General features: G+C 63.6%; 56 protein-coding genes (1 of these 56 only partly in view). 29 read left to right on the forward strand and 27 right to left on the reverse strand.

From position 1 onward, the window contains the following. Positions 1-162: 162 nt before the first annotated feature. Positions 163-858, reverse strand: a complete 696-nt coding sequence (gene rnhB / locus NKH99_RS23015) for a ribonuclease HII (RefSeq protein WP_353015734.1) — start codon at positions 856-858, stop codon at positions 163-165. A 167-nt stretch (positions 859-1,025) separates the two neighbouring features. Then, positions 1,026-2,180, reverse strand: coding sequence for a PA0069 family radical SAM protein (locus NKH99_RS23020; protein WP_254818651.1), 1,155 nt, complete (start codon positions 2,178-2,180; stop codon positions 1,026-1,028). A 151-nt stretch (positions 2,181-2,331) separates the two neighbouring features. Between NKH99_RS23020 and NKH99_RS23025 the strand changes: the two genes are divergently transcribed. Both NKH99_RS23025 and NKH99_RS23030 read left to right on the forward strand, forming a co-directional pair. Beyond that, on the forward strand, positions 2,332-2,835 hold the full coding sequence (locus tag NKH99_RS23025; RefSeq protein WP_352612343.1) for a glycosyltransferase: 504 nt from the start codon (positions 2,332-2,334) through the stop codon (positions 2,833-2,835). Between the two features lie 189 nt (positions 2,836-3,024). Continuing rightward, on the forward strand, positions 3,025-3,999 hold the full coding sequence (locus NKH99_RS23030; protein ID WP_353015737.1) for a phytanoyl-CoA dioxygenase family protein: 975 nt from the start codon (positions 3,025-3,027) through the stop codon (positions 3,997-3,999). Between the two features lie 33 nt (positions 4,000-4,032). On the opposite strand, the gene moaB is transcribed toward NKH99_RS23030, so the two are convergent. The 6 genes from moaB to NKH99_RS23060 form a co-directional block, all read right to left on the reverse strand. Further along, positions 4,033-4,575: a molybdenum cofactor biosynthesis protein B gene (gene moaB, locus NKH99_RS23035; RefSeq protein WP_352456849.1), complete on the reverse strand. Its 543-nt coding sequence runs from the start codon at positions 4,573-4,575 to the stop codon at positions 4,033-4,035. Next, positions 4,562-5,464 (reverse strand): 4-(cytidine 5'-diphospho)-2-C-methyl-D-erythritol kinase, encoded by a 903-nt coding sequence (locus tag NKH99_RS23040; RefSeq protein ID WP_353015812.1) that lies wholly within the window; start codon positions 5,462-5,464, stop codon positions 4,562-4,564. Before NKH99_RS23040 ends, moaB begins: the two co-directional genes overlap by 14 nt. A gap of 26 nt (positions 5,465-5,490) precedes the next feature. After that, entirely contained in the window at positions 5,491-5,676 is a 186-nt protein-coding gene (locus NKH99_RS23045; protein ID WP_023674078.1) for a membrane protein, read from the reverse strand. 81 nt (positions 5,677-5,757) lie between these two features. Beyond that, the gene (locus NKH99_RS23050; RefSeq protein WP_352470690.1) at positions 5,758-6,615 is read right to left on the reverse strand and encodes a S49 family peptidase; all 858 of its coding nucleotides are present in this window, start codon (positions 6,613-6,615) and stop codon (positions 5,758-5,760) included. An 87-nt stretch (positions 6,616-6,702) separates the two neighbouring features. Beyond that, positions 6,703-7,503 carry a tRNA1(Val) (adenine(37)-N6)-methyltransferase gene (locus NKH99_RS23055; protein ID WP_352821210.1) on the reverse strand — a complete coding sequence of 267 codons (801 nt, stop codon included), beginning with the start codon at positions 7,501-7,503 and terminating at the stop codon, positions 6,703-6,705. Beyond that, entirely contained in the window at positions 7,503-7,727 is a 225-nt protein-coding gene (locus NKH99_RS23060) for a putative signal transducing protein (RefSeq protein WP_353015740.1), read from the reverse strand. Before NKH99_RS23060 ends, NKH99_RS23055 begins: the two co-directional genes overlap by 1 nt. 426 nt (positions 7,728-8,153) lie before the next feature. On the opposite strand from NKH99_RS23060, the gene NKH99_RS23065 reads away from it, so the two are divergent. Then, on the forward strand, positions 8,154-9,170 hold the full coding sequence (locus tag NKH99_RS23065) for a polyprenyl synthetase family protein (protein ID WP_352612355.1): 1,017 nt from the start codon (positions 8,154-8,156) through the stop codon (positions 9,168-9,170). Between the two features lie 37 nt (positions 9,171-9,207). Here the strand turns inward: NKH99_RS23065 and NKH99_RS23070 are convergent, their stop codons facing one another. After that, positions 9,208-10,641: an MFS transporter gene (locus NKH99_RS23070; protein ID WP_353015742.1), complete on the reverse strand. Its 1,434-nt coding sequence runs from the start codon at positions 10,639-10,641 to the stop codon at positions 9,208-9,210. A gap of 104 nt (positions 10,642-10,745) precedes the next feature. On the opposite strand from NKH99_RS23070, the gene NKH99_RS23075 reads away from it, so the two are divergent. Further along, complete coding sequence (locus tag NKH99_RS23075; RefSeq protein ID WP_353015744.1) at positions 10,746-11,351, forward strand: TetR/AcrR family transcriptional regulator; 606 nt, start codon at positions 10,746-10,748, stop codon at positions 11,349-11,351. A gap of 19 nt (positions 11,352-11,370) precedes the next feature. On the opposite strand, the gene NKH99_RS23080 is transcribed toward NKH99_RS23075, so the two are convergent. The 3 genes from NKH99_RS23080 to NKH99_RS23090 form a co-directional block, all read right to left on the reverse strand. After that, positions 11,371-12,003: a hypothetical protein gene (locus tag NKH99_RS23080; protein ID WP_352470686.1), complete on the reverse strand. Its 633-nt coding sequence runs from the start codon at positions 12,001-12,003 to the stop codon at positions 11,371-11,373. A gap of 10 nt (positions 12,004-12,013) precedes the next feature. After that, positions 12,014-13,363: a YadA-like family protein gene (locus tag NKH99_RS23085; protein ID WP_352768636.1), complete on the reverse strand. Its 1,350-nt coding sequence runs from the start codon at positions 13,361-13,363 to the stop codon at positions 12,014-12,016. Positions 13,364-13,486: 123 nt separating this feature from the next. Then, the gene (locus NKH99_RS23090) at positions 13,487-14,572 is read right to left on the reverse strand and encodes a helix-turn-helix transcriptional regulator (RefSeq protein WP_353015747.1); all 1,086 of its coding nucleotides are present in this window, start codon (positions 14,570-14,572) and stop codon (positions 13,487-13,489) included. A gap of 334 nt (positions 14,573-14,906) precedes the next feature. Between NKH99_RS23090 and NKH99_RS23095 the strand changes: the two genes are divergently transcribed. Further along, the gene (locus NKH99_RS23095) at positions 14,907-16,682 is read left to right on the forward strand and encodes a tetratricopeptide repeat protein (protein WP_353015815.1); all 1,776 of its coding nucleotides are present in this window, start codon (positions 14,907-14,909) and stop codon (positions 16,680-16,682) included. A gap of 248 nt (positions 16,683-16,930) precedes the next feature. Further along, positions 16,931-17,998: a glycine--tRNA ligase subunit alpha gene (locus tag NKH99_RS23100; RefSeq protein WP_353015750.1), complete on the forward strand. Its 1,068-nt coding sequence runs from the start codon at positions 16,931-16,933 to the stop codon at positions 17,996-17,998. Here the strand turns inward: NKH99_RS23100 and NKH99_RS23105 are convergent. Next, positions 17,995-18,168 (reverse strand): hypothetical protein, encoded by a 174-nt coding sequence (locus tag NKH99_RS23105; protein WP_353015752.1) that lies wholly within the window; start codon positions 18,166-18,168, stop codon positions 17,995-17,997. The two genes, NKH99_RS23100 and NKH99_RS23105, sit on opposite strands and share 4 nt — an antisense overlap. Positions 18,169-18,430: 262 nt before the next feature. Here NKH99_RS23105 and glyS point away from each other — a divergent pair, with 262 nt between their 5' ends. Continuing rightward, positions 18,431-21,040 carry a glycine--tRNA ligase subunit beta gene (gene glyS, locus NKH99_RS23110; protein WP_353015754.1) on the forward strand — a complete coding sequence of 870 codons (2,610 nt, stop codon included), beginning with the start codon at positions 18,431-18,433 and terminating at the stop codon, positions 21,038-21,040. 29 nt (positions 21,041-21,069) lie between these two features. Here glyS and NKH99_RS23115 read toward each other — a convergent pair whose 3' ends face one another. Beyond that, the gene (locus tag NKH99_RS23115) at positions 21,070-21,459 is read right to left on the reverse strand and encodes a hypothetical protein (protein ID WP_353015757.1); all 390 of its coding nucleotides are present in this window, start codon (positions 21,457-21,459) and stop codon (positions 21,070-21,072) included. A gap of 201 nt (positions 21,460-21,660) precedes the next feature. On the opposite strand from NKH99_RS23115, the gene NKH99_RS23120 reads away from it, so the two are divergent. The 3 genes from NKH99_RS23120 to NKH99_RS23130 all read left to right on the forward strand — a co-directional run bounded on the left by NKH99_RS23120 (position 21,661) and on the right by NKH99_RS23130 (position 24,843). Beyond that, positions 21,661-22,641 (forward strand): L-threonylcarbamoyladenylate synthase, encoded by a 981-nt coding sequence (locus NKH99_RS23120; protein WP_353015759.1) that lies wholly within the window; start codon positions 21,661-21,663, stop codon positions 22,639-22,641. An 18-nt stretch (positions 22,642-22,659) separates the two neighbouring features. Continuing rightward, positions 22,660-24,090: an FAD-binding oxidoreductase gene (locus tag NKH99_RS23125; protein ID WP_353015761.1), complete on the forward strand. Its 1,431-nt coding sequence runs from the start codon at positions 22,660-22,662 to the stop codon at positions 24,088-24,090. 186 nt (positions 24,091-24,276) lie between these two features. Further along, a complete protein-coding gene (locus NKH99_RS23130; RefSeq protein WP_023674094.1) occupies positions 24,277-24,843 on the forward strand; it encodes a DUF6101 family protein in 567 nt (188 codons plus the stop codon). On the opposite strand, the gene ubiA is transcribed toward NKH99_RS23130, so the two are convergent. Then, on the reverse strand, positions 24,844-25,827 hold the full coding sequence (ubiA, locus tag NKH99_RS23135; RefSeq protein ID WP_352994053.1) for a 4-hydroxybenzoate octaprenyltransferase: 984 nt from the start codon (positions 25,825-25,827) through the stop codon (positions 24,844-24,846). It lies immediately after the preceding gene. Positions 25,828-25,983: 156 nt separating this feature from the next. Between ubiA and purD the strand changes: the two genes are divergently transcribed. After that, positions 25,984-27,261 carry a phosphoribosylamine--glycine ligase gene (purD, locus tag NKH99_RS23140; protein WP_352969356.1) on the forward strand — a complete coding sequence of 426 codons (1,278 nt, stop codon included), beginning with the start codon at positions 25,984-25,986 and terminating at the stop codon, positions 27,259-27,261. A gap of 20 nt (positions 27,262-27,281) precedes the next feature. On the opposite strand, the gene NKH99_RS23145 is transcribed toward purD, so the two are convergent. The 3 genes from NKH99_RS23145 to NKH99_RS23155 form a co-directional block, all read right to left on the reverse strand. Then, entirely contained in the window at positions 27,282-28,382 is a 1,101-nt protein-coding gene (locus NKH99_RS23145) for a glycoside hydrolase family 25 protein (protein ID WP_353015764.1), read from the reverse strand. A gap of 195 nt (positions 28,383-28,577) precedes the next feature. Next, positions 28,578-29,081 (reverse strand): GNAT family N-acetyltransferase, encoded by a 504-nt coding sequence (locus NKH99_RS23150; protein ID WP_352501976.1) that lies wholly within the window; start codon positions 29,079-29,081, stop codon positions 28,578-28,580. After that, positions 29,078-29,458: a type II toxin-antitoxin system TacA family antitoxin gene (locus NKH99_RS23155; protein WP_352501975.1), complete on the reverse strand. Its 381-nt coding sequence runs from the start codon at positions 29,456-29,458 to the stop codon at positions 29,078-29,080. The genes NKH99_RS23150 and NKH99_RS23155 overlap by 4 nt, the downstream gene beginning before the upstream one ends. A 122-nt stretch (positions 29,459-29,580) precedes the next feature. Between NKH99_RS23155 and NKH99_RS23160 the strand changes: the two genes are divergently transcribed. Continuing rightward, positions 29,581-31,344, forward strand: coding sequence for an acyl-CoA dehydrogenase family protein (locus tag NKH99_RS23160; RefSeq protein WP_353015766.1), 1,764 nt, complete (start codon positions 29,581-29,583; stop codon positions 31,342-31,344). A gap of 53 nt (positions 31,345-31,397) precedes the next feature. Continuing rightward, positions 31,398-32,150, forward strand: a complete 753-nt coding sequence (locus NKH99_RS23165; protein WP_352681144.1) for a crotonase/enoyl-CoA hydratase family protein — start codon at positions 31,398-31,400, stop codon at positions 32,148-32,150. 72 nt (positions 32,151-32,222) lie between these two features. Here NKH99_RS23165 and NKH99_RS23170 read toward each other — a convergent pair whose 3' ends face one another. Together NKH99_RS23170 and pdxH are read right to left on the reverse strand one after the other, a co-directional pair. Further along, complete coding sequence (locus tag NKH99_RS23170; protein WP_353015768.1) at positions 32,223-32,507, reverse strand: hypothetical protein; 285 nt, start codon at positions 32,505-32,507, stop codon at positions 32,223-32,225. A gap of 208 nt (positions 32,508-32,715) precedes the next feature. After that, complete coding sequence (gene pdxH / locus NKH99_RS23175; protein WP_352501971.1) at positions 32,716-33,333, reverse strand: pyridoxamine 5'-phosphate oxidase; 618 nt, start codon at positions 33,331-33,333, stop codon at positions 32,716-32,718. Between the two features lie 39 nt (positions 33,334-33,372). Here pdxH and NKH99_RS23180 point away from each other — a divergent pair, with 39 nt between their 5' ends. Beyond that, entirely contained in the window at positions 33,373-33,834 is a 462-nt protein-coding gene (locus tag NKH99_RS23180; RefSeq protein ID WP_353015771.1) for an RT0821/Lpp0805 family surface protein, read from the forward strand. 100 nt (positions 33,835-33,934) lie between these two features. Further along, a complete protein-coding gene (locus NKH99_RS23185; protein ID WP_352993834.1) occupies positions 33,935-34,861 on the forward strand; it encodes a DnaJ C-terminal domain-containing protein in 927 nt (308 codons plus the stop codon). Between the two features lie 135 nt (positions 34,862-34,996). Here NKH99_RS23185 and NKH99_RS23190 read toward each other — a convergent pair whose 3' ends face one another. The 4 genes from NKH99_RS23190 to NKH99_RS23205 all read right to left on the reverse strand — a co-directional run bounded on the left by NKH99_RS23190 (position 34,997) and on the right by NKH99_RS23205 (position 40,110). Further along, positions 34,997-35,698, reverse strand: a complete 702-nt coding sequence (locus tag NKH99_RS23190; protein WP_352501968.1) for an adenylate/guanylate cyclase domain-containing protein — start codon at positions 35,696-35,698, stop codon at positions 34,997-34,999. Positions 35,699-35,865: 167 nt separating this feature from the next. Continuing rightward, complete coding sequence (locus NKH99_RS23195) at positions 35,866-37,413, reverse strand: S8 family peptidase (RefSeq protein ID WP_352821176.1); 1,548 nt, start codon at positions 37,411-37,413, stop codon at positions 35,866-35,868. A gap of 9 nt (positions 37,414-37,422) precedes the next feature. After that, the gene (locus NKH99_RS23200) at positions 37,423-38,445 is read right to left on the reverse strand and encodes a phosphatase PAP2 family protein (protein ID WP_353015773.1); all 1,023 of its coding nucleotides are present in this window, start codon (positions 38,443-38,445) and stop codon (positions 37,423-37,425) included. Between the two features lie 84 nt (positions 38,446-38,529). Further along, the gene (locus NKH99_RS23205) at positions 38,530-40,110 is read right to left on the reverse strand and encodes a hypothetical protein (RefSeq protein ID WP_352547542.1); all 1,581 of its coding nucleotides are present in this window, start codon (positions 40,108-40,110) and stop codon (positions 38,530-38,532) included. Positions 40,111-40,679: 569 nt separating this feature from the next. Between NKH99_RS23205 and fabI the strand changes: the two genes are divergently transcribed. Together fabI and NKH99_RS23215 are read left to right on the forward strand one after the other, a co-directional pair. Next, positions 40,680-41,501, forward strand: a complete 822-nt coding sequence (gene fabI / locus NKH99_RS23210) for an enoyl-ACP reductase FabI (RefSeq protein WP_353015775.1) — start codon at positions 40,680-40,682, stop codon at positions 41,499-41,501. Positions 41,502-41,532: 31 nt separating this feature from the next. Next, positions 41,533-42,120 (forward strand): histidine phosphatase family protein, encoded by a 588-nt coding sequence (locus tag NKH99_RS23215; RefSeq protein WP_352456876.1) that lies wholly within the window; start codon positions 41,533-41,535, stop codon positions 42,118-42,120. A 63-nt stretch (positions 42,121-42,183) separates the two neighbouring features. Here NKH99_RS23215 and NKH99_RS23220 read toward each other — a convergent pair whose 3' ends face one another. Beyond that, positions 42,184-42,447 carry a DUF1344 domain-containing protein gene (locus NKH99_RS23220; RefSeq protein WP_023716902.1) on the reverse strand — a complete coding sequence of 88 codons (264 nt, stop codon included), beginning with the start codon at positions 42,445-42,447 and terminating at the stop codon, positions 42,184-42,186. Between the two features lie 275 nt (positions 42,448-42,722). On the opposite strand from NKH99_RS23220, the gene aroC reads away from it, so the two are divergent. Together aroC and ribB are read left to right on the forward strand one after the other, a co-directional pair. Further along, positions 42,723-43,823 (forward strand): chorismate synthase, encoded by a 1,101-nt coding sequence (aroC, locus tag NKH99_RS23225; RefSeq protein ID WP_353015777.1) that lies wholly within the window; start codon positions 42,723-42,725, stop codon positions 43,821-43,823. A 128-nt stretch (positions 43,824-43,951) separates the two neighbouring features. After that, the gene (gene ribB, locus NKH99_RS23230) at positions 43,952-45,052 is read left to right on the forward strand and encodes a 3,4-dihydroxy-2-butanone-4-phosphate synthase (protein ID WP_352449900.1); all 1,101 of its coding nucleotides are present in this window, start codon (positions 43,952-43,954) and stop codon (positions 45,050-45,052) included. Positions 45,053-45,110: 58 nt separating this feature from the next. Here ribB and NKH99_RS23235 read toward each other — a convergent pair whose 3' ends face one another. Further along, positions 45,111-46,334, reverse strand: a complete 1,224-nt coding sequence (locus NKH99_RS23235; RefSeq protein ID WP_353015779.1) for an MFS transporter — start codon at positions 46,332-46,334, stop codon at positions 45,111-45,113. A 118-nt stretch (positions 46,335-46,452) separates the two neighbouring features. Here NKH99_RS23235 and NKH99_RS23240 point away from each other — a divergent pair, with 118 nt between their 5' ends. From NKH99_RS23240 to NKH99_RS23270, 7 genes are all read left to right on the forward strand, one after another. Then, positions 46,453-47,106: a TetR/AcrR family transcriptional regulator gene (locus NKH99_RS23240; protein WP_352470664.1), complete on the forward strand. Its 654-nt coding sequence runs from the start codon at positions 46,453-46,455 to the stop codon at positions 47,104-47,106. Positions 47,107-47,239: 133 nt separating this feature from the next. After that, complete coding sequence (locus NKH99_RS23245; protein WP_352969342.1) at positions 47,240-48,166, forward strand: histone deacetylase family protein; 927 nt, start codon at positions 47,240-47,242, stop codon at positions 48,164-48,166. A gap of 3 nt (positions 48,167-48,169) precedes the next feature. Beyond that, positions 48,170-48,421, forward strand: coding sequence for an exodeoxyribonuclease VII small subunit (locus tag NKH99_RS23250; RefSeq protein ID WP_353015781.1), 252 nt, complete (start codon positions 48,170-48,172; stop codon positions 48,419-48,421). A 109-nt stretch (positions 48,422-48,530) separates the two neighbouring features. Beyond that, a complete protein-coding gene (locus NKH99_RS23255) occupies positions 48,531-48,797 on the forward strand; it encodes a DUF2277 domain-containing protein (RefSeq protein ID WP_352768737.1) in 267 nt (88 codons plus the stop codon). Positions 48,798-48,806: 9 nt separating this feature from the next. Beyond that, positions 48,807-49,727, forward strand: a complete 921-nt coding sequence (locus tag NKH99_RS23260; RefSeq protein WP_352821156.1) for a pirin family protein — start codon at positions 48,807-48,809, stop codon at positions 49,725-49,727. A gap of 81 nt (positions 49,728-49,808) precedes the next feature. After that, entirely contained in the window at positions 49,809-51,722 is a 1,914-nt protein-coding gene (gene dxs, locus NKH99_RS23265) for a 1-deoxy-D-xylulose-5-phosphate synthase (protein ID WP_023674120.1), read from the forward strand. Between the two features lie 211 nt (positions 51,723-51,933). Further along, positions 51,934-52,227, forward strand: a complete 294-nt coding sequence (locus tag NKH99_RS23270; protein WP_352449894.1) for a hypothetical protein — start codon at positions 51,934-51,936, stop codon at positions 52,225-52,227. 27 nt (positions 52,228-52,254) lie between these two features. Here NKH99_RS23270 and NKH99_RS23275 read toward each other — a convergent pair whose 3' ends face one another. After that, a complete protein-coding gene (locus NKH99_RS23275; RefSeq protein ID WP_352449893.1) occupies positions 52,255-52,656 on the reverse strand; it encodes a GFA family protein in 402 nt (133 codons plus the stop codon). A gap of 163 nt (positions 52,657-52,819) precedes the next feature. On the opposite strand from NKH99_RS23275, the gene NKH99_RS23280 reads away from it, so the two are divergent. The 3 genes from NKH99_RS23280 to NKH99_RS23290 all read left to right on the forward strand — a co-directional run. After that, on the forward strand, positions 52,820-53,599 hold the full coding sequence (locus NKH99_RS23280; protein ID WP_352449892.1) for a TlyA family RNA methyltransferase: 780 nt from the start codon (positions 52,820-52,822) through the stop codon (positions 53,597-53,599). Beyond that, the gene (locus tag NKH99_RS23285) at positions 53,596-54,837 is read left to right on the forward strand and encodes a class I SAM-dependent RNA methyltransferase (protein ID WP_353015783.1); all 1,242 of its coding nucleotides are present in this window, start codon (positions 53,596-53,598) and stop codon (positions 54,835-54,837) included. Before NKH99_RS23280 ends, NKH99_RS23285 begins: the two co-directional genes overlap by 4 nt. 75 nt (positions 54,838-54,912) lie before the next feature. Beyond that, positions 54,913-55,260 carry the 5' portion of an antitoxin Xre/MbcA/ParS toxin-binding domain-containing protein gene (locus NKH99_RS23290; protein WP_352470658.1) on the forward strand. Its footprint extends 24 nt past the window's final position, so only the first 348 of its 372 coding nucleotides appear in the window; it begins with the start codon at positions 54,913-54,915; its stop codon lies off the right edge, out of view.

A 55,260-nucleotide genomic window follows, 5' to 3' on the forward strand; every position in this document is an offset into this window, starting at 1 on the left:
TCCGCTAAACACGGGGGCTGCGCGGCGGACACGCCAACGTCACCGCAATGCCACGCCATTTTTGCAGAACTTGACGCACACAACTGCTTCACGCGAGGCGACCCCCTCTGGCCTGCCGGCCATCTCCCCCTCGAGGGGGGAGATCACACCTTGCCGAATCGCTCAATCCAAACCCGAAAAACCCTCTTCCTCGAGCACCTCGGTGCCGCCGAACCGGAACGGCGCGAAGGAGGCGCGGTGCAGCCGCGCCACTGGTCCATGCAGATCGATCGCCGTGCGATGGCGCACAGTGGCGTAGCCCATATGCAATTCGAAGCCGTAACGCGCATGATGGCTGCCGCAGCCGCACATCATGCGGTCGCGCATCACCTTGGCGACGATCGAGGCTGCGGCGATCGACTGCGAGCGCTGGTCGCCCTTGATCAGTGCTTTGCCCTCGCAGGGCAGGCCGGGCGGCACGTCGCGGCCGTCGGCCAGTGCCAGCTTCGGCCGGATTGACAGGGCGGCCACGGCACGGCGCATCGCCTCCAGGCTGGCCTTGAGGATGTTGGAGGCATCGATGCCTTCGGCACTGACCGACGCCATCGATACGGCGAGCGCGGAGCCGAGGATTTTCAGGAACAGCGCCTCACGCTGCAAATGCGTCAGCCGCTTGGAATCATCGAGGCCATCGGGGATGTTGGCGGGATCGAGCACCACCGCTGCCGCCACCACCGGCCCGGCGAGCGGGCCGCGGCCGGCCTCGTCCATCCCCGCCACCGGCCAAAGGCCTTCGGCCATCGCCCTCGTCTCGAACGAGAAGTCGGGTTTCTCGACGATTTCGAAGAGAAGCGGAGAATCGGAACGCGGGCGAGCCATGGTGCGGCGAGGTTCGCATCGGCTCCGATTCTCCGCAAGTCCCCTCCGGGTCGGGCGGGGCACCGGACCAGGAGGGGGCTACCGTCTGCAAGCCCGGGGACAGGACAGGCCGGACGGGATTTTTCGCCTGCTGCGGCCGCTTCAAGCGGCTGGCGCGAGACGCTTTGTCACAGCAGCATCAGCTGCTCGGTAGCCTTGGCGGCGGGGACGAACTGGTCGGTCCTGAGCGAGCGCCGCTCGGCGTTGAGGCCGAGCCGTTTGGCAGCTATCTCGAAACGCCGGCCGATCTGCCAGGCATAGGGACCGGAGCCTTTCATGCGCTTGCCCCATTCCGAATCGTAGTCTTTGCCGTCGCGCATCGAACGGATCAGCGACATGACGTGGCGATAGCGGTCGGGATAGTGGCGCAGCAGCCAGTCCTTGAAGATCGGCGCGACCTCCAGCGGCAGGCGCAGCAGCACATAGCCGGCTTCACGCGCGCCCGCTGCCTGCGCCGAATCGAGGATGCGCTCCATTTCCGGGTCGGTCAGTCCGGGGATGATCGGCGCGACCATCACCGAGGCCGGAATGCCGGCGTCCGAAAGCTGCCTGATCGCCTCCAGCCGCTTGGTCGGCGTCGACGCGCGTGGCTCCATGGTGCGCGCCAGCATGCGGTCGAGCGTCGTCACCGACAATGCCACCTTGGCCAGCCCGCGTTCGGCCATGCGTGACAGAATGTCGATATCGCGTGTCACCAGCGCCGATTTGGTGACGATGCCGACCGGATGCCCGCGCGCCTCCAGCACTTCGAGGATCTCGCGCATGATCCGGTATTGCTTCTCGATCGGCTGATAAGGATCGGTGTTGGTGCCGATGGCGATGGTGCGCGGCTGGTAATTATCCCTGGACAATTCCTTGTCGAGCAGCCGCGCCGCATCCGGCTTGGCAAACAGCTTCGATTCGAAATCCAGCCCCGGCGACAGACCCATGAAGCTGTGCGTCGGCCGCGCGAAACAATAGACGCAGCCATGTTCGCAGCCGCGATAGGGATTGATCGAGCGGTCGAAGGAGATGTCGGGCGATTCGTTGCGCGTGATGATGGTGCGCGGCTTCTCGACCTGTACCTCGGTCTTGAACGGCGGCAGCTCCTCCAGCGAATTCCATCCATCGTCGAACACGTGTCGGCTGACCGGCTCGAAACGGCCGGACGGATTGATGCCCGCCGACCTGCCGCGGTTGCGGTCCGGACGGACACGCATGCCGCTCTGCTCGATCATCGCATTCGCCATTTCGGCCCTGCCAGCGCCGAAGGCTGCAATATCGGCACGCACGATCTGTTCCATCTTGGCCCTTTCCCAGGGACTGTCCGCCCGCTGTCGAATCGCTCTGCTCATGAATGTATTCCTATCGTATCGATGAGAACAAAGCAAGAACTTTCTCGCGGTGCGCCGCAAAAACTGGCGCTACCCACCGCTTTCCGCTATTCGGCTAAACATGCTCAGCGTCCTGATCGAAACCCTGAATGACGAGGAGGGCCTTGCCCGCACGCTCGCCTCGCTGATCGGCGGCGCGGTCGAAGGCGTGGTGCGCGACGTTCTCGTCTGCGACACCGGCTCGACCGATCAGACGCACCGCGTCGCCGAACATGCCGGCTGCCACTATGTCAGCGGCGGCATCGCCGCCGGCATCAGGCAGGCCAAGGGCGACTGGCTGCTCTTGCTGGAACCGGGCGCGCGGCTGGGAGAGGGCTGGATCGACGAGGTCGTCGCCCATACCGCCAGGCAAACCATGGCGGCGCGGTTCTCGCGGGCACGCGGCAGCCGCACGCCGTTCCTGTCGCGCGTCTTTGCCGGAAATCGCGCTCTCGCCGAAGGCTTGGTGATCAGCAAGCGTCAGGCCGCGGCGCTGTCGAAGAACGCCCGCAGCGCCGAAGCGATCGCCCGCGGCCTGGCGACCAGGAGGCTCCACGCCGAGATCTGGGTCGCGCCGCGGAAGTGACGGCTTACCGTCCCGGTTATGGGAACTCCGCCTAAGCACATTTTCTGGCGGGTCGTCGTTTATTGTGCATTGCACAAAATCTGGCCGGGGGTTACCATTCCCGGCGATATGGGCGAATAGGGTTTGGGGTGTGCCGGAGCGGCGACGACTAACGTCGATGCTGTTCCCTCGACATTTTTGAGGACCCCGATGACCCTTTCAAGCCCTGACAAGTCCGGCGCTGCAAGCCTCGAGGCGATCGCACGAAACGGCGGCACGCTGCGCCGCATCGCCGCCCGCATCCCGACCTATCTTTCCGACCTTCGCGAGAATCCGGCATGGCTGCCGATGTTCATGCTGGCCCGCACCATGCCGGCGCGGCGCCTGCACTGGCGCGGTGCAAAGCCCGTTCCGCCGGCGCGCAATGTCGGTGAAACGATGTTCGCCGGCGTCGATCGCGATGCCGTCGTCGGCGCGCTGCGGACGGAGGGGCTCTATTCGGGCCTGATGCTGCCGGCCGCCATCCATGAGGAGATTGTCCGCTTCGCCGAGCGCACGCCATGCTTCGGCAATTTCGACCGTCGGCTGGAATTCCTGCCCGAAAAACACGCCGATGCCGAAAAGCATTTCGGCCGCCCGCTGCTCAGCGGTCACTATTTCGAACGGGTCCTCGACTGCAACGCTGCGGTCGCCGTGCAGCGCGATCCGCTGCTTCTCGATATCGCAGCGCACTATCTCGGCAGCCAGGCCAAGCTGATCACCACCCGCGTCTGGTGGAGCTTTCCGACCGGTGGCGTCTCGGACGCCGACAAGAACATGGCCTCGCTCGGCAAATACCATTTCGACCTCGACGACTGGCGCATGCTGAAATTCTTTTTCTACCTGGTGCCGGTCGACGCCGACACTGGGCCGCATGTCTATGTCCGCGGCTCCCACAACCGCCGCATCCTGAAGCATCAGCTGACGCTGCTGGTCGGCCATTCGGCGGAAGAGGTGCTGGGCGTCTACGGCGAGCAGAGCCCGGTCATGCTGACCGGGCCGGCCGGCCTCGGCTTTGTCGAGGATCCGTTCGGCTTCCATATGGGCACCGTGCCGACGCGCACGCCGCGGCTGATGATGGAGGTTGGCTTCGGCGTCTCGCCGCCCTCGCGCCGGCGTTTTCACGGCGAGCCGGTCATTCGCTAAACCGAGGTCGCTTGGCTGATACCTCGGTTCGTCTCAGCCGCGCCGCAAATGCTCGTCCAGCCGCGGCATGATCTCGACGAAGTTGCAGGGCATGTGCCGGTAGTCGAGCTGCGGCTTCAAAATGCCGTCCCAGGCGTCCTTGCAGGCGCCGGGCGAGCCCGGCAGCACGAAGACGAAGGTGGCATTGACGACGCCGCCGGTTGCCCGGCTCTGGATCGTCGAAGTGCCGATCTTGTCGTAGGAGATGCGGTGGAACACTTCGGAAAAGCCGTCCATGCGCTTTTCGAAGATCGGCTCCAGCGCTTCCGGCGTCACGTCGCGGCCGGTGAAGCCGGTGCCGCCGGTGGTGATGACGACATCGATCGCATCGTCCTTCGACCAGCCCAGGACCTTATCGCGGATCTTGTCGCGGTCGTCGGTGACGATGTCGCGGGCGGCCAGGACATGGCCGGCCTCGGCGATGCGGTCGGCCAGCGTCTGCCCGGATTTATCGTCGGCGAGGCTGCGCGTATCGGAAACGGTCAGTACCGCGATGCGCACGGGAACGAAGGGGCGGCTCTCGTCAATCCTGGCCATGGGCATCAACCTCCGATGTCACGCTTCGCGTCGCCGCGACAAACCAGTCGGGATGGCGGCCGCGGATATCGATGGCCGCGCGCTTGGCCACATTGCCGGTCTCGAACAGCCCGAAGCAGGTGGCGCCTGAACCGGACATCCTGGCAAAACCGGCTCCGGCCTTGTTGAGCACGGAAAGCGCCTTGCCGATGGCGGGCTGGATTGCGCGCGCCGCAGGCTCGAGGTCGTTGCGGGTGATCTCCAGCCAGTTGCGGATGCTGTGGAAGTCGAGGTTGCGCGGCAGCGGCGGCAGCCCCGCATTGTCGCGGCGGCCAAGCGCCTCGAACACGTCGGCCGTCGAGACGGCAGTGCCGGGATTGACGAGCACCAGACCCAGCGCCGGGAAACCCCGCACGAGCGTCAGCTCGTCGCCGATGCCGCGGGCTATCAGCGGTCTGGCTGCGAGGCACATCGGCACGTCGGCGCCGAGCGACAGGCCGATCCGCGCCAGTTCGGCATCGCCGATGTCGAGCCTCCAGGTCTGGACCAGGGCGCGCAGCACAGCCGCCGCATCGCTCGACCCGCCGCCGACACCGGACGCGACCGGCAGGTTCTTTTCGAGCCTGATGGCGACAGCCGGTGCGTGCTGGGGACCGGCCTCGCGCCGCAGTGCATCGCGCGCTCTCACCACCAGATTATTGTCGTCGACCGGCACCGCGGAGGCGTATTTGCCGGACATGGAAAACCCATCGCTGTCGGCAAGTTCCGTTTCGATGCGGTCGCCGAAGCGCGTGAACACAGCCAGGCTTTCGATCGTGTGATAGCCGTCGGCGCGCTGGCCGGTGACGTGCAGCGCGAGATTTATCTTGGCGTGCGCATGCGACGCCCGGATGCTGGCCTCGGCGTTCACTGGCTCGGCCGCGAGGGGGACGACGGTCAATCCTTGGCCAGACGGTATTCGCCGGTCTTCGGGTCCTTGACCAATGTTCCCATTGTACCGTTGGCGGCCTGCTTTTCGGTACGCCGCACCTTGGCGGTCACACGCTCGGCTTCCCTGACGAAGGAGCGGTAGCCGAAATAGGCGGCAATGCCGACGACGGCGAAGAAAATGATCTGCGGCATGTCAAACTCCTCCCTCGCAAGGCCGGCAAGGCCGCCGGTCGGGTCGGTTGATGATTAATGCTAGACGCTTTCACCGGCTTTTCAAAGCCCGAAGCGCGCCCACAGCGCGCGCTCTTCCGCCGCATCGATGACGCCGCTTGCCGCGGCGGCGGCGACATCGGGCGCCGAAAAGCTCGAGCCGAACAGGCCGAAGCGGCCGAACAGGCCGCGCGGCGCGGTGATCAGCTTGAGCTGGGTTTTCGGCCCGAAACGGCTCTTCAGCACGCTGCGCATGTCGCCGAGCGCATCGACCAGCCCGAGTTCAAGCCCCTTCTTGGCCGTCCAGAACAGGCCGGTGAACAGGTCGGGATCGTCCTTGAGCTTGCTGCCGCGCCTGTCCTTGACGAGGTCGATGAAGGTCTCGTGGACCTCCAGTTGCAGCGCCTTCAGGCGCTCGACGTCCTCCTTCTTTTCCGGCTTGAACGGGTCGAGCACCGCCTTGTTCTGGCCGGCGGTGTGGACGCGGCGCTCGATACCGATCTTCTTCAACAGCTCCGGAAAGCCGAACGAGGCCGACACCACGCCGATCGAGCCGACGATGGAGGACGGGTCGGCAAAGATCTCGTCGCCGGCGACCGCAATCATGTAGCCGCCCGACGCCGCCACGTCCTCGACGAAAACCAGGACCTTCTTGTTCTTCTCGCTCGCCAGGTCGCGGATGCGCCTGAAGATCAGCCGCGACTGCACCGGCGAGCCGCCTGGCGAGTTGATCGAGATGGCGACCGCCGGCGCGTCGAAGGAAAACAGCTTTTCGAGAAGGCCGGCGGTGGAAGCGAGCGACAGGCTCGGCCGGAACTGGCCGCCGCCGGGCATGATGGTGCCGTGCAGGCGGATGACCGGAATGGTGACGACGGCGGAGCGCCAGGATTTCGGCAGCAGGCGGTTGAAAAGGCGTTTCACGAGGGGGCGGTCTCCGGTCGATTTGCTTGAGGCATGTAGGAATTCGCCGGGCAACGGCAATGCCGTCACCCCGGCAATCAGAATGGATCAGTCTCCGAAAAGCGACGCCAGCCCGTTATTGATCAGCTCTGCCCGCTCCGAAGGGCCATTGCCTGAATAGGCATGCAGCATCAGCGGTGGTTGGATCGACAGTTTGCCGCGTGCGCCGAGTGCTGCCCGGACGACGATGCGGATCGCCGCCGCTTCGGGGCGAGGATGGACGGCCAGCATCTCGGCATCGCCGAAGCGGCCGGCGATGGCATCGAGGATGGCGCCGAGCTGTTCCGGCCGGGCGATGACGGCCAGCCCGCCGCCCGGTCTGACCACCGCGGCCGCGCTGCGGATCCAGCTGTCGAACAGCCCATCCTCCGAGACATGCGCGGCCTTTCTCAGCGGATCGGGCGTCGCGCGATCCTCGGCGGCATTGAACGGCGGGTTCATGATGACGAAATCGAAGCTGTTGTCCTCAAGTCCGGCGGCCGTTCGCGCCCGGCCCGACAGCGCGACATCGGCGACGAGCACCGAGGCGCGGTCGCTGAGATGCGCATTGCCGGGGTGGGCAAGCGTGGTGGTGGCGAAGGCCGCCATTTCCGGGGAACGCTCGATGAGCACGGCCGCGGCACCGGGGCAGCGCGACAGGACCGCCAGGCCGGCCGCACCAGCGCCCGCGCCAAAATCGGCAAGCCGCCCGGCGAAGGAGGACGGCACGGCAGCCGCCAGCATCATCGCATCCATGCCGGCGCGGTGGCCCGCCTTTCTCGGCTGCACCAGCCAGAAGCGACCGCGATGAAAGGCATCGACCGTATGAGCCGGCATGTCCGGGACAAGGGCAGCGGGCGACGCGGACATTATCTTTGGCGGATCTCGTTAGCGATGCCGGCATCCGTCAGGATGCGCCGCGCCGCATCGGCCTTGTCGGCGTCCACCATGACACGGCGGGGCAGGATGCCGATCGAGCCGTCGAGGACGCTCATGTTCTGGTCGGCGACGAAACAGCCGATGCCGGCATCGCGCATCAGCGATTCGACAAACGAAATGATGACGGCGTCGTTGGTGCGGATGAGCTCTATCATCGGATTAGGGCCATGATCTATCGATATGGTCGAAATGGCGCCTGAAACGGCAAGAAGATGCGAGGAGAAGCGTGAAGGTCGGGGTCTTTCCCCCGGCCGAGCGGTTCGACGACGCAGCTTGCAGCCGTTTCGGCGTCCGGAGGATGTGGTCCATCTGCCCGGCTACTTTGTCGCGAAGGACTTGAAAGCCGAATGGCTTCCTGCGCCTTCGCTCCGCGTATCCGGACAGATGGCCTCACACCATTTCGATCATATCGATAGATCATGGCCCTAAACTCGCAGTTTGCGGCGTTGATGTAAACGTAGGCGTGATCATGTACCAGAGCCGGCGCGCCAATTCGCCTCTTGCCGCGCCGGTGGGTGACACCCTAGAGTCTGTTCAGGGACCATGTTGCCGTCGTGCATATCGAGGTTGGGAGTTTTGCCGTGGGTGTCGTTCTCAACATTGAAAACGGGAAGCGCGAAGCCGCCTCGATAAAGGACCTCATCGACCTGACCGTGGCCGACATGGGGCGCGTCAACAAATTGATCCTGTCGAAGGCCGGCTCCGATGTCGAGATGATTCCGGAGATAGCCAACCATCTGATCTCGTCGGGCGGCAAACGGCTGCGGCCGATGCTGACGCTCGCCGCGGCCCAGATGTTCGGCTATTCCGGCGACGGCCATGTCAAGCTCGCCACATCGGTCGAATTCATGCATACCGCGACACTTCTCCACGACGACGTCGTCGACGAAAGCGGCATGCGGCGCGGCAAGAAGACGGCGCGCATGATCTGGGGCAACCAGGCCAGTGTTCTGGTCGGTGATTTCCTGCTCGGCCAGGCCTTTCGCATGATGGTCGATGTCGGCTCGCTTGAAGCGCTCGACATCCTGTCCAGCGCTGCTTCGATCATCGCCGAAGGCGAGGTGATGCAGCTTGCCGCCGCCAAAAACCTCGAGACCACCGAGGACGAGCATTTCGCGGTGATCAAGGCCAAGACCGCGGCGCTGTTCTCGGCTGCCGCCGAGGTCGGCCCGGTCATCGCCCAGGCGACGCGCAACGATCGCGCAGCACTCCGCTCCTACGGCATGAATCTCGGCCTTGCCTTCCAGCTGATCGATGACGCGCTGGATTACGGCGGCACCAGCAAGGATCTCGGCAAGAACGTCGGCGACGATTTCCGCGAGGGCAAGGTGACGCTGCCGGTGATCCTCGCCTATCGGCGCGGCACCAAGGCCGAGCGCAGCTTCTGGAAACGCGCCATCGAGGACAATGCCGCCGACGATGCCGGGCTGGAAAAGGCCATCGGCCTGATGCTCCGCCACGGGGCGATTGCCGACACCATCGGGCGCGCCCGCCATTTCGGCGAGATAGCCCGCGACGCGCTGGCGCCGCTCGAGGCGACGCCGCAGAAGTCTGCACTGATCGACGTCATCGATTTCTGCATCAGCCGGGTGAATTGACAGGCGTCGCGGCGCGAGGCCGGGACGCCGCCTGTTCTCATCGAGCCTTTGCCGGAAGCACTATTGCTGCCAGCAAACTGACGACGATGCCGCCCGCCGCGAGCCGGAAGGCAACCTGGATGCCGTCGGCGACGGCAATTTTCAACGCATCGCCGGACAATTCGCCGATTTGGCTGTTCGCAATCGCAATCAGCACGGCCATGCCGATGGCGTTGCCGACATTGAGCGTCGTCGAAGCCATCCCCGAGGCGACGCCTTGCTGGTCATGGGCAACGCCGGAAGCGGCGGCAATCCACATTGCGGTCCAGACGATGCCTTGTCCGACGCCGGAGACGATCAGGCCGGGTACGAGGGCCAGATAGCTGCTGTCGGCAGTCGCGCCTGATACCATCAATGCTGTGCCGACCGCGCCGACGATCATGCCGCCGACCAGGGTGCTGCGCGTCGAAAAGCGCGTTGCCAGACGCTCGCCGAGTTGCGTGCCGGTGGCGATGGCGACCGACGGCACGAGAAAGGCGAGGCCCGTCTGCAAGGCAGTGAAGCCGTGCACGTTCTGCAGCAGCACGGTGAGGAAGTAGGGCAGCGCGCCGAAAGTGGCCATGTAGAGGAAGGTTATCGTCATGCCGGCGACGAGGCTGCGGTTGTGGAACAGGCGCAGCGGCATCAGCGGGTCGGCGCTGTTGGCCTCGATCACGGTGAAGGCGATCAGGAAGAATGCCGCCAGTGCTGCGCTGACGATGATTGCGCCAGAGCCCCAGCCATATTCGGGCCCCTGAACCAGGGTGAAGACAAGCAGCGTCGCGCCGGCGGTGACGGTCAGCGCGCCCGGCAGATCGAAGCTGCGCTGCTCGTGCCGCTTGCGATCGCGCGGGATGATGGCGAAAGCCGCGATGATGGCGATCCCGGCCAACAGCACGTTGACGTAGAAGACCGACGGCCAGCCGAAGGCGCTGGTCAGAAACCCGCCGGCAAGCGAACCGAGCGTCAGGCCGCTGGCGCCCGCGCCGCCCCAGACGGCGAGCGCCCGGTTGCGTTCCGGTCCCTCGGCGAACAGGCGGTTGATCAGCGACAACGTCGCAGGAAACAGGAACGCGGCGCCGATGCCTTGCACGGCGCGGGCCGCGATGATGATTTCCGGCGACCAGGCGAGGCCGCCGACCAGAGATGAGAGCGCGTAGAGCCAGAGCGCGAAGATGAAGACGCGGCGCTGGCCGATCAGGTCGGCGGCCCGGCCGCCGAACAGCAGGAAGCCGCCGGTGAAGACGGTGTAGGCGCTGACCACCCACTGCAGGGTCTGGCCTGAAAATCCGAGGCCGGCGCCGATCTCCGGCAACGCCACGAAGACTATGTTGAGGTCGAGCGAGATGATGAGCTGCGCGAAGGCGAGCAGCGCCAGCGTTGCGCCATGTTTCGCCCTGCTTGCTCCCTGCGTTATCGCCCCGAGCGGCGCGCCTTGATCCAGTGAACTCATGCCGGTCTCCTTGTCGACAATTATTTAATGATCGACAAAGAATTGAGATTTGCAATCCGAAGTCAAGCGGATTATTTGTTGATCGACAAAAATTGGAGACCGCCATGGCGGGAAGGCCAAGGGAGTTCGACCGCGACCAGGCGCTGGAGAAAGCCCGCGACGCTTTCTGGAGACGCGGCTACGAGGGCACCTCGATGGCCGATCTCGTATCGGCGCTTGGTCTCGCATCGGCGCGCATCTATGCCGCCTTCGGCTCGAAGGAGGATCTGTTTCGGGAAGCGGTGGCACTTTACGAGGCCAATGAGGGCGGCTTCGCCACACGCGCACTGCAGGAAGAACCAAATGTCCGGCGCGTCATCGAGCGCATGCTTCGCGACGCTGTCGAAATCTATACGCGGCCGAGGCAGCCGCAGGGCTGCATGGTGGTGACGGCCGCGACCAATTGCGCCGTCGAAAATGACGCCGTGCTGCAATGGCTGGCGGAGCATCGGCTGGCGCGTACCGCATCGATCGTCGAGCGGTTGAAGCAGGCGGTGCGCGATGGCGAATTGAAGCCGGACACCGACGCCGAGACGTTGGGGGATTATTACGCCACGCTGCTGCACGGCCTTTCGGTGCAGGCACGCGACGGCGTGCCGAAAAAGCGGCTGCACGATCTTGTCACCGTCGCCATGCAGGCGCTCGACGCAAGCCTTTCGCAAACGTCCTGAGTTTCAGGGCCGTGACGCCTCACTTGCCGGCTTGTTCGGCGGCCCTTCTGGGATTGACCGCCGGCGTCGGCGGGTCGGGTATTTCGGTGGCGACAGGCTTTGGCGGTTGCGGCTCCGTCGCCGGCGCTTCGGGGCCGGCCTTGCTGAGCGCGACCGAGATGCCGAACACCTTCCATTGCCGTTCGACCGGCGCAAACAACAGCTCGAAATTGACCTGCATCGGCACCGAGGGAAAGAAACCGGCCATATGCAACATGCCGTTGGACTCGATCTGCGGCAGCAGCGTCAATTGCGGCTCCAGCACCGCGACGCCGCCGAGGTCGATGCCGTCATTGCGGTGGCTAGCGAAGATCTCGGCAAGCTTGGCCGCATTGTTGGTCTGGAAGCCCGGCGCGCCGAGATCGCGCAGCACCGTGTAATTCCCCGTCTTGTTGGCATGGTCGAGCGCCAGCAGCGAGCCGCGCACCAGGATCAGCACGCCGTTGCGGTCGATATTGGCCGGCTTCGGCGCCTGGGGCTTGGCCGATTTCTGGATTTTCGACGTTTGCGCCAGGGCAGGCTGGACAAGCTGCGGAACGGCTGCCGTCAGCACCAAGGCGGCCAGCAACATTCTGCCCGTCGGCCGCACCGATCCCGGCAAGATTGAGGTCATGCCCGCTGCATCAGTTGAGTGTCCACGATGCGCCGACGCTGACGCCGACATCGCCACGGTTGGTGGAGGCCGACACGGCGGCGTTGAGGCGGAAATCCAGGCTCGTGCTATAGCCAAGGCCGAGCGCCAGGCCCGACTGGCCCTTGAAATGGCCAAAGCCGCCGGCCAGCGACAATTTGCCGGGCCTGTCGTCGTAACGCAATCCCGCCGTCGCCAGCGCAAGCGCCGTTCCGGCGCGGGCTTCCGAGCGGTTTTCGCTGACCTGCTCGCCAAGGTTCTGCAACCCGCCCTCCAGCGCGCTGACGCGGCCGTCGAGCAGGGCGATGTTAGCCTCGTTGATCGTGGTGCGACTGTCGAGGCTGAAAATCTGCGCGGTGTGCAGGTTGAGCGTGTTGGTATTGTTGGTGATACGCGCCTCGTGATCGGCAAGCTGGATCGTATGATTGCCGACCGTCGTGTTGAGCGCGTTGATCTGGTTGGTGTTGTTGACAATGCGCGTCTCGTGATCGGCAAGCTGCATCGTGTGGCTGCTTACCGTGGTGTTGAGCGAGGCGATCTGGGTGGTATGGGCTGCAACGTCGTCGGCCAGTCCTTCGAGTTCGTCGATGTTCACGGAAGCGGTCGCCAGATTGCCCGCGGCGTCGGACGTCACCAGGTATTTCGGTCCGCTCTGGGCCTCCCTGCTGGCTGCGCTGTTGATGCCCGACAGAGTGTAGGTGGCGCTGCTGTTGCCGATAGCCACCTGATTGGCGCGTGTCGTGGTCACACCTTGGCCTACGGCGACTGAATCGGCAAAATTGGCCGTCGCACCGGTGCCGAGGGCGGTGGCATTCACCGCATTCGCCTTGGCCGAGGCGCCAAGAGCGGTAGCGTTGGCCTGGTTAGGGCCTCCCGCACCAGCCTGAGCACGGGCGCCGATAGCCGTCGTGCTTGCATTGTTATGGTTGATGGGACCCGAGATTCCCCCGGCCCACGCATCATCGCCAAGAGCGGTACTGAGGTCTCCATCAGAAACGGCTCTACCGCCGACCGCCGTCGAGGATCCGCCCGCAGCTTGGGCGATAGTTCCGCATGCCATACCGGTGGGCGAAGCCCCGGCGCCATCTGCGCCATAATTTATATCTTCACACACAAACGCAGCCGCCGGAGTCGGCGCGAGGGCCACCAGGCCGGCTGCCGCGGCTATCACCAAAGCTCCGGCCCCGCGAACCGGCACGCGGGACGACATCAGGATGCCGGCAGCCCCCAATGCAGCCGACCACTCAAAGCCTTCTACAACACGGCTCTTCATCGAATTATCCCCTTCTTTCCAGAACGGCGCCGGCCGATCGCAAAGCTCCCGATGAGATGGACCATGCATGAAGCCGGCAACGGCCGGACAGTCGGCAAATGCCTACACTTCGCGGCATTCCCCCTGTTCTTGCAGCGTTTTCAGTCCTGGCTGTTGCAATCTTGCAACGTCGGGCCGGTTGACTGACCGAAATCACGAAAACGGCCGCGCGCTCGTCAGCAGCGCCACGATCTGGCTTTGGCGACTGGTTCCGGTTTTCCGAAAAATTCGCTCGAGATAAGTACGGGCCGATTTGACGGCGATACCGATTTCGAGGGCGGCTTCCTGTACGGAACGGCCTGAGGCAAGCACGACGGCGAGCCGGGCTTCCGCCGGCGTCAAGTCGAACAGGCCCGAAAGGATATCGGGCGACGGCACCGTCGCGCTGATGCTGACGGCAGTTGCCGCGACAAGGATATCCGCGCCCGAAAAGATGTCATGTGCGGCACGGCGCAACGGCAAAAGGTGAACGATCAGCGCAGGCCGCCCCTCAACGGCTGGGACAGGGATGGACCGCACAACGCGATGGTCGTCGTTGTGCATGATGGCTTGCTGGAAAAGCGCGTTTGCAGATAGGTCCGCAAGCACCATGCCGCCGCCGGCCTGGGGGATGAACACGTCCTTCATATCTTCCAGCAGGCGGTTGACCGTCAGCACACGGCCTGATCCGCTCATGACAGCGGCCGGCAGTCCGATTTCGCCCAGCGCCGATGCGGCGGTCCTGGCGCGTTCCATGCCAAGACGCGCGGCAACAAGGCCGGCCCGCGCCAGATGCGGACGCAGTCCGTTCAGCAGGTCGATCGCCGCTTGATCGTACTTGCCGTCCTTCAGCCAGCGCTGGAAGACGAACAGCACCAGCTCTCCGCTCGGCATGGGAATCGACGTGCAGACGGGCGATCCGACGCCGAAATTTCTTGCCCATGCGTAGATCGGGTCCCGCTCGATCTCATCGCCGGTCATGAAGTCGTCGACCCGCACAAAGCTTGCCGGCTGAGTGCTGCACATGCGCTGCACGCTCTCGGAAAATTTCCAATCTGCCATGAAAGCGTCGATCAAGGGCTCGGCCCGCGCCTCGCCGATGGCGCGAAGCGGCGAATGATCGCTGATCATGAAGATCGCGCCGCTTGCCGAGCGCGAGACCGCGCTGGTCGCCTCCAAGGCATCCGGCCACAGCTCGGCTGCGAATGCGGCTTCGTAGATACGGTCGACGATGGCGAAGGCTTCTTCGTTTCGCGGCATTTCCAGCATCGGCACCCCCCTGACGGCTGGCGAGGCAAGAACTGAGGGCACATCCTGCCACGCAAAGTTGCATGGCGGAAGCTTTCAACCGCTGGCGCTTATGGATCGCTTACGGCGTCGGGAAATAGCACCGCGCAGGCACCGCCAAAGCGGACGCCACGCGGTCAAGAGTCGCAGTTCAGGCCCTTTCGGCATGGTTTATTAATTGCTTGACCCGATTGTGAATTCGGGCCGGGTTGAAGCACGACCCCAAAAAGGCCATGCTTTACCTGTAAAAATCGAGTCTACGGCGATCCCGCTGACGCGGAGATGGCGTTTGGCTGAAAGGGATATGATGCGGCAAGGATATGCGCGCTGGCTGACGGGGCTGGCAATCGCGACGGGCATGGCGATCTCGGCTTTGCCGGCGCATGCCAAACAGACCGCCGAGCCGGTCAGGATCACATCCTTCTCGGGGGCCTATCTCGCCGCCAGGATTGCCGACGGCGACAACGACCTCGACAGCGCCATTTCCTATTACAAGCAGGCGCTTGCGTTCGATCCGAACGATACGGGACTGCAGCAGAGCCTGATGCTGTCGCTGATCGCGCAGGGGCGCTTCGACGAATCCCTGGTCTATGCCGACAAGCTCAAGGCGGTTCCCGATGTCGAGCGCTTCTCGCGCCTGGCGCTGGCCATCGATTCCTTCCACAAGAAGGATTTCTCCAAGGCCGAATACTGGCTCAAGCTGTCGCTCGAGTCCGATCTCGACCGGCTGATCTCCGGCGTCATGACCGGCTGGGCCAAGCAGGGTGCGGGTGACGCCGGCGAGGCCATGGCTTCCATCGACAAGCTGCAAGGCCCCGACTGGTTCAGCCTGTTCAAGTCCTTCCACCGCGCCTTGATTGCCGACGCCTCCGGCCTGCCCGACAGGGCGGATGCGCTCTACACCGCCACCGTGCAGGACACGGCCGCCGGCGGTGCGGCCCCCGAAACATGGATGCGCAACGCGCAGGCCTACGCCTCTTTCCTCGCCCGCAAAGGCGACAAGGCCAAGGCGCTGTCGGTGCTCGACAAGGCCGAGGCGTTTGCGCCCGGCAAGGTCGAGATTGCGTCCCTTCGCGACAAGATCAACAAGGGCGAAAAGATCGAGCCCTTCGTTGCCGGTCCGTCGGACGGCGCCTCGGAAATCCTACTCGATCTCGCCACCGCGCTCAACCGTGGCGGCGGCGAGCCGTTCGTGCGGCTTTATCTGCAATATGCCCTGGCGCTGCGGCCCGACAACGACGCGGCGCTCGTTCAGCTTGCCGCCGTTGCCGAGCAGTTGAAAGATGGCGAGGGCGCCATCGCGCTCTATCGCCGCATTCCCGCCGGCTCGCCGCTGAAGCAGCTTTCGGACCTGCAGCTTGGCCTCAACCTTGCCGATCTCGACCGCAACGACGAGGCGATCACTCACCTCAAGGCCATCGTCGATGCGCATCCAGACGACATGCGCGCCTATCTGGCGCTCGGCGGCGTCTATTCCTCGAAGGATGATTTCCGCTCCGCCGCCAATCTTTACGACAAGGCGGTCGAGGTGCTGAAGACGCCGACCGCCGCCAACTGGAACATTTTCTACCAGCGCGGCATCGCCTATGAGCGGCTGAAGGAATGGCCGAAGGCCGAGCCGAATTTCCGCAAGGCGCTGGAGCTCTACCCCGACCAGCCGCAGGTTCTGAACTATCTCGGCTATTCCTGGGTCGACAAGAACATGAACCTCAAGGAAGGCCTCGCGATGATCCAGAAGGCCGTCGACCTGAGGCCGAGCGACGGCTACATCGTCGATTCGCTGGGCTGGGCCTATTACCGCCTTGGCCAGTTCGACGATGCAGTGCGCGAAATGGAACGCGCCGTTTCGTTGAAGCCGGAGGATCCGGTGCTCAACGATCACCTCGGCGACGCTTACTGGCGCGTCGGCCGCAAGCTGGAAGCCACCTTCCAGTGGAACCAGGCCCGCGACCTGAAGCCGGACCCGGATGTGCTTGCCGCCTTGCAGCAAAAGCTGATGAAAGGCCTGCCGCCGATCGAATCCAACACGGCGCAGGAAACCCCGAACGTAAAGCCCTTGCCGGCGCCCGCCCCTAAGGGGTGACCCTTCTTCCTTCTCCCCTTGTGGGAGAAGGTGGATCGGCGCGCAGCGCCGAGACGGTTGAGGGGTGTCGGGCGGATTGCCGTCGGTGCCAAGCTGGAACACCCCTCATCCGACCGAGCTTCGCTCGGCCACCTTCTCCCACAAGAGGAGAAGGGAACACCTTCAAAGGCCTGACCCCTCTGCCTTGACGCTTGCTGGCCAGGCATCTAGGACGTGCCGGCATCCCGCCTTTCCCGCCGGAGGCCGCCGTGACCGTTGATATCCCTGCCCACATGCACCCCAGCCGCTCGTTCCAGGGGCTGATCCTGACGTTGCATAATTACTGGGCGGACTATGGCTGCGTCGTCCTCCAGCCTTACGACATGGAAGTCGGCGCCGGCACATTCCATCCGGCAACGACATTGCGCGCGCTCGGCCCAAAACGCTGGAACGCGGCCTATGTCCAGCCCTCGCGCCGCCCCAAGGACGGCCGCTATGGCGAGAACCCGAACCGGCTGCAGCACTATTACCAATACCAGGTGATCCTGAAGCCCAATCCGCCCAATCTGCAGGAGCTTTACCTCGGCTCGCTGGCCGCGATCGGCATCGATCCGCTGCTGCATGACATCCGCTTCGTCGAGGACGACTGGGAAAGCCCGACGCTGGGCGCCTGGGGGCTGGGCTGGGAGTGCTGGTGCGACGGCATGGAGGTCTCGCAGTTCACCTATTTCCAGCAGGTCTGCGGCATCGAATGCGCCCCGGTGGCGGGCGAGCTCACTTACGGGCTGGAACGGCTGGCCATGTATGTGCAGGGCGTCGACAATGTCTACGACCTCAACTTCAACGGCCGCGAAGGCGCCGACAAGGTGACCTATGGCGACGTCTTCCTGCAGGCCGAGCAGGAATATTCGCGCCATAATTTCGAATTTGCCAACACCGCAATGCTGCTCAGGCATTTCGAGGACGCCGAAGCCGAGTGCAAGGCGCTGCTCGAAGCCGGCGCGCCTGTCTCCCCCCTTGAGGGGGAGATGCCCGCGAAGCGGGCAGAGGGGGTCACCTCAGAAGGCACCACAAGTAAAACGTCGAGCACTGCACGAGCGACCCCTCTCGGCCAGACCTTGTCTGGCCACCTTCCGCTCAAGGGGGAGGGATATCACCGCCTTGTATTCCCCGCCTACGACCAGTGTATCAAGGCCAGCCACGTCTTCAACCTGCTCGATGCCCGCGGCGTCATTTCGGTCACCGAGCGCCAGAGTTACATCCTGCGCGTTCGCAATCTGGCCAAGGCCTGCGGCGAGGCGTTTTTGCTGACGCAGGCGGGCGGCTTGGCGGCTTAGCTCCAGGCGGTTTCGGCAGGGGTGCTGATTGGCAACGTGCCTTGGCCGCTTGCACCGGCTATTGTCCGCAGCGCCTGCCTGACGCCGGGCATCGAGAACGTGCCATGAACTTGCGCCGTCAAGCAGGCGCTGAGCGCGAGGATCTGCAGGAATGTCGATGCCGTTCTCATGGTCGGTCAGCCAATAGCTCTCTGCCTGAGCGTTGGTCGCTTCAGCGCTGCGTTCGGTTCAGGGAAATCTTTGATCCAAGGACGGGCGGACCGGCGCGTGTCCGACAGGCGGCTGAATTTTTTCGGAAATCGCCGTTAGATGTCCCGATCGAGCGGGGAAGGGTGACAGCGGCCAGCCGAGTTGCTATGCCCCCGCTTACCTCCCCCTCGATGGGGGAGGTCGCCGCGAAGCGGCGGCTATTTTTGTCCATGAGTTCCTTCGATGCCCGACCTGCTTTTAGAACTCCGTTCGGAAGAGATTCCCGCCCGCATGCAGCGCAAGGCTGCCGGCGATCTCAGGAAGCTTTTGACCGACGGGCTGGTCGACGCCGGGCTGACCTATGAGGCGGCGCGCGAATATTGGACGCCGCGCCGGTTGACGCTCGACATTCGCGGCCTGACCGCCCGCTCGAAGGACATCAGCGAGGAGATCAAGGGGCCCTCGACCAAGGCGACCGAGCCGGCGGTGCAGGGTTTTCTGCGCAAGGCCGGCCTTGCCTCGATTGCCGAGGCGCATGTTCATTCCGATCCGAAGAAGGGCGACTTCTACGTCGCCCATATTTCCAGGCCGGGCAGGCCGGCGGAGCAGATCATCGCCGAGCTGGTGCCGGGCATCATCCGCAACTTCCCCTGGCCGAAATCGATGCGCTGGGGGCCGGCTTCGGCCAAGCCCGGCTCGCTCCGCTGGGTGCGGCCGCTGCAATCGATCCTGTGCACCTTCGGCCCCGAAACCGAGGAGCCGGTGGTCGTCGATTTCGAGATCGACGGCATCCGCTCCGGCAACGTCACCTACGGCCACCGTTTCCATGCGCCCGGCGCCATCACGGTGCGCCGCTTCGACGATTATGTCGCCAGGCTTGAGACGGCCAAGGTCGTGCTCGATGCCGACAGGCGCAAGGAGATCATTCTTGCCGATGCCAGGAACCTCGCCTTCGCCAGCGGGCTCGACCTTGTCGAGGACGAGGGGCTGCTGGAGGAAGTGTCGGGCCTGGTCGAATGGCCTGTCGTGCTGATGGGCGAATTCGAGCAGGATTTTTTGGCCATTCCGGCTGAGGTGATCAGGCTCACTATCCGCGCCAACCAGAAGTGCTTCGTGACGCGGCCACATGGCGCGGGCGAAGAGCTTTCCAACCGCTTTATCCTGACCGCCAACATCGACGCCAAGGACGGCGGCAAGGAGATCGCCCACGGCAACGGCAAGGTGGTGCGCGCGCGCCTGTCCGACGCGCTCTATTTCTGGAAGACCGACCAGGGCGACCTGCCGGATCTCGACCAGCTGCAGGCATCGGCGCAAAAGGTCGGACTTGATCTCAAAAAGCCGCTCGACCAGCGCATGGCCCGCCTCGACCACCTCAATGTAACGTTTCATGCCAAGCTCGGCACGCAGGGCGAGCGGGTGGAGCGGATCGCCAGGCTGGCGGAAGAACTGGCGCCGATCGTGGCGCAGTCGATCTCCCCCCTTGAGGGGGAGATGGCCGGCAGGCCAGAGGGGGTCGCTCCGGCTGGCGCGACGCGATCTGGCCTTTCGAAGCAAGAGGAAGTTGGCGCTCCACGCGAGACGACCCCCTCTGTCGCCTTCGGCGACATCTCCCCCTCGAGGGGGGAGATTACCGCGCTGGCGCGCCGCGCTGCCGTCCTCGCCAAGGCCGACCTCACCACCGAAGTGGTCGGCGAGTTCCCGGAACTGCAAGGCGCCATGGGCCGCAAATACGCGCTGCTGCAGGGCGAGCACCCCTCCGTCGCCGCCGCGATCGAGGAGCACTACAAGCCGCAGGGCCCGTCCGATCGCGTGCCCGCCGATCCGGTATCGGTCGCCGTGGCGCTCTCAGACAAGCTCGATATGCTGGTCGGCTTCTGGGCGATTGATGAAAAGCCGACCGGATCGAAGGACCCCTATGCGCTGAGACGGGCGGCGCTGGGGGTGATCAGGATGTTGGTCGAGAACGGGGTTCGATTGCGCCTTGAGCAGGATTGGCACAAAGCATGGCTTCGAGTTTTCTGGCAGATCGTTGATCAGAAGTACCGGCCAATATTTGAGAAATTTATGGAACTCGGTCGCATGCTTCCGATGTCCTCCGCAGGAGATTGGAAGTTTGGTCAGGTCGCAGCCATCTTAGCTGAAGACAAGGCATTCCTGATAGAATGGGCAAACAGATTTAATGCTGCAGAAGCCGACCTCCTGTCCTTTTTCCACGATCGCCTCAAGGTCTATCTCCGCGACCAGGGCGCGCGGCATGATCTGATCGACGCGGTTCTGGCGGCAGGTTCGCGCCCAATCTCCCCCCTCGTGGGGGAGATGTCGGCGCAGCCGACAGAGGGGGGCGCTGTCCCGCCGGCCTCTCATTCTGTCGCGCCCCCCTCTGCCCTGCCGGGCATCTCCCCCTCTAGGGGGGAGATCGGCCAATCGTCCAACGACGATCTCCTTCAAATCGTCCGCCGCGTCGAAGCACTCGGCTCCTTCCTCGACAGCGAGGACGGCAGGAACCTGCTTGCCGGCACCAAGCGCGCGGCCAACATCGTGGCTGCCGAGGAGAAGAAGGCGACGGCGATTGCAAGCAGCGTTGAGCCGGCTCTGTTCCGGGAGGACGCCGAAAAAACCTTGTTCGCGGCGGTGAATCAGGCCGAGAGGCAAGCCGGCGAAGCGATTCAAAACGAAGACTTTTCCGCCGCCATGCTGGCGCTTAGCGTGTTGCGCGAGCCGGTTGATTCATTCTTTGAGAAAGTCCTCGTAAACGATGAGGACCAGGCGGTGCGCGCCAATCGCCTGGCATTGCTCGCCCGCATCCGCGCAGCGACCGACCGGGTCGCGGATTTCTCCAAGATAGCCGGCTGACATTCGCGAAAAAATCATCGCTTGTGGCGCTATTTCGGCTGGTCGGGAGCTGCTAGCGGGGCAGGCTGCTGCGCAGCCGGTTCAGGGGTTTTGCTGGCGACCTTTGGATCGGCCTTACTGTCCGCGGCGGGCGCGGCAGCGGTGGCCGGCGCGGCTTTGGGCGCGGGCGTTGCAAAGGCATCGCCGACAATACCGCCGCGGATGATCATCGGGCTTCCGTCGAAGCCATGACTCGGCTGGCTCGGGATCGCCGCGACCTTTTCATCGGTGACGTTTTCATTGACGTCAGGCAACTTCTCACCGAGCGCGACGATCGACGGTGTTTTCGCCCGTTCGAGCGCGCCGGCATTTACAACCGAAGGCGTCGCCGTCGTTTGCACGAGAAAAACGAGCGACGAGGCCTGTGCCGTGCCGGCCATAAACGCCAGACCAAGCGCTCCAAGGATACGCATCGAAAGCATGATAATTCCCCTTGCCCAACAAGGCGGCACCCTAGCCGAGGGCAGTTGATGCCGGCTTGCGGGGAAACATAGCATTTTAGCGATTTGCGATTCGCCTACGCCCGGACTTGCTCCGTCGGCGTCAGCGTATTAGGCACCCGCATCCGTGAGGTGACGACAGTGGCTGAAATTCGTGCCGTCGGCGAGGCGATGGAAAGGGCGTTGGCGCTGCTCGAGAGCGGCGATGTCGTCGCCATCCCGACCGAGACCGTCTATGGGCTGGCCGGCGACGCGACCAATGGCGTTGCCGTGGCCCGCATCTTCGAAGCCAAGGGCCGCCCTCGCTTCAACCCGCTGATCGCCCATATAGCCGACCCGGCGATGGCCGAGCGCATCGCGCTGTTCGATCCGCTGTCGGAAAGATTGGCGCAGGCATTCTGGCCGGGGCCGCTGACGCTGGTGCTGCCGCAACGGCCCGGCAACGGCATTCATCCGCTGGTCACCGCCGGTCTGGAAACGATCGCGCTGCGCATGCCGAAAGGCTTTGGCGGCGAGCTGATCGCCAGGTTCGGCCGCGCGCTGGCGGCGCCAAGCGCCAATTCCTCGGGCAGGATCAGCGCCACGACGGCCGAGGCCGTGGCCGCCGATCTCGGTCCCCGGATCAAGCTTGTGGTCGATGGCGGCGCGACGCCGGTCGGTCTGGAATCGACCATTGTCAAGATCGAAGCTGGAAAGCTGCGGCTGCTGCGGCCGGGCGGCATTGCCGCCGAAGAGATCGAAGCAGTGGCCGGGTCAAAGTTGCTGCGCGGCGCTTCGGTCGTCGAGGCACCCGGCATGCTCGCCTCGCACTATGCGCCAGGTGCGGCGGTGCGGCTCAATGCTGCGAAGGTCGCACCGGGCGAAGCCTTGCTGGCCTTCGGCCGCCGCCGTGCCGAAGGCTGGCGCGACGCAGCCGCCCTGCGCAATTTGTCGGAGACCGGCGACCTGCGCGAGGCGGCGAGCAATCTCTTCGCCCATCTGCAGGATCTCGATGGCAGTGGCGCCAAAACCATCGCCGTCGAGCCGATCCCGTTCGAAGGGCTGGGCGAGGCGATCAATGACCGGCTTTCGCGCGCCGCCGCCCCGCGTGACAAGATCGCCCCGCGTGACAAGATGGATTGAGCACCATAGTTTCCACCCATGAACGACATTTCCCCCGATCTCGACCCCGCCGTCGTCGCCCGCTTTGCGGCAATCGTCGGCGACAAATATGCGCTGCGCGATCAGCGGGACATCGCGCCTTTCCTCACCGAGCGGCGCGGACTTTGGCACGGCAGGACGGCTTTGGTGCTGAGGCCGGGGAGCGTCGAGGAGGTCAGCAGCATCATGCGGCTGGCGACCGAAACCGGCGCGCCCATCGTGCCGCAAAGCGGCAACACCGGGCTGGTTGGCGCCCAGGTGCCGGACGCATCTGGCCGCGAGATCGTGCTGTCGCTGTCGCGGCTGAACCGCATCCGCGAGATCGATACGCTGTCCAACACGGTGACGGTCGAAACCGGCGTCATCCTGCAGACGTTGCAGGAAGCGGCCGATGCCGCCGACCGGCTGTTTCCGCTGTCGCTTGCCGCGCAAGGCTCCTGCCAGATCGGCGGCAATCTCTCGTCCAACGCCGGCGGCACCGGCGTGCTTGCCTACGGCAATGCGCGCGAGCTCTGCCTCGGCGTCGAAGTGGTGCTGCCGACCGGCGAAGTGTTCGACGATCTGCGCAAGCTGAAAAAAGACAATACCGGCTACGATCTGAAGAACCTGTTCGTCGGCGCCGAGGGTACGCTCGGCATTATCACCGCCGCCGTGCTCAAGCTGTTCCCCAAGCCCAAGGGGCGCGAGGTGGCGTTTGCCGGCCTGTCATCGCCGGAGGCGGCATTGTCGCTGTTCAGCCTGGCGATGGACCGTGCAGGGGCAGCGCTCACCGCCTTCGAGCTGATCGGCCAGAGGCCCTACGACTTCACGCTTGCCCACGCACAAGGCGTGGTGCGGCCGCTTGCCGGCGATTGGCCGTGGTATGTGCTGATGCAGATCTCGTCGGGCCGTTCGGCCGACGATGCGAGGGCGCTGATCGAGGAGGTGCTGGAGGCAGGCCTCGAGCAAGGGATCGTCGGCGATGCGGTGATCGCGGCAAGCATGGCCCAGGGCGATGCGTTCTGGAATTTCCGCGAGGTGCTGCCCGAGGCGCAGAAACCGGAAGGTGCCTCGATCAAGCACGACATCTCGGTGCCGGTGGCGTCAATCCCGCCCTTCATTGAAAAGGCCGCCGGCGCCGTGCAATCGGTCAGTCCCGGCGCGCGCGTCGTCTGCTTCGGCCACATGGGCGACGGGAACCTGCACTATAACATCTCCCGGCCGGCCGACGGCGATGACGAGGCGTTTCTCGGCCTTTACCACGTCATGAACAAGGCCGTGCACGACGTCGTGCGCGCGTTTCATGGCTCGATCTCGGCCGAGCACGGCATCGGCCAGTTGAAGCGGGACGAATTGATCGCGACGGCGCCGCCGATGGCGATCGAGCTGATGCGCAGGGTGAAGGCCGCCTTCGATCCGGCCGGCATCATGAATCCGGGTAAGGTTATCTGATCCTTTCGCCGGCCTGCGCCGGTTGGCATTCCGATAACCATCCGCCCCGGATCAGCAAAATTTAACCGACTTTCTTAAGCGCGAGGATAAGAAGCCCGCGCTAATGTTTCTCCACAAACGAGGCTGGGAAAACCGGCCCGGAGAACCGGAAACACCGGCTCTCAGGAGAAACAGGAAAGGCACGATATGAACACTGGACTGAAGCCAGTCTGGGCCGGGCGCAATATGCGCCTCGACCCATTCCGCCTGCCGCAAGTGGTGAGCTACGCCACGCGCGACGACTATGGCGACGTTACCTTCACCATCGACCAGCGCGGCGCGGTTATCCGCCGCACGCTGGAGATGAGCGGCGTGCCGGCGATCATCGCTCTGCCCGCCAACGCGTTTCGCGGCGTCGCCGCCCGCGCGATGGAGGATCCGGATGGCAATGTCACAGTGACGCTTGAGCTTCTGCACAATGACCCGATGCTGTCGGTGCCGCTGCTGGTCGCCGACGATCTCGACGACGTCGCCGCCGACTGGCGCGCCTGGGCCGACGCCTACCGGCTGCCGATGCTGCTGATCGAGGCCGACGGCATTGCCCGCACGCTGGAAGAATCGCTCGGCGCCGCCATCAAGGCGCTGCCGGCGCAGGACCGCCGCAAGGGTCGCGTCTCGACCATGCGCCGCCCGCGCTTCCTCGCCCGCCGCCGCGCCGGCGACCTCGGCCTCAGGCTGGTCATCGGCGGCGAGGAGCTTATTTCGCGGGAGTAGCTAAACCAGCGGCTTCAGCGCCACCCAGGCCGCGCCGCCGATCAGGCCGAGGAAGATCAGCCAGCCGACCTGGTTGTTCGATCTGAACAGCCTCAGGCACTGGTCCGGATCGTCGATGTCGAGCACGCCGATCTGCCGCGCCAGATGCGCGCCGGCGGCGATCAGCCCGGCAAGTGCAGGCACCGGTGCCTGTGCCGAGGCAAAGGCGATGGCGAAGCAGACCAGCGCTCCGCCATAAAGCCCGGCCAGCCAAGCCTTGGTATTGTCGCCGAACAGGCGCGCCGTCGAGCGCACGCCGACGATGGCGTCGTCTTCCTTGTCCTGATGCGCATAGATCGTGTCATAGCCGATCACCCACAGGATCGAGCCGATATAGAGCATGATTGCCGGCCCATCGAGATCGCCGAACTCGACCGCCCATCCCATCAGCGCTCCCCAGGAAAAGGCAAGGCCGAGAACGAGTTGCGGCCAATTGGTGTACCGCTTCATGAACGGGTAGACGGCGACGATGACCAGCGAGCCGATGCCGAGCAAGATGGCGAAGCTGTTGAACTGCAAAAGCACGGCAAGGCCGACCAGTGCCTGCACGACAACAAACATCCAGGCCTGCCGGCGCGTGACCTTGCCGGCCGGCAGCGGCCGCGAGCGCGTGCGTTCCACCTGGTTGTCGATGTCCTCGTCGACCAAATCATTGTAGGTGCAGCCGGCGCCGCGCATGGCGAACGCGCCAAGAAAAAACAGCAGCAGATACCACGGCGACGGCAGCAGAGAGAGAAGCGGGTCCGTCGGACGCGGATAGGCGCTCGCGGCAAGCGCAGCCGACCACCAGCATGGCCACAGCAGCAATTGCCAGCCGATCGGCCGGTCCCACCGGGCAAGCTGCGCATAGGGCCACAACCGCCGCGGCAGCACGCGATAGACCCAGTGGCCGCTCGGCGCATCGGCGACGCGGCCCTGGGCCGCTTTCGACTGGACGGTTTCCATTTTGCTGGAGTGGCAGCAGAGGCGAATGCCGTCAAGCGTCAAGCAGCCCCCGCACGCTCGCCACGCGCAATCGGCGCTTCGGCAGCCAAATGTCTTGACCCGTCGCGCGCGGCGCAATAGCGCAGTCCTGGTCGTGAAATGGCAAGGAATCTGGGCATGCGTGTTTTGCTGATCGGCTCCGGCGGACGAGAGCATGCGCTTGCCTGGAAGATCGCGGCGTCGCCGCTGCTGACCAAACTCTACGCGGTGCCCGGCAATCCGGGCATCGGCCGCGAAGCCGAGCTGGTGAGGCTCGATATTGCGGATCACACGGCGGTTGCCCGGTTTTGCCTCGAGAATGAAATAGGCCTAGTCGTGGTCGGGCCGGAAGGGCCGCTGGTCGCCGGCATTGCCGACGACCTGCGCGCCGAGGGCATCCGTGTCTTCGGACCGTCAAAGGCAGCGGCACGGCTGGAAGGCTCGAAAGGTTTCACCAAGGACCTCTGCGCCAGATACGGCATCCCGACCGCCGCCTATGGCCGCTTCGACGATCTGGCTTCGGCCAGGACCTATGTCGAGAAGACGGGTGCGCCGATCGTCATCAAGGCCGACGGCCTCGCTGCCGGCAAGGGCGTCACCGTCGCCATGACGCTTGACGAGGCGCTGGCCGCGCTCGACGCCTGTTTTGACGGCTCCTTCGGCCAGGCCGGCGCGGAAGTGGTGGTCGAGGAGTTTCTCGTCGGCGAAGAAGCAAGTTTCTTCTGCCTGTGCGACGGCACCACCGCGCTGCCCTTCGGCACCGCGCAGGACCACAAGCGCCTCAGTGACGGCGACACCGGCCCGAACACCGGCGGTATGGGCGCCTATTCGCCGGCCCCGGTGATGACGCCGGAAATGATCGACCGCACCATGCGCGAGATCGTCGAGCCGACCATGCGCGGCATGGCTGAAACAGGCGCTCCGTTTTCCGGCGTGCTGTTTGCTGGGCTGATGATCACTGACAGCGGGCCGAAGCTGATCGAATACAACACCCGTTTCGGCGACCCGGAATGCCAGGTGCTGATGATGCGGCTGAAGGACGATCTGCTCGTCCTGCTCAACGCAGCAGCCGACGGCCAGCTGGCGCACACCTCGGTGCGCTGGCGCGACGAGGCGGCGCTCACCGTGGTGATGGCAGCCAGGGGTTATCCCGGCACGCCGGAAAGGGGCTCGGTCATCCGCGGCGTCGAGGCGGCGGCGGGTGAGGGCGTCGAGATATTTCATGCCGGCACCGCCATCAACGGCAGCGCACTCGTCGCCAATGGCGGTCGCGTGCTCAACATCACGGCGACCGGCCGCACGGTCGGCGAGGCGCAGAAGAAGGCTTACGCCGCGCTCGAGCGGATCGACTGGCCGCAAGGCTTTTGCCGCCGCGACATTGGCTGGCTGGCGGTGGCGCGCGAGCAGGCGGACTGATGCTCGGGCGGCCTTCGGCCTCAGCGCAAGCCGTGGTCGAATTCGGTCGAGACGCTGCTGACCGCATCGGCGGTGGAGACAAATCCTGGCACCGATGCCGCACGCTTTTCGTTTCGCGTCCAGGCGACATATTCGGCAATCCCGCGCGGCAGGGCCGGCGCCGCCTTCACCGCAGCCATTTGAAAGCCGCTGCTGAACCTGGCCAGGCGCGCCCTGAATACCGCGACCATCTCCTCGAAGCTTGCTGGCGTCACGCTGGCGTAAGTGATGGTGCCGCCGGCGAGCCCCGCCTCGCGTGAGAGCGGCACCGGTATCGAGGTGAGATAATCCGGCTGCACGTCGATCAGGCCGCCGAACGGCCACTGCGCGCTCAATTCCGTGGCGTTCATCGGCGCGACGCTGACGTCGATATCGTTGGGTGTGCCCGCGACCCTGTAAGGGCAGCGGAACCGGCCGCAATTTGCTCGCGCCGAAAACTGCCAGAGCGCATAACCCTGCCAGTTGCCCATCGGAAAATGCACGCCGATGTCGGGCTTGTAGCGCGCATACCACAGCGGCAGCCGCGACAGCAGCTGGTATTTGTATCTGTTGTCGGCGATGTGCCGGGCGGTCGTGCCGTTGGTGTAGAGCACCGGAAAGCGGCCAAGCCGCCGATGCACCTGGCGGACGAATTCTTCGGCGTCGTCCAGCGACATCCACTGCGTCGGGTCGTCGTCCTCGATGTCGAGGGCAAGCAGGTCGTCCGGCCCGGGTTCGGCGAACTCGATGAAATGATTGGCCTGGCCGACCGGGTTGCCGGGGCGGCCGAGGTGATAGGCGCCCCATTTCAAGCCAAGCGCCTTGGCCACAACCTTGCGCGTCTGGAACAGCTCACGCGCCACCGCATGGCGCTTCCAAAGCGTCTTGCACAGCCGCGTCTCGGTCTCGTCGCCGAAACAGAAATAGGGTGGCGGCATTCCGTCGGATGCCTTGTTGATGAAGCCGACAAGACGCTTGTCGGTGGCAAGCCTGGTCCAGTCGATGGAATTGTATTCGTAGGCGTCGACGACCAGCGCCCGGTCGGCATCCTTCCACGGTTCGGAGAAATCCGAGGCCTTTGCCGGCGTCAGCATCAGGGTCATCGCGGCCGCGACAAGGAGAAGCGCTGAGCGGACAAGGGGGCGCGCCGGCGTTTTCAAACAGCAGATCCTTGCTGGCCAAAGCCAAATCCTGAACCGCCATGGTTAAGGAAATGCTTCGGGTGCCGAGTGGGCGAGTTGGAGCGCTGGAGAAGCGATCCTTGGTGCTCCTCAAGAGCAAAGCGATGGTTGCGATTGTCAGCCAAATAGCTTCAACGCTGTTGCTATGGGCAGGAACAGTGATAGCGGGCGGCTCTGAAACGAGGTGAAGCCATGCCTGCGATAATACGCGACCGCCTGGTCATCCTTGGCATCGACAATCAACGCGAAGGCTGCTGGGGCAGCGCTAACGCTACGTCGTAGCGCATCCACGATCAGCGCCGACCCGACCCGCCGCCGCTGGTATCGGGCATCGACGGCCAGCCTGCCGACCAATATCGCGGGCAGAACCGGGTAGCGTGGCAGATGTTTTGTCTGTTCGTCAGGCAAGGACGCGATTGGTATGCTCGACGCCGCCAAAGTGTAATATCCGGCGATCGCGCCGCCATCGCGATCCACGGCAACGAAGCAATTGCCGACTCGGCGTTTGACATCCTGGCTGGCTTGCTCCCGAATGTAGCGGTCGAGCGCCGGTACCCCGCAGCTGAACGCCTTGCGATCATGCGATCCGCCGAGCGGTTCGATAATGACGGCGAAAGTCACCGGGTTTCGACGACCAGCCGTTTGTGGGCGTCGGCAGCTTTGCGCAGTGCCTCATTAGGCTCGGGCGGATTGAGAATCGCCTCCATCATGGCGCGCTGATCTTCGATGGAGATACGCATGATGGTGGTGTTCTCGATAGTACGCTGGGCCGCCTCTTGAGCGGCGGCGACCACGAAGTCGCTGACGCTGCGGCCCTGGATTTCGGCGGCACGTTTCACCACGTCCAGCATATCCGGCGAAATACGGGCTTCGAGACGGGCGGTGCGGGTCTGTTGGTTTGGCATTATCGTCACCCCTGATACTGCCTTGTACGGGAAATAGCCGTACAAATCAAGTGCGTCGTCCGGCTCTAAATAATTTTGCAGACGAGCCAGCAACTGCAAAATCCGCGTGACAAAGTTTGACGTTTACGTAAAACGAGGTGGACGGGGAGCGTCGGCACGGATCTTGAGTTGACCTGCCGGACTGAGGAGAGCCGGACAGAGGAGGAGCGAGCGCCATGTATCGGGCACCGGTCGAGGAGATCGCCTTCACCCTGAAGCATGTCGCCGGCTTGAAGCCGGCGCTCGATACCGGCATCTTTGGCGAACTCGGCGAGGACCTCGTCGACGCCATTCTGGCCGAGGCCGGCCGCTTCGCCAGTGAGGAGGTGGCGCCGCTCTACAAGATCGGCGACCAGCAAGGCGCGGTGCTCGACGGCGCTGCCGTCACCACCCCGCCCGGCTGGAAGGAACTTTATCGCCGCTGGATCGGCGGCGGCTGGAATGCGCTGTCCGCGCCTGAAGCGTATGGCGGCCAGGCGCTGCCGGCCATGCTCGGCGTCGCCGCGCTCGAAATGTGGAACTCCGCCTCGATGGCGTTCGGCATCGCCCCGACGCTGACCATGGCCGCGGTCGAAGCACTCGACAAGCATGGCTCGCAGGCACTCAAGGCCAAATATCTGGAAAAGCTGGTCTCCGGCGAATGGATGGGCACCATGAACCTGACCGAGCCGCAGGCAGGCTCGGACCTGAATGCCTTGCGAACCCGCGCCGAACCGGCCGGCGACGGCACCTACCGCATCTTCGGGCAAAAGATATTCATCACCTATGGCGAGCACGATTTCACCGACAACATCATCCATATGGTGCTGGCGCGGCTGCCGGACGCGCCGGCCGGCACGCGCGGCCTGTCGTTGTTCCTGGTGCCGAAATTCCTGGTCGGAGACGATGGCGCGCTGGGCGCACGCAACGACGTCTTCTGCTCCGGGCTGGAGCACAAACTGGGCATCCACGCTTCGCCGACCTGCACGATGATTTATGGCGATGGCTTCGAAGGCACCGCGCCCGGCGCGATCGGCTGGCTGGTCGGCGGGGAGAACAAGGGCCTCGCCTGCATGTTCACCATGATGAACAATGCGCGCCTTGCCGTCGGCATTCAGGGCGTCGCGGTCGCCGAGGCGGCGACGCAGAAGGCGCTCGCCTTTGCAAATGATCGCCGCCAAGGCAAGGCGGCAAGCTATGGCGGTGCCGGCATGGCGCCGATCGTGCATCACCCCGACATCCAGCGCACTCTTCTGACCATGAAGGCGCTGACCCAGATTGCCCGTGCCGTCTGCTATTCCTGCGCCCACGCCATCGATCTTGCGTCGCAGAGCGAAGATGCAAAGCACTGGCAGGAGCGCGCCAATCTGTTGACGCCGCTGGCCAAGGCCTTTTCGACCGACGTCGGCGTCGAGGTCGCCTCGCTTGGGCTGCAGGTGCATGGCGGCATGGGGTTCATCGAGGAGACAGGGGCCGCAGCACTTTATCGCGACGCGCGCATCGCGCCCATTTACGAAGGCACCAATGGCATCCAGGCGATCGATCTGGTGACACGCAAGCTGCCGCTCGGCGGCGGCCGGCATGTGCATGGCTACATCGCCGAACTCAAGGCCGTCGCCGATGCGGTGCGAGCGTCGAACCTTGAAGGCTTCGGCCGCACCGCCGATCGCCTCGACCAGGCGCTCGACGAGCTCTCCCAGGCAACCCGTTTGCTGCAAGACCTGCAGGCCGAAGGCCGTTCGGACGAGGCGCTGGCCGGCGCCACACCCTATCTCACGCTGATCTCGCTTGCCGCGGGCGGGGCCTATCTGGCGCGCGGCGCGCTTGCCGACCAAAACCGCATCGCGCTTTGCCGGTTCTTCGCCGAGAACCTGCTTGGCGAAGTGGCCGCGCTCAAAGAGCGCGTCGTCGGCGGCGCCGACAGCCTTGCCGTTGCCGGCAAGGCGCTGATTTCAGCCTGACGTTCGCACGCGCCGAAATTCACAAAGGCCCGAAATTCACAAAGGACCAATCCGTGACAGACCACATCCTCGTCGAGCGCCAGGGCGCCATCCAGATCATCCGCATGAACCGTCCGGACAAGAAGAACGCCCTGACCCGCGCCATGTACGCGACGATGTCGGCGGCTCTTGCCGGCGGCGACGCCGATCCGGCGATCCGCGTCCATGTCTTTCTCGGCGTCCCCGGTGCCTTCTCGTCCGGCAACGACCTTGCCGATTTCATGGTCGTCGCCTCGGGCGGCGAAGGCGGTTCCGAGGTCTGGGATTTCCTGATGGCGCTGGCCAAGGTGGAAAAGCCGATGGTTTCCGGCGTCGACGGCATTGCCGTCGGTATCGGCACCACGCTCAACCTGCATTGCGACCTGACGTTCGCCACGCGGCGCACACTATTCCGAACGCCCTTCGTCGATCTCGGCCTTGTGCCGGAGGCAGGATCGAGCCTGCTCGCGCCGCAGATCCTCGGCCGCCAAGGCGCCTTCGCGCTGCTTGGCCTCGGCGAGGGCTTTTCGGCCGAGCGCGCGAAGGCCGCCGGGCTGATCTATGAGGTGGTCGAGGAAGAGGCACTCGAAGCATCGGTATTGGCGGCGGCGGGCCAGATCGCTGCCAAACCGCCGCAAGCGCTGAAGATCGCGCGCGACCTGATGCGCGGCTCGCGCGACGCCCTTGTCGAGCGCATCGGCCAGGAAAGCCAGCATTTCCGCGAGCGGCTCAAATCCGACGAGGCCCGCGCAGCCTTGACGGCCTTCATGACCAGGAAGAAGGCCTAGACCTTCTGGCCTTGTCTCGCATCGTGGACCCGCCGGCAGAAACCGGCGGGTTTTCTTGCCATGATCTCTTTGTCACATCGCCATTTTTTTACATTCGGCCTGGGCCTTTGCCGAAGACGTGTCGATCATGAACGTCTTGCCTTTGGCGTCGGTCATCAACATCATGCAATGCTTGATCGGTTTCGCCATTTTCATCATTTCGGCGCTCATCTTCGCGTCGGGCATCATGGTGCCCATATGCCCATCGGGCATGATCGCCATGACCTCCCCACCCTTCATCACCGTCATTGTCCCCATCGCGTCCTCCGCATAGGCTTGCGAAGCGAAAAGGCAGGCAAGACCGGCCAGCGTGACCAACCTGAATGAATGCATTGTTTCCTCCTGAATTTGCGCCAGCGGCGCGTTGAGCCCTTTCCTGGTTCGTTCCGGCAAGCTGGAACGTTTCACGCACACGAGATCGTGATCGTGGGAACTGGAAATCCGGCAGAAGCGGCCCGGCCTTGGCCGCCTTCATGACCAGGAAGAAGGGCTGAAAAAATGGGCAGCGGCGCTCCACCGTCGTGCCCTACGGATAAAGCCTCATTTTGTCCCAACCGCCCTCGGCGTTGCGCGAAAACACGACACGGTCGTGCAGCCGGAACGGACGGTCGTGCCAGAACTCGATGGTCTGCGGCACGATGCGGAAGCCTGACCAGTGTTTTGGCCGCGGGATGTCGCCGATCGCATGGCGCGCCGTGTATTCGGCGACCGCCTTTTCCAGCGCGAAGCGGCTCTCCAGCGGCCGCGACTGTTTGGAGGCCCAGGCGCCGATGCGGCTGCCGCGCGGACGGGTCGCGTAATAGGCGTCGGCTTCGGCGTCGGTGACGATCTCCACCGGGCCCCGCGCCCGCACCTGCCGGCGCAGAGATTTCCAGTGGAAGCACATCGCTGCTTTCATGCTGCCAAGGATCTCGCGGCCCTTGGCGCTCTCGAAATTCGTGTAGAAGACAAAACCACCCTCATCGAACCCCTTGAGCAGCACCATTCGCACATTCGGCATGCCCTCGGCATCGACCGTCGCCAGTGCGACGCTGTTGGGGTCGTTGATCTCGCTCTTCGTAGCGTCGTCGAGCCACGCCGCAAAAAGCCGGAACGGCTCCGCCGCCTCGGTAAAGTCACCGCTTGTTAACCCGGTTTCGCTCATAGTTTTCCCAAATTTGTCGCCGGCTGGGGAGATTGCCGATTGTCGCGTATCGCGCAAGCTTTTGACAGTGGGCAATGGAGCGTTATCGCTTCGGCCAGCGCCAAAGCCATGATCGTGACAATCATCCTGCCGCTTGCCGCCTGTGGCGGGGGCGGCTTCAGCCTGGAGCAGGCGGAGGTGGACCGCTCGATACTGACCTCGAGCACGCCGGCCTCAGTCACGCCGCTCGATCAGGACCGCGCTTCCGACCAGGCTACGATCCGCAACGCCGTGTCCTCCGCCGACGTCGAGCAACTGGCCGGGCAGGCCATTCCCTGGGCGAATGCCGACACCGGCTCGCGCGGCTCCATCACCGAGCTCGCAGAATTCAGGGCTAACGGTGAGACATGCCGTCGCTTCACCGCGTCGCGCGAGAGCTTCGACGGCGCCGCGCTGTTCAAAGGCGAAGTATGCCTGGCCGGCGGCAGCGCCTGGCGAATGCAGGACTTCAAGGCGCTCTGATTTTCCGCCGGCTATATAGCGGTAAGCCACTGGAATTTCTTCCTATGCAAGCGCATATAGGAGGCGATCATGGAACCACTCCTTCTCCAGGGCAGTAAGCATGCGCGACCCCTATGAGGTGCTGGGCGTTGCCAAGAACGCATCGGCCAAGGACATAAAATCGGCGTACCGGAAGCTCGCCAAGAAGTATCATCCGGACCAGAATCCGGATCCCAAGGCAAAGGAGCGTTTTGCCGCCGCCAATCAGGCTTACGAGATCGTCGGCGACGAGAAGAACCGGGCGGCTTTCGATCGCGGTGAGATCGACGCCGAAGGCAAACCGCGGTTTCAGGGTTTCGAGAGTGCGGCCGGCGGCGCCGATCCTTTCGCCGGTTTCCGCCGGCAGCAAGGGCCGGGCGGCGCGCATTTCGAATTCCGCACGGGCCGTCCCGGTGGTGACCCGTTCGACGGCAACAGCGACATCTTCAGCCAGATCTTCGGCGATGCTTTCAGCCAGCAGCGCGGTTCCGGCATGGGCGCCGGCCGCCGGATGCCGACCGCAGCCGACCTCAACGTGACGCTGGACGTCACCATCGAGGAGGCCGCAACCGCCGAGAAAGTGACGGCGATGTTCCCCGACGGCCGCAAGATGGCGGTCAAGTTGCCGGCCTATGTCGAGGACGGCCAGACCATCCGGTTGAAAGGCCAGGGTGAGCAAGGACCGGGGCAGCCGGGCGATGCGCTGGTCAAGATCCGTTTCCGCCGGCACCCGCGCTACCGCGTCGAAGGCCGCGACCTGCATGTCGACCTGCCGGTGGAACTGGCCGATGCGGTGCATGGCGCCAAGGTGGCGGTCGAAACCCCGACCGGCAGGATTGCGGTCAACGTTCCCCCTTGGTCGAGCTCGGACAAGGTTCTGCGGCTGAAGGGCAGGGGCCTGCCGGAAAAGGCCGGCGGTCACGGCGATCTCTACGCACACGTGCGGCTGATGCTGCCGGAGGGCGGCGACGCCGATCTCGAGGCGCTGATGCGCCGGCGAAAGGGCTGACGGTCGAAAAGGCCGGCGCTTGACGTCGTAAGCGGGCGTGAGTGGTTTCATGCCGCGTCGGTTATTGACAGGAAACGAGCAACCAGCGCCAGGAGCCGCCATTTGGCCGAAGTAGGTTCAACGTCAGCTAACGCCTCAAAGGCCGACATTTGCACGCGCCATAGTTCCGCTTCGCGAACACGGTCGAGGCCAGTCGACCGACTGGCGATGAGCCAGTTCGGCGGGGGTTAGCCGCACAAGCTTGTAGGGGTCGATCGATGCAGTCGCCAGGCCAGCAAGGTGGAGGGTCGCACCGCTGACCATCACCAGCGCATCGACGCCTGCGCCATTCTCCCTCTTGCCAGCCTGCTCGACGTGGCGGGCGAAATTTACCTCCGAGCCGACCAGAAAAGAGAAATCCCGCTGGCGATCGTTGACGAACATCACCTCGCCGGAGTGTAAGCCGATCCTGATGCGGCGCGACAGGGAGCCCATTGAACGCTTCCAAGCGTTGCCGAGCGAGATTTCCGGTACCAGTTCCGCGACGGCGGCCAGCGCCTTTAGCGCCGTTTCGCTGGGCGTCATTTCGCTCCCCAGCCAGAGAGCTAGCACGCCGTCGCCTGTAAAGTTTTGAACGATCCCCCCATTGGCCACCACGACCTGGCGGGTCAACGTGAAGTGCTCGATCATGAACCGCGTGGTTTCGATCAGGCCAAGTGCGCTCGCCAAGCCGGTCGAGTCCTCCACGTCGGTAAACATGATCGTGGCGATGGCGCGCTGGAATTTCGTTTCACCCATGCCGAATGACGGGAGCACGCGGTCAGTCTGTGGATTCGTATAGGCAGTGATCGGATGCATTGGAGTCCGGCCCCCGAGCGGTTTCAAATGTCGCTCGAATATGACTGGACGGCGTAGGCGGATCGTAAGCCCGCCGTGGCGGGCACGTCAGAATTACGTCAGAAATCCATTCGGGCCCGGCTTTGGCGGCTTGCAGCCGACCTTTTAGTCAAAATTCGGCGGGACCCTCAGCTCAGCAACTTACGGAGGTCAAGCAGCCCCGCTCCAAACTGCTGATCGAACGAAGGCACCCTTCTCTCGCAATTAGGGCTGTCCGGTAGAATCGGAACGTCAGCTTTTTTAAGCCAAGGCCATGAAACCTCCTTTGCGCCTGACTGGGTCATCTTCGCCTTAACCTCTATGCCGTTGAGCGGCCTACCGGTGGAGCGATGTTTCGACTGCAACAAAGCGGCTGCTCCCGCGACGATGGCCGAGGCTGCAGATGTTCCGCCAAATACTGTGTAGAGCCCGGCGCGGTCTCTGCTTTCGACGCCCGGTGGCTGGATTCCTTCCAGCTGTCCGCCGGAATAGCCGTGGTGGCCCGGGATGTCCGTGGTGAGCACGCCCTGCGGCGCGTATTCAACCTGGGGGAGCTTCTCGTAGATCTCGAAATTGTGGTCACGTGAACGCAGCGACTCACGGTCCAGTCGTATTTGGCAGCGTGTACACACCTCCTGGTCGTCGGACGGCGCGGAAATGGTGACGGAATTGTCGGTCGGATCGCCGCTGTAGTTGGAATATGCTGAACGTCTCGCCCGATAAGTGGCGGCCGCCACCGCAACCACGCCATTGCTTTCGCCGGCCTTGCTCGCCGGGTAAATCAGATGGTCGTAGCCATCGTTGCCGGCTGCGCAGATGATGGGGATTTCCTCGCTGATCGCCTCGAAAAGCGTCTCGAAATAATCCCAAATTGGCTTTGCCTGTTCGACCGAAGTATATCTGCTGTCGCCATATCCAGGATAGGAACGGTGCGCTCGCCATGGATCGGGTACTTCCCGGGGAAAGTGTATGACTGAAACCTTCTGGTCGCGGGCATAGAGGAACGCCAGAATGAGCTGCGCTGCGTCGGGCCGTGCTGAAATCTCGATCGGCAGGAGTTCAGCGCCTGGGGCGACCCCCCAATAAGGTATTGCGCCTTCACCGTTGCTAAATTGCCTCAACTTCGTGGGCGGAGCCGCAGGGGCGCCGACCATCAGCCCAGCGCAGGCGGTCCCGTGCGCTGAGTAGCGCATACGCGAGGTCTCAGCAGTCTCCTGAATTACGCCGCGCCCATCTTTCAGTGCTCGAAGCAGCGATTTCTGAACCTCGACTTCCTGCGCATTGTTCCTCGATTTGATCAGGCTTGCCGCCCACGCCCAGGTATCGTCGCCCACAAAGCTCTTGCTCTGCTTTTTTTCCGGCCCTCGCAAGACGAGCGGTTGCTGCTTGGGTGTGACGTAACTCAACCCGAAAGGGTGAGCGGCGAAGCTGACCGCAGAAAGGATACGAGGCTCGAGATTGGGATGGCTTGAGTTCACTCCCGTATCGATCTGGGCAATGACCTCGCCGTAACCGGGCTTGTCAGTACCCAACAAATCCCAGGCGTCGGCCTCCAGCAGGTATGCGGCCTCGTGCGGCAACCGCGCTTCAGGGATGCGCGGACGATCGCGTAAGGCGCCGATTGCGATCAGGTGCCACAGGTAGTGATACCAGTCATAACAAAGATGGCCTTCGCCCTTCTTGATGTCGTCCATCATGGCACCCACCTACCATTCGCTCTGGGCGCGTCGGATCGTTTCATCCATCGCGTCCACCAAGTACGGAGAAATGCGCGCAGCCAGTTCCTCGCCGGCATCGGTGTCGCTGGCGTAGTGCAGCCCGGCCCATTCCCTGTTCTCGGCCACCCGGCGGGCGCGCTCATAAACCGCGGTTACGCCGGCGTGCTCAGGCAGCATCCGTTGCAGAACGTTCGCCACTGCAAATGACTGAAATGAATGGTTGGACGGGTAGGAAGCGTGCGAGGGAACCGGAAGCGCCGGCCGCAGCCTCGGCTCAATGATGTTGGGCCGTGGCCGATTGAATCGATCTTTGTAGTTGAGCCCGATCTCCTCCGTGAGTTCGAGGATCGCAACGATCAATGCGCATGTCCCCTCGAAGCCCGCGAGAGTGTCTATTCCGAGCGGCGCCGTGTAGTCCAAAATCCCGAACGATGCTTGGCGGACGATCTCCTCGCGCCGCAGCGGGTCACCTTCCCTCCTCTTCTGCAGATCGATAAGCGCTTCTGTCTCCCTGAGGCTCTCTGAAGGTCCGGGCGGGGGATCGATAAGAATGTCCTCCCAGATCGCACCGAGATATTTGTTGGCGACGCTTAGTCCGATCCTGTGCAAGGCACGCTTGTCGTGCCACGCCGGCAAAGCCTCCTCGCCAGTTTCGAAAGCCGTTTGCCCCCTGCCGCGTCCCCGTCCTCGTCCGCGCCCTCTGCCCCTGCCTCGACCTCGACCTGCGCTCGGCCCCGCCAGGAAGGCTGGCGAAAGGCGCATGGCACCCTCCACAGGGTCATCAGAAATCGTTATCACGATCTGCTCTTCTTGAATCGACAGAACGCTGCTCTTGGTCATCATAGACGCGAAAGGATGCAGTTTTTCGCCGCCTCTATTTTTGATGTATTCCTCAAGAGATTTTTCAGGACTTGCGTCACCCAATATCAGCGGATATTGCCTTATGGCCGATCCACTTACTAAGAATCGGGCGCTAAACAACTTGTTATTGAGATAAATTGTCGACATCATGTCCACCCCTCAACTAAAGCTTCCAAATTTGATCCGCGCCAACTGGTGGTCGGAGCCTCGACGTAACGCCTGCGGTGCGCAGCGCTAGGGTGCGTACCTTGGCAGCGTTATCCGCGACAACCCGCTCTTGATAACCGAAACTCCGAGTACGCCTGCAATTGGATAATTCTCCTCCGAAAGCAGCTCGAGCGAGAAATCCGGCTCCCAGGCGCGCAAGCGTTCGATAGTTCGAACTGCCTCCACAGTCTGCCCCAAATGCCCGTGGCAGGCAGCCGAGTATCTCAAGGCGGGTAGGTATGTGGGTTGCTGCGCAAGGACACGCTCGCCGTGACGTATCCCCTCCTCGAAGCGCCCGTTCAGAGTTGCCAAGATGCAGCACGTGGTATCGATGCAGTAACGATACAGGGGAGGCCCGCCCAGTGCACGTGCGCGCATCGCATCCTCATAGCCACGCTTCACTTCGCCGAGATAGCCGAGCGTCAAGGCACGCATGTCCCAGCAAATGGCTTGTAGCGGGTTAGCGGCTATCGCTCGATCGGCGAGTTCCAGTGCCTGTGCGTATTCACGAAAGACGAACGAATGGGCATGAGCGGCCAACGCCAGGGTGATAGGATTGAAGGGGGCCACTTCGACGGCGCGACTGGCGCATTCCCGAACCTGATCGTGAAAGGTGCCCGAGCGGCCGACCCGTCTCTCGCCAAAGCGGGTGACAAACACAAACAGCTGCCACGCCAGATACGTGCTACGCGGGTCGAGCTCATATGCTTCGGCGAGCATGCGCTCCGCCGAATCCAGGTCCGTATCGCGCATGCGGAATACCTGTCGCAGCGCTGTCAATGCAAGCCGAGACGCCCGGTGTCGGGGCTCGTCGCGGATGGACTTAGGATCGAGAACGAATTCGAGGATCGAAAACACGATCTGATTGACCAACGACATCAGCTTCAGGCTCGCCGGGCCAGTCAGGTCGGCCGGCTCGAGAAAATCCGTATGCGACCACAAGAGCCGGCTGTCACCGGGCGCAATTAATGCAAATGTCAGGCCCACTCTGTCGCCCACCACCGTTGCCCTGGTTTGCAACAGCCAGTCTGGTAGCGCTGTGTCAGGCGCTTGGGTCAGCGGTCCCTGCGCTTGAAAATCCACGACGTCGACCACTTCGAAATTCAGGATCGATCGAACCACCAGATCCAGGACAAGGTCGCTGACGGCCCTGTTAGCGGAGCCCTCCGTCCACCTGGCATCGCGAACTAGGCCCAAGCATAGCCGCGACGAATTCAGAAGTGAGGCGCTTCGCTGTCCGGACAACTGATCTGCCGCGGCAACAGGAAAGACGTTTGCTGGCACTGTGCGAGGCCGGGGCCATTGGCTTCTTTGCTCACGAAGCCAATCCTCGAACTCTGGATCGCGAATATCGAGGCCCTCAAGCAGATCACGCGTGGCAGAGCCTTCGGGTGGATCGTTCAAATCGATGCCGATCGAAGCGACGTCGAGTCGAACCACATCACGATCGGTCGAGATTAGATCAATGCCGGCGCTGCGGAGCGACTTCCGAACCTCGGACAGCTCCTGCCGCAAGCTTGCTGCACCCTGCTCCTCGCCGCGAGTGCTCCAGAGCTTGCTTTGCAGCCATTTTCGGCTCCGCGTACCGTTGGGTGCCAGGGCGAGCATGGCCAAGAGCGCCTTAGACCGTCTGCCATGCGGCGTGACGTCCGCGCCATCCGCGCTCTCAATCGCGAATGGCCCAATCAATCTAAGGAAAGGACGGCAATCCGAGTACACTAGCGGCCCCTCGCGTCCCCGCACCCTAATATAGCATCTGCTAATATAAGTCTATCTGTAATTCTCGGCTTCCGTGAGGTCAAACCTACACGTGGCAAAGGATTCGAGACGGGATTTCTGCTGTGACGGAAGGACTCGGTAGCGACATCAAGCGGTCGTTCGATGTAAGCGGTCCCATTGTCGGCTTGGGGTCATGAGCGTGCTTCGGCCACGGGCCAACGAACTTCCGCCAAAGGGTCCTCTTCCGCCGTGCCACACGGACACTAGGTGTCGGATTTTTCCCACCGGCCCATGACTGCAAGGTCAAAGCGCTACAGCGTCCTTTGCACCTCCAAAGGACGCGCGGCACTGCTGAGCACCGCTTTGTCCCGCGAACTGTCCGCTTTGAACGCTTGAAGGGGCACTGTGGCTGTGCGATAGGCACTCCACAAAGCAGAGAACCTTTCGGAGAGCCTGACATGGCGGGTGGACGGGGCCTTATGGCCGGCAAGCGCGGCCTTATCCTTGGCATCGCCAACAATCGCTCGATCGCTTACGGCATCGCCAAGGCCTGTGTCGACCATGGCGCCGAGATCGCGCTGACCTATCAGGGCGAGGCGTTCAAGAAACGCGTCGAGCCGCTCGCGGCGGAACTGGGCGCGCATGTCGCCGGCCATTGTGATGTGACCGACCCGGCCAGCCTCGATGCGGTGTTCGAAAATGTCAACAAGCACTGGGGTGGCAAGCTCGATTTCCTCGTCCACGCCATCGCCTTTTCCGACAAGGACGAACTGACCGGCCGCTATGTCGAGACGACGCGCGACAATTTCCTGCGCACCATGGATATTTCGGTCTATTCCTTCACCACCATCGCCAAACGTGCCGAGGCGCTGATGGCCGACGGCGGCTCGCTGCTGACGCTGACCTATTACGGCGCGGAAAAGGTGATGCCGCACTACAACGTCATGGGTATCGCCAAGGCGGCACTCGAGGCCAGCGTGCGCTATCTGGCCGTCGATCTCGGCGCCAAGAAGATCCGCGTCAACGCGATCTCCGCCGGCCCGATCAAGACGCTTGCCGCATCCGGCATCGGCGATTTCCGCTACATCCTGAAGTGGAACGAATACAATTCGCCGTTGAAGCAGACGGTCACGCAGGAAGAGGTTGGCGATTCCGGCGTCTATTTCCTGTCCGACCTTTCGCGCGGCGTCACCGGCGAGATCCATCATGTCGATTCCGGCTATCATGTCGTCGGCATGAAGGCGGTCGACGCGCCGGATATTTCGACGGTCAAGGACTGACGCCACCGCCTGACCTCTTCCGGAAGACCTGATGTACCCGCTCGTCTATATCGTGCGCCACGGCCAGACGGCGTGGAACGCCGAGGCCCGGCTGCAGGGGCAGGCCGATACCGACCTCAACGAGCTCGGCCGCGAGCAGGCTAGCCGCAACGGGCGCAGGCTGGCCGAACTCATCGACAAGCCCGAAGATTTCGATTTTGTCGCCAGCCCGATGCGGCGCACGCGCGAGACGATGGAGCGCCTGCGCGCGGCGATGAAGCTCGATCCGCACGCCTATCGCACCGAGCCGCTGCTCGTGGAATTGAGCTTTGGCGACTGGCAGGGCTTCACCTTTGCCGAACTCGAGGCGAACAATCCCGGTTCGACCAGGCGCCGCCGCCTCGATAAATGGAATTTCCAGCCGCCCGGCGAGGGCGCCGAAAGCTACCAGATGCTGCTCGAACGGGTGAAGCCGTGGTTCGACGCGCTCGATCGCCAGACGGTCTGCGTGACCCATGGTGGCATCATGCGCGTAATGTTCCGCTTGGTACTGGGGATGTCCGAACAAGATGCGGTCAGCATGGAAGTGCCGCAGGATCGCGTGCTCAGACTGGACGGCCGGCGCCTGGAGTGGCTCTGAGACCGATGACCTAGCGTATGTTGAGATCAGGTCGGGCCGGCATCAGCTGAATATCGACGCGTCCTACTCGGTCGATCCGGTGTCCGGCAATTCCATGTCGGTGACGACGTTCTCGCCATTGGTCACGTCGTAGGCGAGGACGATGTCCATGCCTGGCTTCAGCGCATCGAGGTCGGTTTCGGCGTTCAGCTTGTAGGACTTGCCGTCGTCCAGCGTCAGCGTCAGCGCATCCTTGTCGACCTTCTTGATCAGGCCTTCGGTCTGGCCGGCGAAGGCGGCGGTGGAAATCAACAGCGTGGCGGCAACAGCGCCAATCAGGATACGCATCATCGTCCTCTTTAATCATTGCCGGTACAGCGGCTCGGTCCAACGGAACGGAACTGAGCAGAAACCAATCGAATGTGTCAAAACTAAATCCGCGGGATCACAGTTTGACCACTGTGGAAAACGCCAATAGAAGGCAGGCGACAGTGTCGCGCGTCCTCCTGGACGCGCAAGGGACGCTGTAGCACTTTTGATTTTGTGCATGATCCTTTCCGAAAATCGCTCCGATTTTCGGGCTCATGCGCTGAGCCGGCTCCGACGCCGGCAGGGCTGGTTCCATGTCGCACAACACGTTCGGCCATCTTTTCCGCGTCACCACCTGGGGCGAAAGCCACGGGCCGGCGCTGGGCTGCGTCGTCGACGGCTGTCCGCCAGGCATCCGCTTCACTCGCGACGAGATCCAGGCCGAACTCGACAAGCGCCGCCCGGGCCAGTCACGTTTTGTGACGCAACGTCGCGAACCTGACGAGGTGAAGGTCCTGTCCGGCTTCATCCTCGATGAGGACGGTGAGACGATGATCACCACCGGCACGCCGGTGTCGATGCTGATCGACAATATCGACCAGCGCTCCAAAGATTACGGCGACATCGCCCGTCAGTTCCGGCCGGGCCATGCCGATTACACTTACGAGGTCAAATACGGCCTGCGCGATTACCGCGGCGGCGGCCGCTCCTCGGCGCGTGAGACGGCGGCGCGGGTGGCGGCCGGAGCGCTTGCCCGCAAGGTCGTGCCCGGCATGGTGGTGCGCGGCGCGCTGGTGTCGATGGGCGATAAATCGATCGATCGCGCCAATTGGAACTGGAATTTCGTCGGCGACGCCGAAAACCCGTTCTTCACGCCTGATCCGGCGTCCGTCGCCGTCTTCACCAAATATCTGGACGGCATCCGCAAGGCGGGCTCCTCGGTCGGTGCGGTCATCGAGATCGTCGCCGACGGCGTTCCGGCGGGGCTTGGCGCGCCGATCTATGCCAAGCTCGACCAGGACATCGCCGCCGGCCTGATGTCGATCAACGCCGTCAAGGGCGTCGAGATCGGCAACGGTTTCGAGGCCGCCCGCATCACCGGCGAGGAGAATGCCGATGAGATGCGCATGGGCAATGACAGCAAGCCGGTCTTCCTGTCCAACAATGCCGGCGGCATCCTCGGCGGCATCTCGACCGGCCAGGCGATCGTCGCGCGTTTCGCCGTCAAGCCGACCTCGTCGATCCTGACGCCGCGAAAGTCGATCGACAAGGACGGTAACGACGTCGAGATCATGACCAAGGGCCGGCACGATCCATGCGTCGGCATCCGCGCCGTACCGATCGGCGAGGCGATGGTTGCCTGCGCCATTGCCGATCATTATCTGCGTCATCGGGGACAAACGGGAGGGGAGTAGGGGAGTAGGGGAGTAGGGGAGTAGGGGAGTAGGTTACGCAGCTCCCACGACAGCATTTTTTCCTTTTCCCTACTCCCGTACTGCCCTACTGCCTTACTCCCCTGTTCCCGCGAGCGAAGCGAGCACCCATGCCCTACGACCAGAAGAAAATCGTCGAAGCCCTGCGCGCCTTCGAGCGCGGCGAGATCGTCGTCGTCATGGACGATGACGGCCGCGAGAACGAGGGCGACCTGATCGTAGCCGCCGTCCATTGCACGCCGGAAAAGATGGCGTTCATCGTCCGCAACACGTCAGGCATCGTCTGCACGCCGATGCCGCGCGAGGAAGCAAAGCGGCTCAACCTGTCGCCGATGGTGGCTGACAATGATTCCGCCCACACCACCGCCTTTACCGTCAGCGTCGACTTCAAGCACGGCACCACGACCGGCATTTCGGCGGACGACCGCACGCTGACGGTGCGCAATCTCGCCAATGGCAATGTCGGCGCGTCCGATTTCGTGCGCCCCGGCCACATCTTTCCGCTGATCGCGCGCGAAGGCGGCGTGCTGATGCGTTCGGGCCATACCGAAGCCGCTGTCGACCTCTGCAAGCTCGCCGGCCTGCCGCCGGTCGGCGTCATTTCCGAGCTGGTCAATGATGACGGCACCGTTATGCGTGGCCCGCAGGTGCAGGCCTTCGCCGAAAAGCACGGGTTGAAGCAGATCTCGGTTGCCGACCTTATCGGCTACCGGCAACGCAAGGAAACGCTGGTCGAGCGCGTCGCCTGTTCCGACATCGAGACGCCGGGCGGCAAGGCGCAGGTCTTCACCTACACGCTGCCCTGGGACTCCATGCATCACGTGGCGGTCGTCTTCGGCGATATCCGCGACGGCGTCGAGGTGCCGGTGCGCCTTCATTCCGAGGACGTGGTCAGCGACGTCTTCGGCACCAGCCACAGGCTGGACGCCATCATGAAGGCAATGGGCGAGCGCCAACGCGGCGTCATCGTCTATCTGCGCGAAGGCTCGGTCGGCGTCGCCCATCAGGAGCGCAAGCGGCCGGCTGCCGGCGACCGCGAGGACCATGAAGAGGCTCGCCGCCGCGAAAACGAATGGCGCGAGATCGGCCTCGGCGCGCAAATCCTCAAGGATCTCGGCATTTCCTCGATCAATCTGATCGCCTCGCGCGAGCGCCATTATGTCGGCCTCGAAGGTTTTGGCATCCACATCGCCAAGACCGAGATTCTTTAGGCCATTCTCACGGTGCTGGTATGCGTCCGGCCCCGGCTCGGGCCGGACGCACCGGAAACTATTCCGCAGCGACCGCGGCTGCGTCGCATGCAGCCATGTCGCAGTCCGGCGCGGCAAGGCTGCGCTGGCCGGCGAGCACGATGACCAGCGCGATTGTGCCCGATGCCACCGATACCCAGAACCCGTTCTGCGCGCCGAAAGCGTCCACCACCCAGCCGGCGGCGAACGAGCCGAGCGCCATGCCGATGCCGATGCCGGTCATCACCCAGGTCACGCCTTCGGTCAGCACCGCCTCGGGCACGCGCCGCTCGATCAGGCCGAATGCTGTGATGAAGGTCGGCGAGATTGCCACGCCGCTGACGAAGACGGCCAGTGCCAGCAGCGGCACGGTGTCGGCGACGAGCAGCGGCAGCGTGGTAAGCGCAATGATGGCGATTGCGATGGCAAGCTGAATCTGCAGCGGCACTTTCAGGTTCAGGGCGCCGATGATGATGCCGACGACGAACGATCCGAGCGCGTAGACGCCGATGACGAAGCTGGCGGCGCCCGGCTGGCCAAGCTCCTTGGTGATCGCCACGGTGCTCACCTCCGTGGTGGCGAAGGTCGCGCCGATGAAGATCAGGGCCAAGGTGATGATCTGGACCGGCCGCAGGCGGATTGCCGAGCCGCCCGAACCGTGTTCCACCGGTCGGGCTCGCGGTTCGGTCGAGCGCTGCAGGATGAAAGCCGTCGAACCGAAGGCGAGGAACAATGTGCTCGCGAGCACTCCTGCTTCCGGGAAAAGCGCGACGCTCAGTCCGACCGACAGCGATGCGCCGGCGATGTACACCAGTTCGTCCGCCGCCGACTCGAAGGCGAACGCCGTGTTCAACTCGGGGCGGTTGCGAAAAATCTCGGTCCAGCGTGCGCGCACCATTGCCGGTATGCTGGGCATGACGGCGGCGAGCAGCGCCGAGACGAATAGCGTCCATATCGGCCAATGCTGATTGGCCGCTGCAATCAGGATCGCAAAAGCGAGCGTGGAAATCACAGTGGTCGGCACCACAATCCGCGTCTGGCCCAGGCGGTCCACGAGTCGCGATACCTGCGGGGCGACGAAAGCGTTGGCCAGCGCATATGTCGCGGAGACGGCACCGGCCAGCCAGTATTCGCCATCGGTCTGCGACAGCATCGCGACGATCCCGATCGGAGCCATGGCCATCGGCAGCCGGGCAACGAAGCCGGCGGCGGCAAAGCCCTTGGCGCCCGGCGCGCGAAAGATCTGGGAATAGGGATTTTGCATGGTTTGGTTCCTCGACAACGGCCGGTTCGGCGATTACATACGTGGCGTATGACTTTAAATAGATCATACGCGGCGTATGTCAATTGGCATACGAGACGTATGTTAATAGGGCCAGAGCATGCATAGACCACGCAAGGAGATGATTGCCGAAACCCGCGCCAAGCTGATCGGAGCGGCGCGCCAGGCCTTCGGCACGCTCGGCTATGCCGAAGCCTCGATGGATGACTTCACGGCATCGGCCGGGCTGACGCGCGGTGCGCTCTATCATCACTTCGGCGACAAGAAGGGCCTACTCCAGGCGGTTATCGCCGAGATCGACGCCGAAATGGCAGCCCGGCTGAAGGTCGTTTCGGCCAAGCCGGGCAATCTCTGGCAGGGCTTTGTCGACGAATGCACCGCCTATATCGAGATGGCACTGGAGCCGGAGATCCAGCGTATCGTGCTTCGTGACGGGCCGGCGGTGCTCGGCGATCCATCGCAATGGCCAAGCCAGAGCACATGCATCCGCTCGATGACGGAGAGCCTGCAAAGACTGAGCGACGAGGGGACAATTCTCGCCGTCGATCCCGAAGCCGCGGCAAGGCTGGTCAGCGGCGCCTCGTTGCATGGGGCGCAGTGGATCGCAAATTCGAACGATCCCGAAGCGACGTCGAAGAAGGCAGTGAAGGCGTTCAAGGTTCTTCTGGAAGGGCTGCTCAATCGCACCGGCAAGCTGCCTAAGCCTGATCGATCGTCAGCGAAGCAGCCCCAGATTGACCGATCACCGGCCTGAGGTCATTCTTTTCGCCGATCCCAGGCGGCTCGCGGTGGGCTCAGCCGACGCCGGTTGCCTAAACCCTGTTGAACATCGCCTCACCAGCGCGCGAAAACATGGCCAAAGCGGCGAGGCGCGCCTATATCGGGGCATGGTCACGCGACTTTATACCCACCCGATTTTCCTCGAGCACATAACACCGCCCGGTCATCCGGAGCGGCCGGACCGTTTGCGCGCCATAGAGCGTGTGCTTGACGACGAGGCGTTCGCGGCGCTCGATCGCGTCCAGGCGCCGGAAGGCAACGAGGCAACCATCCTCTACGCACATCCGCCCGAATTCGTCGAACGGGTCCGTGCAGCGATACCGGACACCGGCATCGCCCGTATCGATGCCGACACCACCGCCAGCCCGAAGAGCTGGCAGGCGGCCGTGACCGCGATCGGCGCAGCCAACGCCGCGGTCGACGACGTCTTCACCGGCCGTGCCGAAAACGTCTTCGTCGCCGCACGGCCGCCCGGCCATCATGCCGAAAAGACCACCTCCATGGGTTTTTGCCTGTTCAACACCGCCGCGATCGCGGCACGCTACGCGCAGAAGAACCATGGCGCCGACCGTGTCGCCGTCGTCGACTGGGATGTACATCACGGCAACGGCACGCAGGACATTTTCTGGGACGATCCATCGGTGCTCTATTGCTCGACACACCAGATGCCGCTTTACCCGGGAACCGGGGCTGTGAGCGAAACCGGCGCCGGCAACATCGTCAACGCGCCGCTGGCGCCGCAGAGCGGCAGCGATAGTTTTCGCGACGCCTTTCTGTCACGCATCCTGCCGGCGCTCGACAATTTTGCGCCCGATCTCATCATCATCTCCGCCGGTTTCGATGCCCACCACCGCGATCCGCTGGCCGAGATCAACCTGACTGAGGATGATTTCGACTGGGCGACCGGCCAGTTGCTCGAACGAGCCGGGCGCCATAGCCGCAACCGGCTCGTCAGCGTGCTCGAGGGCGGCTACGATCTGCAGGGATTGGCATTTTCAGTCGCCGCCCATGTCGGGCGGCTGATGAAGGGATAGATGATGGCTGGTGAGACTAACGAGGATATCAAGGCGATGAGCTTCGAGCAGGCGCTCGAGGCGCTGGAGAGGATCGTCGACGATCTGGAGCGCGGCGACGTTCCGCTCGACCAGTCGATCCGCATCTACGAGCGCGGCGAGGCGCTGAAGGCGCATTGCGACCGGCTGCTGAAGGCGGCCGAGGACAAGGTCGAGAAAATCAGGCTGTCGCGTGACGGCAAGCCGGTGGGGACAGAGCCGTTGGACGCGGATTGAGGCGCGGCCTCGAACGACAATTTTGCTTACCGGCTTTGGACATCATCACGATTGAGGATAAAACTCATCCCGTTTGAAACGGCTCCAGGACGAGAGGAGATTGCGAAGGATGTGCAGAAACATCAAGACCCTGTTCAATTTCGATCCGCCGGCAACCAATGACGAGGTCCGCGATGCCGCACTTCAGTTTGTCCGCAAGCTGAGCGGAACGACGCGGCCGTCGAAACAGAACCAGCATGCGTTCGACCATGCCGTCGAGGCCATTGCCGCCTCGGCGCGCGAATTGCTCGACAGCCTCGAGACGACGCAGCATCCGCGCAATCGCGAAGAGGTGACGGCCAAGGCGAAGGCCAAATCCGCACTTCGCTTCGCCTGAGGGGACCGTGTGAGCTTCTTTCCCGGAAACGATCCGCAGATAGGCGATGCCTTCGCCAGCGATCAGATCGAGCTGATGGTCATTCCGAATGCCAAGGATATTGGCGGATTTCAGGTTCGCCGCGCCCTGCCGACGGCCAGGCGCCGGCTGGTCGGACCTTTCATCTTCTTCGACCGCATGGGTCCAGCCGTTCTGCGAGCGGGCCAGGCGCTCGACGTGCGTCCGCACCCACATATCGGCCTGTCTACGGTGACTTACCTGTTCGACGGCAAGATCAGGCACCGCGATTCGCTCGGCACCGAGATGGTAATCCAGCCCGGCGACGTGAATTTGATGACCGCCGGCCGTGGCATCGTCCATTCGGAGCGCACGCCGGAAGAACTGCGCGGCGCGCCGATGTCGGTTTCCGGCCTGCAGACATGGCTGGCGCTGCCGGACGGCAAGGAGGAGGTCGCGCCGGTCTTCGAGAACACCGCAGCCCTGCGCCTGCCCGAAGTCGAGGCCGAGGGGGTCAGCGGCCGTGTGATCATCGGTGCGTTTTCCGGACTGCGCTCCCCGGTCGCCACCGCTTCGGACACACTTTATGCCGATCTCAGGCTGGCGCCGGGTGCCGGCGTGAAAATCCCGGCCGATGCCGAGGAGCGCGCCATCTATACGCTGGAAGGCGAGGTTTCGATATCCGGTGACCGCTTCCCGGCCGAGCGGCTGCTGGTCTTCCGGCCCGGCGACGAAATCGTTGTCTCATCGGAACGCGGCGCCCATTTCATGCTGTTTGGCGGCGCCTCGCTCGGTTCGAAACGCTATATCTGGTGGAATTTCGTATCGTCCTCAAAGGAACGCATCGAGCAGGCGAAAGAAGAATGGAAGACAGGCCGCTTCGATATCGTTCCTGGAGACGAGCAAGAGTTCATCCCGCTGCCCGAAAGCTGATGCGCGTTACCGCCACATTTACATTCGCCGGCCAGCGGCATATTTCACGATGAACAGAAAATCTGACCAGGCTCGCAAACAGTGAACGCAAAGCCCGATACGCCGCTTCTCGACAAGGTCCGCGTCCCAGCCGATTTGCGCACGCTTGCCGAAGGCGACCTGCCGCAGCTTGCGTCAGAGCTTCGCGCCGAACTGATCGACGTCGTTTCCCACACCGGCGGCCATCTCGGCGCCGGCCTTGGCGTGGTCGAGTTGACCGTCGCGCTGCACTACGTCTTCAACACGCCGGACGACCGGCTGATCTGGGACGTCGGCCACCAGGCCTATCCGCACAAGATCCTGACCGGCCGCCGCGACCGCATCCGCACGCTGCGCCAGGAGGGCGGCCTGTCCGGCTTCACCCGTCGCGTCGAGAGCGAATACGATCCGTTCGGCGCAGCCCACTCCTCGACCTCGATTTCAGCCGGCCTCGGCATGGCGATGGCGCGCGATCTGTCCGATGGCCGCAACAATGTCATTGCCGTCATCGGCGACGGCGCCATGTCGGCCGGCATGGCCTATGAGGCGATGAACAATGCCGGCGCACTCGATGCCCGGCTGATCGTCATCTTGAACGACAACGATATGTCGATCGCTCCGCCGACCGGAGCAATGAGCGCCTATCTGGCCCGTCTGGCGTCGGGCAAGACCTATCTGGGCTTGCGCGATTTCGGCAAGAAGCTGACGTCATATCTCGGCGAGCGCGCCGATCGCGCCATCAAGCGAGCGGTCGAGCATGCGCGCGGTTACGTCACCGGCGGCACGTTGTTCGAGGAAATGGGGTTCTACCACATCGGCCCGATCGACGGTCACAACCTCGAGCACCTGATCCCGGTGCTGAAGAACGTCCGCGACAATGCCGACGGCCCGGTGCTGATCCATGTCGTGACCCAGAAGGGCAAGGGCTACGCCCCGGCCGAGGCGGCGGCCGACAAATATCATGGCGTCAACAAATTCGACGTCATCACCGGCGCCCAGGCCAAGGCGCCCGCCAATGCGCCGAGCTACACCAAGGTGTTTGCCGAAAGCCTGATCCAGGAGGCCCGAGAGGACGACCGCATCGTCGCCATCACCGCCGCCATGCCGAACGGCACCGGGCTTGACCTGTTCGGCGAGGCGTTTCCGGCGAGGACCTTCGATGTCGGCATCGCCGAGCAGCATGCGGTGACCTTCGCCGCCGGCCTTGCCACGGAAGGCTTCAAGCCTTTCGCGGCGATCTACTCGACCTTTCTCCAGCGCGCCTACGACCAGGTCGTCCACGACGTGGCGATCCAGAAATTGCCGGTGCGCTTTCCGATCGACCGCGCCGGCTTCGTCGGCGCCGATGGTGCCACCCATTGCGGCGCCTTCGACACGACCTTCCTGGCGACGCTGCCCGGTTTCGTCGTCATGGCCGCGGCCGATGAGGCCGAGCTGCGCCACATGGTACGCACCGCTGCAAGCTACGATGACGGCCCGATCGCCTTTCGCTACCCGCGCGGCAACGGCGTTGGTGTCGAGATGCCGCAACGCGGCTCGGTATTGGAGATCGGCAAGGGCCGGATCGTCAGGGAAGGCACCAAGGTTGCGCTGCTTTCCTTCGGCACCAGGCTGCAGGATTGCCTGGCCGCGGCCGAGGAGCTTGGCGCGGCCGGGCTTTCGACCACGGTCGCCGATGCCCGTTTTGCCAAGCCGCTCGACGAGGACCTGATCCGGCGGCTGGCCCGTTCACACGAGATACTGGTGACGGTGGAAGAGGGCGCGGTCGGCGGCTTCGCCAGCCATGTGCTGCAGTTCCTGGCCCATGAAGGGCTGCTGGAGAGCGGCCTGAAGGTGCGCCCGTTGGTGCTGCCCGACACATTTGTCGACCATGCCAAGCCGGAAAAGATGTATGCCGATGCCGGGCTGGACAGCGCCGGCATCGTGCGCACCGTGTTCGTGGCGCTGGGGCATACCGCGCAGGCCCAGCGCGCCTAGTTTTTAGACGCATTTCCCGCGACGCCGAAGCGATTCAACTTGGCTGCAAGATGCTAGCCTGAATCAATATCTCAACTGCTTGAATCAAATTGCCGGCGAACAGTCGTAACCTGCTGTTTACGCTGCCGTTTGGCGATTTGCTTACCGTGTCCTTTGGCCGTTCTTCAACGCTGCCCTGCTAGAAGGCAACCAGGCAGGGGAAAGAAGACCAATGAGATCGCTTTTGGGCGGCATCGCGCTTGCGGCCATCTTCGCCGCGTCGGCCGGGGCCGAAACGCGCTACGACCGCAAACTCGAAGAGGCGGTGATGGGCATCGTCGCCGGCAAGATCGGCGAGATCCGTGGCGGCTTTTCCTACAAGCAGGCGCCGCAATTTGTCGTCATGCCAGATACCTCACCGAAGGCGTCAATTTCCGTTGACCGGCCGCGCCCGCAGGTGTTCGGCGACAGCAGCGACGGTCTGACGCCGGCCGTCGAACGGCGGGTTTCGCGGACCATATTCTAAAGCATGATCCCGAAGAGACTCTAGAAACTAGAACCACATATCCCGCACACAGCGACCATCTCTCGGCAAATCCTCGAATGCATCGAGACCATCGAAATGGTCGATCGGGAGATCGGCGACGGCCTCGGGCGGCGCAAGCCTCACATTGACGGCGATGCGGTAGCGCCCAGCCGCATCGGGATGCAAACCGCGCCAGGCCAGGACGCAAGCGCAGGTTGGGCAGAAGAGAATCTCAAGCGAAGGATGAGCCTTTCCGACGCGCCGATAGGCGCTTACGGGCCCGGCAAGGCGGATGCGTTCGTCGACATGGTCATAAGCCCAGAGCGTGCCGTAGCGACGGCAAAGTGTGCAATTGCAGGCAGTGATCGAACCGGGATCGCCCTCCAGGGTCCAGTGGGCTGCGCCGCAGTGGCAGGTTCCCGTCAGCATGTTTCCTCCTCCACGTTTCGACGGCTAAACGGCATCTCTTTCTTAGCATTGCGTCGGGTCTCGTGCGAGGCTCGACAAACAGCGCAGCGGCTTGATGCGCTCACCCGCCTTGTCTGATCGCCAAATTCCTTGCCATCATCGTTGGCTTTCGCCATGAAGGCCGATGACTTCCCTTCCGCCAGCCAGCATACGCCAGCGGCTCGACGAATTGCTCGTCCAGCGCGGTCTGTTTGCCAGCCGCTCGCGTGCCCGCGACGCGGTCGAGCGCGGCACCGTGACGGTCGATGGCATCGTCGCCCTCAAGCCGGGCCAGGCCGTTCTGCCTGAGTGCAATATTGTCGTTGACGATCCGGCGCAGGGTTACGTGTCGCGCGCCGCACTGAAGCTGAAGGCTGGTCTCGACCATTTCGCCCTCGACCCCACCGGCAGCGAAGCGCTCGATGTCGGCGCCTCGACCGGCGGCTTCACGCAGGTGCTGCTCGAACGCGGCGCGGCGCATGTCACGGCGATCGATGTCGGGCACGGCCAGATGCACTCCGACATTGCCGGCGATCCGCGCGTGACGGTAATTGAAGGCCTGAATGCGCGCGAACTGTCGGCCGCCGATCTCGGCGGCCGTGTGCCGGATTTCATCGTGTCGGATGTCAGCTTCATATCGCTGAAACTGGCGCTGCCGCCGGCGCTTGCCTTGGCCAGGAATGGCGCAAAAGCTGTGTTTCTGGTCAAGCCGCAATTCGAGGCCGGCCGCGAGGCGATCGGCAAGGGCGGCCTGCTGAAGGACCCCTATGATGCGGCGCGCATTGCCGGCCTGATGCAGGACTGGCTCGATGCCATTCCCGGCTGGCGCTCGCTGGGGCTTCATCTGTCACCGATAGAGGGCGGCGACGGCAACCGCGAGTTCCTGCTCGGCGGCATCAAGGACGTCGAGACCCAGAAGCGATGAGCACCCGTTTCACGATCGCAAGGTTGGGCTCGCAGGGCGACGGCATCGCCGAGACGGAAACCGGCGAGGTTTTCATTCCGTTCGCGCTGCCGGGAGAGGTCGTCACCGCCGCGCGGGAGAAAGATCGCGCCACCTTGATGTCGGTCGTTGAGGCTTCGCCGTTGCGGGTCGATCCGCCGTGCCGGCATTTCGGCGCATGCGGCGGCTGCGCCGTCCAGCATCTCGAGACTGAAGCCTATCACCGGTGGAAGCGCGAAAAGGTCGTGCATGCGCTGAAGAGCAAGGGCATCGCTTCCGATGTCGGGGCGCTGGTGCCGTGCGCACCGCACACGCGCCGCCGCGTCGTCTTCACCGCCCGGCGGAGCGAGGCGCGAATGCAGTTCGGCTTCGTTCGCGCGCTGTCATCCGAGATCATCTCGATCGAGGAATGCCCGATCTCGGCGCCGCAGATCGTCGCTGCGCTCGACCGTTTGAGGATGCTTGCCGGACTGATCTGCACCACGACCAAATCGTTCCACATGGCGGTGACGGTGACCGGTTCCGGCCTCGATGTCGCGGTTCACGATTCCGGCAAGCTCGGCGAGAACCAGCGCCGCGTCGCTTCCAACTTCGTCATCGCCGAGGGGCTAGCCAGGCTGTCGGTCGACGGCGAGGTCATCATCGAACCAAACAAACCGGTCGTCCTGTTTGGTGGCGTCGCCGTCGCAGTGCCGCCTGGCGCTTTCCTGCAGGCGACCGAGGCTGCCGAACAGGCGATGGCCAACATTGTCGGCCAGCATTTCGCGCGCGCCAAAAAGGTCGCCGATCTCTTCGCCGGCTGCGGCAGCTTCGCGCTGCGCCTGGCCGCAAGATCTGAGGTTCATGCGGTGGAAGGCGATGCGGCAGCACTCGCGGCGCTCGACCGGGCATTCCGTTTCGCCAGCGGCCTGAAGCGGGTGACCGGCGAACGTCGCGACCTGTTCCGGAGGCCGCTCACATTCAAGGAGTTGAATGCCTTTGACGGCGTTGTCTTCGACCCGCCTCGCGCCGGCGCCGAGGACCAGTCGAAGCAGATCGCGCGCTCCTACGTGCCGCTCGTCGCTGCGGTGTCTTGCAATCCGGTAACGCTGGCGCGGGACCTACGCATCCTCATGGACGGCGGCTATACCCTGAAGAGCGTGACGCCGATCGACCAGTTCCTGTGGTCGCCGCATGTCGAGGCCGTGGCGCTGTTGGAGAAGCCGAGACGAAGACGCTAGCAGCCAGGGCCTGAAACGCGCACCAAAAAAGCACATTTTTAGCGCACGTCGTTCAGACCGTGCTAGGGAATTGCCATGAGCACCGCAGCCTTCGAAATTTCGCCATCGTGCTTCGGCGAGGAGCGGGCGCCGTTTCTCTCGCCAAGGCGGGTCGCTGAACTGCTAGGGGTCAATACGACAGAACTGGCGGGGCTGACCGGTCTCGCGCGCAACACGCTTGCCGCCGAGTCCGGTGCGCGCAAGGTCGACGCCGCATTGAGTCCCATCGTCCGTATCCTGGCGATGGCCGGCGAGATGGCCGGTGATGAACATCGTGCGGCGATCTGGTTCAAGCATCAGCCGATCCCCGGTTGGGCCGGAAAGACCGCCTACGATCTGGTTCGCGAAGGCAAGACGGACAAGGTGCTTGCCTATCTGGAGGCA

The organism is Mesorhizobium sp. M0854 (assembly GCF_040319815.1).
GTDB lineage: Bacteria > Pseudomonadota > Alphaproteobacteria > Rhizobiales > Rhizobiaceae > Mesorhizobium.

What these genes read in the sequence shown, in the direction of transcription:
- rnhB (WP_353015734.1), bottom strand. Translation starts at nt 858, where the DNA reads ATGGCTCGCCCGCGTTCCGATTCTCCGCTTCTCTTCGAAATCGTCGAG.
- NKH99_RS23020 (WP_254818651.1), bottom strand. Translation starts at nt 2,180, where the DNA reads ATGGAACAGATCGTGCGTGCCGATATTGCAGCCTTCGGCGCTGGCAGG.
- NKH99_RS23025 (WP_352612343.1), top strand. Translation starts at nt 2,332, where the DNA reads ATGCTCAGCGTCCTGATCGAAACCCTGAATGACGAGGAGGGCCTTGCC.
- NKH99_RS23030 (WP_353015737.1), top strand. Translation starts at nt 3,025, where the DNA reads ATGACCCTTTCAAGCCCTGACAAGTCCGGCGCTGCAAGCCTCGAGGCG.
- moaB (WP_352456849.1), bottom strand. Translation starts at nt 4,575, where the DNA reads ATGGCCAGGATTGACGAGAGCCGCCCCTTCGTTCCCGTGCGCATCGCG.
- NKH99_RS23045 (WP_023674078.1), bottom strand. Translation starts at nt 5,676, where the DNA reads ATGCCGCAGATCATTTTCTTCGCCGTCGTCGGCATTGCCGCCTATTTC.
- NKH99_RS23055 (WP_352821210.1), bottom strand. Translation starts at nt 7,503, where the DNA reads ATGTCCGCGTCGCCCGCTGCCCTTGTCCCGGACATGCCGGCTCATACG.
- NKH99_RS23060 (WP_353015740.1), bottom strand. Translation starts at nt 7,727, where the DNA reads ATGATAGAGCTCATCCGCACCAACGACGCCGTCATCATTTCGTTTGTC.
- NKH99_RS23070 (WP_353015742.1), bottom strand. Translation starts at nt 10,641, where the DNA reads ATGAGTTCACTGGATCAAGGCGCGCCGCTCGGGGCGATAACGCAGGGA.
- NKH99_RS23075 (WP_353015744.1), top strand. Translation starts at nt 10,746, where the DNA reads ATGGCGGGAAGGCCAAGGGAGTTCGACCGCGACCAGGCGCTGGAGAAA.
- NKH99_RS23080 (WP_352470686.1), bottom strand. Translation starts at nt 12,003, where the DNA reads ATGACCTCAATCTTGCCGGGATCGGTGCGGCCGACGGGCAGAATGTTG.
- NKH99_RS23085 (WP_352768636.1), bottom strand. Translation starts at nt 13,363, where the DNA reads ATGCATGGTCCATCTCATCGGGAGCTTTGCGATCGGCCGGCGCCGTTC.
- NKH99_RS23090 (WP_353015747.1), bottom strand. Translation starts at nt 14,572, where the DNA reads ATGCCGCGAAACGAAGAAGCCTTCGCCATCGTCGACCGTATCTACGAA.
- NKH99_RS23095 (WP_353015815.1), top strand. Translation starts at nt 14,907, where the DNA reads ATGCGGCAAGGATATGCGCGCTGGCTGACGGGGCTGGCAATCGCGACG.
- NKH99_RS23105 (WP_353015752.1), bottom strand. Translation starts at nt 18,168, where the DNA reads ATGAGAACGGCATCGACATTCCTGCAGATCCTCGCGCTCAGCGCCTGC.
- glyS (WP_353015754.1), top strand. Translation starts at nt 18,431, where the DNA reads ATGCCCGACCTGCTTTTAGAACTCCGTTCGGAAGAGATTCCCGCCCGC.
- NKH99_RS23115 (WP_353015757.1), bottom strand. Translation starts at nt 21,459, where the DNA reads ATGGCCGGCACGGCACAGGCCTCGTCGCTCGTTTTTCTCGTGCAAACG.
- NKH99_RS23125 (WP_353015761.1), top strand. Translation starts at nt 22,660, where the DNA reads ATGAACGACATTTCCCCCGATCTCGACCCCGCCGTCGTCGCCCGCTTT.
- NKH99_RS23130 (WP_023674094.1), top strand. Translation starts at nt 24,277, where the DNA reads ATGAACACTGGACTGAAGCCAGTCTGGGCCGGGCGCAATATGCGCCTC.
- ubiA (WP_352994053.1), bottom strand. Translation starts at nt 25,827, where the DNA reads ATGGAAACCGTCCAGTCGAAAGCGGCCCAGGGCCGCGTCGCCGATGCG.
- purD (WP_352969356.1), top strand. Translation starts at nt 25,984, where the DNA reads ATGCGTGTTTTGCTGATCGGCTCCGGCGGACGAGAGCATGCGCTTGCC.
- NKH99_RS23145 (WP_353015764.1), bottom strand. Translation starts at nt 28,382, where the DNA reads ATGACCCTGATGCTGACGCCGGCAAAGGCCTCGGATTTCTCCGAACCG.
- NKH99_RS23160 (WP_353015766.1), top strand. Translation starts at nt 29,581, where the DNA reads ATGTATCGGGCACCGGTCGAGGAGATCGCCTTCACCCTGAAGCATGTC.
- pdxH (WP_352501971.1), bottom strand. Translation starts at nt 33,333, where the DNA reads ATGAGCGAAACCGGGTTAACAAGCGGTGACTTTACCGAGGCGGCGGAG.
- NKH99_RS23185 (WP_352993834.1), top strand. Translation starts at nt 33,935, where the DNA reads ATGCGCGACCCCTATGAGGTGCTGGGCGTTGCCAAGAACGCATCGGCC.
- NKH99_RS23190 (WP_352501968.1), bottom strand. Translation starts at nt 35,698, where the DNA reads ATGCATCCGATCACTGCCTATACGAATCCACAGACTGACCGCGTGCTC.
- NKH99_RS23195 (WP_352821176.1), bottom strand. Translation starts at nt 37,413, where the DNA reads ATGATGGACGACATCAAGAAGGGCGAAGGCCATCTTTGTTATGACTGG.
- NKH99_RS23200 (WP_353015773.1), bottom strand. Translation starts at nt 38,445, where the DNA reads ATGATGTCGACAATTTATCTCAATAACAAGTTGTTTAGCGCCCGATTC.
- NKH99_RS23205 (WP_352547542.1), bottom strand. Translation starts at nt 40,110, where the DNA reads ATGCTCGCCCTGGCACCCAACGGTACGCGGAGCCGAAAATGGCTGCAA.
- fabI (WP_353015775.1), top strand. Translation starts at nt 40,680, where the DNA reads ATGGCGGGTGGACGGGGCCTTATGGCCGGCAAGCGCGGCCTTATCCTT.
- NKH99_RS23215 (WP_352456876.1), top strand. Translation starts at nt 41,533, where the DNA reads ATGTACCCGCTCGTCTATATCGTGCGCCACGGCCAGACGGCGTGGAAC.
- NKH99_RS23220 (WP_023716902.1), bottom strand. Translation starts at nt 42,447, where the DNA reads ATGCGTATCCTGATTGGCGCTGTTGCCGCCACGCTGTTGATTTCCACC.
- aroC (WP_353015777.1), top strand. Translation starts at nt 42,723, where the DNA reads ATGTCGCACAACACGTTCGGCCATCTTTTCCGCGTCACCACCTGGGGC.
- ribB (WP_352449900.1), top strand. Translation starts at nt 43,952, where the DNA reads ATGCCCTACGACCAGAAGAAAATCGTCGAAGCCCTGCGCGCCTTCGAG.
- NKH99_RS23235 (WP_353015779.1), bottom strand. Translation starts at nt 46,334, where the DNA reads ATGCAAAATCCCTATTCCCAGATCTTTCGCGCGCCGGGCGCCAAGGGC.
- NKH99_RS23240 (WP_352470664.1), top strand. Translation starts at nt 46,453, where the DNA reads ATGCATAGACCACGCAAGGAGATGATTGCCGAAACCCGCGCCAAGCTG.
- NKH99_RS23245 (WP_352969342.1), top strand. Translation starts at nt 47,240, where the DNA reads ATGGTCACGCGACTTTATACCCACCCGATTTTCCTCGAGCACATAACA.
- NKH99_RS23250 (WP_353015781.1), top strand. Translation starts at nt 48,170, where the DNA reads ATGGCTGGTGAGACTAACGAGGATATCAAGGCGATGAGCTTCGAGCAG.
- NKH99_RS23255 (WP_352768737.1), top strand. Translation starts at nt 48,531, where the DNA reads ATGTGCAGAAACATCAAGACCCTGTTCAATTTCGATCCGCCGGCAACC.
- NKH99_RS23270 (WP_352449894.1), top strand. Translation starts at nt 51,934, where the DNA reads ATGAGATCGCTTTTGGGCGGCATCGCGCTTGCGGCCATCTTCGCCGCG.
- NKH99_RS23275 (WP_352449893.1), bottom strand. Translation starts at nt 52,656, where the DNA reads ATGCTGACGGGAACCTGCCACTGCGGCGCAGCCCACTGGACCCTGGAG.
- NKH99_RS23280 (WP_352449892.1), top strand. Translation starts at nt 52,820, where the DNA reads ATGACTTCCCTTCCGCCAGCCAGCATACGCCAGCGGCTCGACGAATTG.
- NKH99_RS23285 (WP_353015783.1), top strand. Translation starts at nt 53,596, where the DNA reads ATGAGCACCCGTTTCACGATCGCAAGGTTGGGCTCGCAGGGCGACGGC.